Source organism: Streptomyces sp. NPDC056527, assembly GCF_042794475.1.
Classification (GTDB): domain Bacteria; phylum Actinomycetota; class Actinomycetes; order Streptomycetales; family Streptomycetaceae; genus Streptomyces.
The window spans coordinates 1-55,116 of the sequence record NZ_JBHTTQ010000039.1; the positions used below are offsets into that span (position 1 = coordinate 1).

At 72.7% G+C, this 55,116-nt stretch carries 52 protein-coding genes (1 of these 52 only partly in view); 25 read left to right on the forward strand and 27 right to left on the reverse strand.

The genetic code is table 11. The annotated features are described in order from the left end of the window. Positions 1–57: 57 nt before the first annotated feature. The 7 genes from ACFQ7Q_RS19805 to lgt all read left to right on the forward strand — a co-directional run bounded on the left by ACFQ7Q_RS19805 (position 58) and on the right by lgt (position 6,198). Positions 58–531, forward strand: coding sequence for a DUF2752 domain-containing protein (locus ACFQ7Q_RS19805; protein ID WP_383556733.1), 474 nt, complete (start codon positions 58–60; stop codon positions 529–531). Positions 532–673: 142 nt separating this feature from the next. Beyond that, positions 674–1,483 carry an indole-3-glycerol phosphate synthase TrpC gene (gene trpC, locus ACFQ7Q_RS19810; protein ID WP_383556735.1) on the forward strand — a complete coding sequence of 270 codons (810 nt, stop codon included), beginning with the start codon at positions 674–676 and terminating at the stop codon, positions 1,481–1,483. Positions 1,484–1,592: 109 nt separating this feature from the next. Further along, positions 1,593–1,793, forward strand: coding sequence for a tryptophan biosynthesis modulator TrpM (gene trpM, locus ACFQ7Q_RS19815; RefSeq protein WP_383556867.1), 201 nt, complete (start codon positions 1,593–1,595; stop codon positions 1,791–1,793). Between the two features lie 340 nt (positions 1,794–2,133). Then, the gene (gene trpB / locus ACFQ7Q_RS19820; RefSeq protein WP_383556738.1) at positions 2,134–3,429 is read left to right on the forward strand and encodes a tryptophan synthase subunit beta; all 1,296 of its coding nucleotides are present in this window, start codon (positions 2,134–2,136) and stop codon (positions 3,427–3,429) included. Beyond that, complete coding sequence (trpA, locus tag ACFQ7Q_RS19825) at positions 3,426–4,241, forward strand: tryptophan synthase subunit alpha (RefSeq protein WP_383556740.1); 816 nt, start codon at positions 3,426–3,428, stop codon at positions 4,239–4,241. Before trpB ends, trpA begins: the two co-directional genes overlap by 4 nt. Before the next feature lie 64 nt (positions 4,242–4,305). Further along, positions 4,306–5,124 carry a DsbA family protein gene (locus ACFQ7Q_RS19830; RefSeq protein ID WP_383556741.1) on the forward strand — a complete coding sequence of 273 codons (819 nt, stop codon included), beginning with the start codon at positions 4,306–4,308 and terminating at the stop codon, positions 5,122–5,124. A 96-nt stretch (positions 5,125–5,220) separates the two neighbouring features. After that, complete coding sequence (gene lgt / locus ACFQ7Q_RS19835; RefSeq protein WP_383556743.1) at positions 5,221–6,198, forward strand: prolipoprotein diacylglyceryl transferase; 978 nt, start codon at positions 5,221–5,223, stop codon at positions 6,196–6,198. Positions 6,199–6,239: 41 nt separating this feature from the next. Here the strand turns inward: lgt and ACFQ7Q_RS19840 are convergent, their stop codons facing one another. Genes ACFQ7Q_RS19840 through ACFQ7Q_RS19870 form a run of 7 tightly spaced genes read right to left on the reverse strand, consistent with a single transcriptional unit; the run spans position 6,240 to position 14,110 of the window. Further along, positions 6,240–7,034, reverse strand: coding sequence for an HpcH/HpaI aldolase/citrate lyase family protein (locus ACFQ7Q_RS19840; RefSeq protein WP_383556870.1), 795 nt, complete (start codon positions 7,032–7,034; stop codon positions 6,240–6,242). A 5-nt stretch (positions 7,035–7,039) separates the two neighbouring features. Continuing rightward, positions 7,040–8,242 carry a CaiB/BaiF CoA transferase family protein gene (locus ACFQ7Q_RS19845; protein ID WP_383556745.1) on the reverse strand — a complete coding sequence of 401 codons (1,203 nt, stop codon included), beginning with the start codon at positions 8,240–8,242 and terminating at the stop codon, positions 7,040–7,042. Continuing rightward, positions 8,239–9,159 carry a ribokinase gene (gene rbsK, locus ACFQ7Q_RS19850; RefSeq protein ID WP_383556748.1) on the reverse strand — a complete coding sequence of 307 codons (921 nt, stop codon included), beginning with the start codon at positions 9,157–9,159 and terminating at the stop codon, positions 8,239–8,241. The genes ACFQ7Q_RS19845 and rbsK overlap by 4 nt, the downstream gene beginning before the upstream one ends. Then, positions 9,156–10,532, reverse strand: coding sequence for an ADP-ribosylglycohydrolase family protein (locus ACFQ7Q_RS19855; protein WP_383556750.1), 1,377 nt, complete (start codon positions 10,530–10,532; stop codon positions 9,156–9,158). The genes rbsK and ACFQ7Q_RS19855 overlap by 4 nt, the downstream gene beginning before the upstream one ends. Continuing rightward, positions 10,529–11,680: an ADP-ribosylglycohydrolase family protein gene (locus tag ACFQ7Q_RS19860; RefSeq protein ID WP_383556753.1), complete on the reverse strand. Its 1,152-nt coding sequence runs from the start codon at positions 11,678–11,680 to the stop codon at positions 10,529–10,531. Before ACFQ7Q_RS19860 ends, ACFQ7Q_RS19855 begins: the two co-directional genes overlap by 4 nt. Continuing rightward, positions 11,661–13,103 (reverse strand): ADP-ribosylglycohydrolase family protein, encoded by a 1,443-nt coding sequence (locus ACFQ7Q_RS19865; protein WP_383556756.1) that lies wholly within the window; start codon positions 13,101–13,103, stop codon positions 11,661–11,663. The genes ACFQ7Q_RS19860 and ACFQ7Q_RS19865 overlap by 20 nt, the downstream gene beginning before the upstream one ends. Beyond that, a complete protein-coding gene (locus tag ACFQ7Q_RS19870) occupies positions 13,100–14,110 on the reverse strand; it encodes an ADP-ribosylglycohydrolase family protein (RefSeq protein ID WP_383556758.1) in 1,011 nt (336 codons plus the stop codon). The genes ACFQ7Q_RS19865 and ACFQ7Q_RS19870 overlap by 4 nt, the downstream gene beginning before the upstream one ends. A gap of 228 nt (positions 14,111–14,338) precedes the next feature. Between ACFQ7Q_RS19870 and ACFQ7Q_RS19875 the strand changes: the two genes are divergently transcribed. From ACFQ7Q_RS19875 to ACFQ7Q_RS19885, 3 genes are all read left to right on the forward strand, one after another. Continuing rightward, positions 14,339–15,067: a VIT1/CCC1 transporter family protein gene (locus ACFQ7Q_RS19875; RefSeq protein ID WP_383556761.1), complete on the forward strand. Its 729-nt coding sequence runs from the start codon at positions 14,339–14,341 to the stop codon at positions 15,065–15,067. A gap of 491 nt (positions 15,068–15,558) precedes the next feature. Continuing rightward, positions 15,559–20,118 carry a glutamate synthase large subunit gene (gene gltB / locus ACFQ7Q_RS19880; protein WP_383556764.1) on the forward strand — a complete coding sequence of 1,520 codons (4,560 nt, stop codon included), beginning with the start codon at positions 15,559–15,561 and terminating at the stop codon, positions 20,116–20,118. Next, positions 20,111–21,571: a glutamate synthase subunit beta gene (locus ACFQ7Q_RS19885; RefSeq protein WP_383556765.1), complete on the forward strand. Its 1,461-nt coding sequence runs from the start codon at positions 20,111–20,113 to the stop codon at positions 21,569–21,571. The genes gltB and ACFQ7Q_RS19885 overlap by 8 nt, the downstream gene beginning before the upstream one ends. Before the next feature lie 314 nt (positions 21,572–21,885). Here the strand turns inward: ACFQ7Q_RS19885 and ACFQ7Q_RS19890 are convergent, their stop codons facing one another. Genes ACFQ7Q_RS19890 through ACFQ7Q_RS19900 form a run of 3 tightly spaced genes read right to left on the reverse strand, consistent with a single transcriptional unit; the run spans position 21,886 to position 26,169 of the window. Beyond that, positions 21,886–22,662: a hypothetical protein gene (locus ACFQ7Q_RS19890; protein ID WP_383556768.1), complete on the reverse strand. Its 777-nt coding sequence runs from the start codon at positions 22,660–22,662 to the stop codon at positions 21,886–21,888. Then, on the reverse strand, positions 22,662–23,066 hold the full coding sequence (locus ACFQ7Q_RS19895; RefSeq protein ID WP_376441851.1) for a hypothetical protein: 405 nt from the start codon (positions 23,064–23,066) through the stop codon (positions 22,662–22,664). The genes ACFQ7Q_RS19890 and ACFQ7Q_RS19895 overlap by 1 nt, the downstream gene beginning before the upstream one ends. 34 nt (positions 23,067–23,100) lie before the next feature. After that, complete coding sequence (locus tag ACFQ7Q_RS19900) at positions 23,101–26,169, reverse strand: CHAT domain-containing protein (RefSeq protein ID WP_383556771.1); 3,069 nt, start codon at positions 26,167–26,169, stop codon at positions 23,101–23,103. 106 nt (positions 26,170–26,275) lie between these two features. Here ACFQ7Q_RS19900 and ACFQ7Q_RS19905 point away from each other — a divergent pair, with 106 nt between their 5' ends. The 3 genes from ACFQ7Q_RS19905 to ACFQ7Q_RS19915 are packed head-to-tail and all read left to right on the forward strand — an operon-like array spanning position 26,276 to position 27,985. Next, on the forward strand, positions 26,276–26,989 hold the full coding sequence (locus ACFQ7Q_RS19905) for a VWA domain-containing protein (protein ID WP_383556774.1): 714 nt from the start codon (positions 26,276–26,278) through the stop codon (positions 26,987–26,989). A gap of 52 nt (positions 26,990–27,041) precedes the next feature. Further along, the gene (locus ACFQ7Q_RS19910; RefSeq protein ID WP_383556777.1) at positions 27,042–27,428 is read left to right on the forward strand and encodes a VOC family protein; all 387 of its coding nucleotides are present in this window, start codon (positions 27,042–27,044) and stop codon (positions 27,426–27,428) included. A gap of 41 nt (positions 27,429–27,469) precedes the next feature. Then, positions 27,470–27,985 (forward strand): pyridoxamine 5'-phosphate oxidase family protein, encoded by a 516-nt coding sequence (locus ACFQ7Q_RS19915; protein ID WP_383556779.1) that lies wholly within the window; start codon positions 27,470–27,472, stop codon positions 27,983–27,985. Here ACFQ7Q_RS19915 and ACFQ7Q_RS19920 read toward each other — a convergent pair. Then, positions 27,980–29,005: an acyl-CoA dehydrogenase family protein gene (locus tag ACFQ7Q_RS19920; protein ID WP_383556781.1), complete on the reverse strand. Its 1,026-nt coding sequence runs from the start codon at positions 29,003–29,005 to the stop codon at positions 27,980–27,982. The two genes, ACFQ7Q_RS19915 and ACFQ7Q_RS19920, sit on opposite strands and share 6 nt — an antisense overlap. Beyond that, a complete protein-coding gene (locus tag ACFQ7Q_RS19925) occupies positions 29,005–30,180 on the reverse strand; it encodes an acyl-CoA dehydrogenase family protein (RefSeq protein WP_383556783.1) in 1,176 nt (391 codons plus the stop codon). The genes ACFQ7Q_RS19920 and ACFQ7Q_RS19925 overlap by 1 nt, the downstream gene beginning before the upstream one ends. A gap of 56 nt (positions 30,181–30,236) precedes the next feature. On the opposite strand from ACFQ7Q_RS19925, the gene ACFQ7Q_RS19930 reads away from it, so the two are divergent. From ACFQ7Q_RS19930 to ACFQ7Q_RS19955, 6 genes are all read left to right on the forward strand, one after another. Further along, on the forward strand, positions 30,237–31,373 hold the full coding sequence (locus ACFQ7Q_RS19930) for an acyl-CoA dehydrogenase family protein (RefSeq protein WP_383556786.1): 1,137 nt from the start codon (positions 30,237–30,239) through the stop codon (positions 31,371–31,373). Beyond that, complete coding sequence (locus tag ACFQ7Q_RS19935; protein WP_383556788.1) at positions 31,370–32,170, forward strand: SDR family oxidoreductase; 801 nt, start codon at positions 31,370–31,372, stop codon at positions 32,168–32,170. The genes ACFQ7Q_RS19930 and ACFQ7Q_RS19935 overlap by 4 nt, the downstream gene beginning before the upstream one ends. A 15-nt stretch (positions 32,171–32,185) precedes the next feature. After that, positions 32,186–32,806, forward strand: coding sequence for a TetR/AcrR family transcriptional regulator (locus ACFQ7Q_RS19940; protein ID WP_383556791.1), 621 nt, complete (start codon positions 32,186–32,188; stop codon positions 32,804–32,806). An 18-nt stretch (positions 32,807–32,824) separates the two neighbouring features. After that, a complete protein-coding gene (locus ACFQ7Q_RS19945; protein WP_383556794.1) occupies positions 32,825–33,982 on the forward strand; it encodes an acetyl-CoA C-acetyltransferase in 1,158 nt (385 codons plus the stop codon). A gap of 235 nt (positions 33,983–34,217) precedes the next feature. Continuing rightward, entirely contained in the window at positions 34,218–34,421 is a 204-nt protein-coding gene (locus ACFQ7Q_RS19950) for a cold-shock protein (RefSeq protein ID WP_005318814.1), read from the forward strand. A gap of 89 nt (positions 34,422–34,510) precedes the next feature. Further along, positions 34,511–36,169: a DEAD/DEAH box helicase gene (locus tag ACFQ7Q_RS19955; RefSeq protein WP_383556797.1), complete on the forward strand. Its 1,659-nt coding sequence runs from the start codon at positions 34,511–34,513 to the stop codon at positions 36,167–36,169. Here the strand turns inward: ACFQ7Q_RS19955 and ACFQ7Q_RS19960 are convergent. Genes ACFQ7Q_RS19960 through ACFQ7Q_RS19980 form a run of 5 tightly spaced genes read right to left on the reverse strand, consistent with a single transcriptional unit; the run spans position 36,166 to position 40,478 of the window. Next, positions 36,166–37,062 (reverse strand): tyrosine-protein phosphatase, encoded by an 897-nt coding sequence (locus tag ACFQ7Q_RS19960; protein ID WP_383556800.1) that lies wholly within the window; start codon positions 37,060–37,062, stop codon positions 36,166–36,168. The genes ACFQ7Q_RS19955 and ACFQ7Q_RS19960 overlap by 4 nt on opposite strands. Before the next feature lie 29 nt (positions 37,063–37,091). Beyond that, positions 37,092–38,141, reverse strand: a complete 1,050-nt coding sequence (locus tag ACFQ7Q_RS19965; RefSeq protein ID WP_383556803.1) for an NAD(P)H-dependent flavin oxidoreductase — start codon at positions 38,139–38,141, stop codon at positions 37,092–37,094. Next, entirely contained in the window at positions 38,141–38,878 is a 738-nt protein-coding gene (locus ACFQ7Q_RS19970; RefSeq protein ID WP_383556806.1) for a CoA-transferase subunit beta, read from the reverse strand. The genes ACFQ7Q_RS19965 and ACFQ7Q_RS19970 overlap by 1 nt, the downstream gene beginning before the upstream one ends. Continuing rightward, positions 38,875–39,720 (reverse strand): CoA transferase subunit A, encoded by an 846-nt coding sequence (locus ACFQ7Q_RS19975; protein WP_383556810.1) that lies wholly within the window; start codon positions 39,718–39,720, stop codon positions 38,875–38,877. Before ACFQ7Q_RS19975 ends, ACFQ7Q_RS19970 begins: the two co-directional genes overlap by 4 nt. Continuing rightward, positions 39,717–40,478, reverse strand: a complete 762-nt coding sequence (locus ACFQ7Q_RS19980) for an enoyl-CoA hydratase family protein (protein ID WP_383556812.1) — start codon at positions 40,476–40,478, stop codon at positions 39,717–39,719. The genes ACFQ7Q_RS19975 and ACFQ7Q_RS19980 overlap by 4 nt, the downstream gene beginning before the upstream one ends. Positions 40,479–40,546: 68 nt before the next feature. Here ACFQ7Q_RS19980 and ACFQ7Q_RS19985 point away from each other — a divergent pair, with 68 nt between their 5' ends. Continuing rightward, positions 40,547–41,311, forward strand: coding sequence for an SDR family oxidoreductase (locus ACFQ7Q_RS19985; RefSeq protein ID WP_383556815.1), 765 nt, complete (start codon positions 40,547–40,549; stop codon positions 41,309–41,311). Between the two features lies 1 nt (position 41,312). Further along, entirely contained in the window at positions 41,313–42,194 is an 882-nt protein-coding gene (locus ACFQ7Q_RS19990; RefSeq protein WP_383556817.1) for an SDR family oxidoreductase, read from the forward strand. Here the strand turns inward: ACFQ7Q_RS19990 and ACFQ7Q_RS19995 are convergent. Beyond that, positions 42,184–42,648 carry a MarR family winged helix-turn-helix transcriptional regulator gene (locus ACFQ7Q_RS19995; RefSeq protein WP_383556820.1) on the reverse strand — a complete coding sequence of 155 codons (465 nt, stop codon included), beginning with the start codon at positions 42,646–42,648 and terminating at the stop codon, positions 42,184–42,186. The genes ACFQ7Q_RS19990 and ACFQ7Q_RS19995 overlap by 11 nt on opposite strands. A gap of 117 nt (positions 42,649–42,765) precedes the next feature. On the opposite strand from ACFQ7Q_RS19995, the gene ACFQ7Q_RS20000 reads away from it, so the two are divergent. Further along, a complete protein-coding gene (locus ACFQ7Q_RS20000) occupies positions 42,766–44,160 on the forward strand; it encodes an MFS transporter (RefSeq protein ID WP_383556822.1) in 1,395 nt (464 codons plus the stop codon). Positions 44,161–44,235: 75 nt separating this feature from the next. Here the strand turns inward: ACFQ7Q_RS20000 and ACFQ7Q_RS20005 are convergent, their stop codons facing one another. Continuing rightward, a complete protein-coding gene (locus ACFQ7Q_RS20005; RefSeq protein WP_383556872.1) occupies positions 44,236–45,111 on the reverse strand; it encodes an EamA family transporter in 876 nt (291 codons plus the stop codon). A gap of 94 nt (positions 45,112–45,205) precedes the next feature. On the opposite strand from ACFQ7Q_RS20005, the gene ACFQ7Q_RS20010 reads away from it, so the two are divergent. From ACFQ7Q_RS20010 to ACFQ7Q_RS20020, 3 genes are all read left to right on the forward strand, one after another. Beyond that, positions 45,206–46,099, forward strand: coding sequence for a LysR family transcriptional regulator (locus ACFQ7Q_RS20010; protein ID WP_383556825.1), 894 nt, complete (start codon positions 45,206–45,208; stop codon positions 46,097–46,099). Positions 46,100–46,240: 141 nt separating this feature from the next. Further along, positions 46,241–47,332: a TauD/TfdA family dioxygenase gene (locus ACFQ7Q_RS20015; protein ID WP_383556827.1), complete on the forward strand. Its 1,092-nt coding sequence runs from the start codon at positions 46,241–46,243 to the stop codon at positions 47,330–47,332. Further along, positions 47,329–47,889 carry a phosphonate degradation HD-domain oxygenase gene (locus tag ACFQ7Q_RS20020; protein ID WP_383556830.1) on the forward strand — a complete coding sequence of 187 codons (561 nt, stop codon included), beginning with the start codon at positions 47,329–47,331 and terminating at the stop codon, positions 47,887–47,889. Before ACFQ7Q_RS20015 ends, ACFQ7Q_RS20020 begins: the two co-directional genes overlap by 4 nt. A gap of 19 nt (positions 47,890–47,908) precedes the next feature. Here the strand turns inward: ACFQ7Q_RS20020 and ACFQ7Q_RS20025 are convergent, their stop codons facing one another. The 8 genes from ACFQ7Q_RS20025 to ACFQ7Q_RS20060 form a co-directional block, all read right to left on the reverse strand. Then, on the reverse strand, positions 47,909–48,664 hold the full coding sequence (locus ACFQ7Q_RS20025; protein ID WP_383556832.1) for a GntR family transcriptional regulator: 756 nt from the start codon (positions 48,662–48,664) through the stop codon (positions 47,909–47,911). Positions 48,665–48,689: 25 nt separating this feature from the next. Beyond that, positions 48,690–49,343 (reverse strand): HAD family hydrolase, encoded by a 654-nt coding sequence (locus tag ACFQ7Q_RS20030; RefSeq protein ID WP_383556836.1) that lies wholly within the window; start codon positions 49,341–49,343, stop codon positions 48,690–48,692. After that, positions 49,340–50,407: an ABC transporter ATP-binding protein gene (locus ACFQ7Q_RS20035; protein ID WP_383556838.1), complete on the reverse strand. Its 1,068-nt coding sequence runs from the start codon at positions 50,405–50,407 to the stop codon at positions 49,340–49,342. The genes ACFQ7Q_RS20030 and ACFQ7Q_RS20035 overlap by 4 nt, the downstream gene beginning before the upstream one ends. Then, positions 50,404–51,237 (reverse strand): ABC transporter permease, encoded by an 834-nt coding sequence (locus ACFQ7Q_RS20040; protein WP_383556840.1) that lies wholly within the window; start codon positions 51,235–51,237, stop codon positions 50,404–50,406. The genes ACFQ7Q_RS20035 and ACFQ7Q_RS20040 overlap by 4 nt, the downstream gene beginning before the upstream one ends. Further along, complete coding sequence (locus ACFQ7Q_RS20045) at positions 51,225–52,112, reverse strand: ABC transporter permease (protein ID WP_383556875.1); 888 nt, start codon at positions 52,110–52,112, stop codon at positions 51,225–51,227. The genes ACFQ7Q_RS20040 and ACFQ7Q_RS20045 overlap by 13 nt, the downstream gene beginning before the upstream one ends. Positions 52,113–52,227: 115 nt before the next feature. Then, a complete protein-coding gene (locus tag ACFQ7Q_RS20050) occupies positions 52,228–53,379 on the reverse strand; it encodes an ABC transporter substrate-binding protein (protein WP_383556843.1) in 1,152 nt (383 codons plus the stop codon). Positions 53,380–53,551: 172 nt separating this feature from the next. Further along, on the reverse strand, positions 53,552–55,021 hold the full coding sequence (locus ACFQ7Q_RS20055) for an ankyrin repeat domain-containing protein (protein WP_383556846.1): 1,470 nt from the start codon (positions 55,019–55,021) through the stop codon (positions 53,552–53,554). A 40-nt stretch (positions 55,022–55,061) separates the two neighbouring features. Next, a protein-coding gene (locus ACFQ7Q_RS20060) for a hypothetical protein (RefSeq protein ID WP_383556849.1) crosses the window boundary here: on the reverse strand, positions 55,062–55,116 show its 3' end. Its footprint extends 821 nt past the window's final position; only the last 55 of its 876 coding nucleotides appear in the window; its start codon lies beyond the right edge, outside the window — the gene reads right to left on this strand; the stop codon is at positions 55,062–55,064.

A 55,116-nucleotide genomic window follows, 5' to 3' on the forward strand; every position in this document is an offset into this window, starting at 1 on the left:
GGCGTAGCACGGCGATGCCGTGCTGCGCCTTCACGCGTCAGGGGCGACAATCACCGCGTGCACCCGAAGCCGCCGCCCGGCGTCACCGAAGACCCCGCCGCCCCGCGCCCCGAGGCCACGGCCGCCCCGCCGCGGCCGCTCGCCCGGCGCCTCGTCGCGCCGCTCGGCACGCTCGTCGGGGTCGGAGCCGCGTTCGCCTACGTGGGGAGCGTCGACCCCAACGAGCCCGGGCACTATCCGGTCTGCCCGATGCTGCGCTTCACCGGGATCTACTGCCCCGGCTGCGGCGGGCTCCGCAGCGCCCACGCCTTCGTGCACGGCGAGCTCGGCGCCGCCCTCGGGGCCAACGCGCTCGCCGTCGTCGGCTACGGGATATTCGCCGTCGTCATGGTCCTCTGGCTGATTCGCGCCGTGCGCGGCGTACCCATGAGGCTCGCGATCGCCCCCGCCTGGTGGTGGGGGATCGGCGCCGTCCTCGCCCTCTTCACCCTGGTGCGGAACCTGCCGTTCGGCTCCGCGCTCGCCCCGTGACCGCTCCCGAGAAGTCCCAGCAGGTGGGACGCACGTCGGCCGGATGCGGATCCCGCGCCCTCCTGCGGATACCATCGACATGGCTGAACCTGGTTCATCCTCACAAACGTCACCATCACCGTCCCGGAAGGGGGCCTCTCGCGTGAGTGTGCTCGACGAGATCATCGAAGGCGTGCGCGCCGACCTCGCAGAGCGGCAGGCGCGGGTCTCCCTCGACGAGCTCAAGGAGCGCGCCGCCAAGGCGCCGCAGGCCAAGGACGGCGTCGCCGCACTGCGCGGCGAGGGCGTCACGGTGATCTGCGAGGTCAAGCGCTCCAGCCCGTCCAAGGGCGCACTCGCCGCCATCGCCGACCCGGCCGGCCTCGCCGCCGACTACGAAGCGGGCGGCGCCGCCGTCATCTCCGTGCTCACGGAGGAGCGCCGCTTCGGCGGCTCCCTCGCCGACCTGGAGGCCGTCCGGGCCCGGGTCGACATCCCCGTCCTCCGCAAGGACTTCATCGTCACGGCGTACCAGCTGTGGGAGGCGCGGGCCTACGGGGCCGACCTCGCGCTCCTGATCGTCGCGGCACTCGAGCAGGAGGCCCTGGTCTCCCTGATCGAGCGCGCCGAGTCCATCGGCCTCACGCCGCTGGTCGAGGTCCACGACGAGGACGAGGTCGAGCGCGCGGTCGACGCCGGCGCCCGGATCATCGGCGTCAACGCCCGGAACCTCAAGACCCTCAAGGTCGACCGCTCCACCTTCGAGCGCGTCGCCCCGGAGATCCCGGCCGGCATCGTCAAGGTCGCCGAGTCCGGTGTCCGCGGGCCGCACGACCTCATCGCGTACGCCAACGCCGGCGCCGACGCGGTTCTGGTCGGCGAGTCCCTCGTGACCGGCCGCGATCCGAAGGCCGCCGTCGCCGACCTCGTCGCCGCCGGCGCCCACCCCGCGCTCCGTCACGGCCGGAGCTGACCCCGCCGTGACTCCCCGCCGCGCCACGTCGACCGTCCCGGGCCATGCCGCCCGGGGCGCCGTCGGCGTGCCCGCGGTGACGGTCACCGACCCGGCCGCCGGACGCGCGATGCGCACCCGGCTCCGTACGGCCGCGGCTCCCGCGCACGCCCCCCTGGCCCGGGGCTGCCGCCCGCGCGGCTGCCGGGCGCCCGCCCGGCGCGTCCACGGCCGACGCGTGCGGTACGTGATCGGCAGCGAGCCCGGCCAGGTCAACGGCATGCGATGGCGCCGGCGCCCTGCGCGCACCTTCACGACGACCGCCGCCTGAAGGCCCCGGCCCCGTGTGGGCAATCGTCCCGCTGGGCTGGGGGCACCGCCCAGAGGCAGCTCTGGGGGAGGGTGGGCACACGGGACGGCGCCCTTACGGGCGCGTCCGCTCCCTGTGCCCGGCCACCGACGAGGGCACCGCGCCCGTGTGCACCGTACGCACCGGGAGCCTGGGCCCGGCAAGGGCACCGTCCGTTGTGCCCACCCGTTCCGCCCCGGCGGAACAGTTGCCCACAACGGAAGGGCCCGCGACGGCGTTGCCGTACGTGAGCGAGTCGCGCGCATACCGTGACCATCGTCAGCACGCAATCCGGGGCATCCGCCCCGCGAGGAGCAACCGCATGTCCAGCGAGTTCTTCATTCCGGACCCGGAGGGTCAGGTTCCCACCACCGAGGGCTACTTCGGCGCCTACGGCGGCAAGTTCATTCCCGAGGCCCTCGTCGCCGCCGTCGACGAGGTCGCGGTCGAGTACGACAAGGCCAAGACCGACCCCGAGTTCGCGCGCGAGCTCAACGACCTCATGGTCAACTACACCGGCCGCCCGAGCGCCCTCACCGAGGTCCCCCGGTTCGCCGAGCACGCCGGCGGCGCCCGCGTCTTCCTCAAGCGCGAGGACCTCAACCACACCGGCTCGCACAAGATCAACAACGTGCTGGGCCAGGCCCTGCTCACCAAGCGCATGGGCAAGACCCGGGTCATCGCCGAGACCGGCGCCGGTCAGCACGGTGTCGCCACCGCCACCGCCTGCGCCCTCTTCGGGCTCGAGTGCACCATCTACATGGGCGAGATCGACACTCAGCGCCAGGCGCTGAACGTCGCCCGGATGCGGATGCTCGGCGCCGAGGTGATCCCGGTGAAGTCCGGCAGCCGCACCCTCAAGGACGCCATCAACGAGGCGTTCCGCGACTGGGTCGCCAACGTCGACCGGACGCACTACCTCTTCGGGACCGTCGCCGGACCGCACCCGTTCCCCGCCATGGTCCGCGACTTCCACCGCGTCATCGGCGTCGAGGCCCGCCGCCAGATCCTGGAGCGCGCCGGCCGCCTCCCCGACGCGGCGATCGCCTGCGTCGGCGGCGGATCCAACGCCATCGGCCTCTTCCACGCCTTCCTCGCCGACACCGACGTCCGCCTCATCGGCTGCGAGCCGGCCGGGCACGGCGTCGAGACCGGAGAGCACGCGGCCACCCTCACCGCGGGCGAGCCCGGCATCCTGCACGGCTCGCGGTCGTACGTCCTCCAGGACGACGAGGGCCAGATCACCGAGCCGTACTCCATCTCGGCCGGCCTGGACTACCCGGGCATCGGCCCGGAGCACTCGTACCTCAAGGACAGCGGCCGGGGCGAGTACCGCGCCGTCACCGACGACGCGGCCATGCAGGCCCTGCGGCTGCTCTCCCGTACCGAGGGCATCATCCCGGCCATCGAGTCGGCGCACGCCCTCGCGGGCGCGCTGGAGGTCGGCAAGGAGCTGGGCCCCGAGGGCCTGCTCGTCGTCAACCTCTCCGGGCGCGGCGACAAGGACATGGACACGGCCGCCCGCTACTTCGGCCTGTACGACACCGACGCGGCCCCCGTCGAGGCCGACGCCGCCGCCGAGGACGGCGCGGGCGAGATCCGGAGGGACACCAAGTGAGCGGCAACATCCAGCTCCTCAGCGACACCCTGGCCAAGGCCAAGGCAGACAACCGCGCCGCTCTCATCGCCTACCTGCCGGCGGGCTTCCCGACCGTGGACGGCGGCATCGAGGCGATCAAGGCCGTCTTCGACGGCGGCGCCGACGTCGTCGAGGTCGGGCTCCCGCACAGCGACCCGGTCCTGGACGGCCCCGTCATCCAGACGGCCGACGACATCGCCCTGCGCGGCGGCGTCCGGATCGCCGACGTCATGCGCACGGTCCGCGAGGCCTTCGCCGCCACCGGGAAGCCGGTGCTGGTGATGACCTACTGGAACCCGATCGACCGCTACGGCGTCGAGCGGTTCACCGAGGAGCTGGCCGCGGCCGGCGGCGCGGGCTGCATCCTGCCCGACCTGCCGGTCCAGGAGTCCGCGGTCTGGCGCGAGCACGCCGAGAAGCACGGTCTCGCCACCGTCTTCGTCGTCGCGCCGAGCAGCAAGGACGAGCGGCTCGCCACCATCACGGCCGCCGGCTCCGGCTTCGTCTACGCCGCCTCGCTGATGGGCGTCACCGGCACCCGCGAGTCGGTCGGCGCCGAGGCCGCCGACCTCGTCCGCCGCACCCGCGCCACCTCCGAGCTGCCGGTCTGCGTCGGACTCGGCGTCTCCAACGCCGAGCAGGCCAAGGAGGTCGCGACCTTCGCCGACGGCGTCATCGTCGGCTCCGCGTTCGTCAAGCGGATGCTCGACGCCGACGACGAGGCCGCCGGACTCGCCGCCGTAAGGGAACTGGCGGGCGAACTCGCCGAGGGCGTGCGCCGCGTTTCGTAACCCGAATGGGTGGATCTGTGACCGGGGAGGCGCGTACGCGCCTCCCCGGTTCGTTGCTGAGGGCGTGAGCCAGAAGAACAGTGACGGAAAAGGGAGCGCGCGGGAGCGCCTCCAGCAGCAGCGCGAGCGAGAGAAGGCCCGTGAGAAGCAGCGGCGCGTCCTGATCGTGTCGGCCGCGGTCGTCGGCGTCCTCGGCCTGGCCGCGGTCGTCGGAGTGATCGCCGCCAACAGCGGGGACAAGGACAGCGGCTCGGACAAGGCGGGCCCGGTCGTCGCCCCGACCGGCGCGACCGATGGTGACAAGCCGGCCATCCCGACCGGGAAGGCGGACGCCCCGTCGACCCTGGCGATCTGGGAGGACTTCCGCTGCCCGGCCTGCGCGTCCTTCGAGAACGCCTTCCGGGACACCATCCACGAGCTCGAGGCCTCCGGCGCGCTCAAGACCGAGTACCACCTCGCCACCCTCATCGACGGGAACATGGGCGGCAGCGGCTCCCTCCGCGCGGCGAACGCCGCCGCGTGCGCCCAGGACGCGGGTAAGTTCACCGCGTACCACGACGTGCTGTACATCAACCAGCCGCAGGAGACCGACGACGCCTTCGGCGACAACGACAAGCTGATCGAACTCGCGGCCAAGGTGCCCGGGCTCGACACGCCGGCCTTCCGCAGCTGTGTCGAGGACGGCACGCACGACAGCTGGGTGGGGAAGTCGAACGACGCCTTCCGCAGCAGCGACTTCCGGGGCACGCCCTCCGTGCTGCTCAACGGAGAATCGATCTTCCCGGACAAGGGGGGCGAGCAGATCTCCCCGGACAACCTGAAGAAGTGGGTCGCCGAGGCCAACAAGGGCAAGACGCCCGGGGCGGCGTCGCCGACGAGCTGACGCCCTCCGGCGTCCCTCCTTCGGCGCCTAAGTTACGCAGACGTTGTCGGGTGGGCTGCCGCGCCACCCGCCCGGCAAGGTAGCGTCGGTTCTGCCATGGACCTTGCCTACATTCCCAGCCCGTCGACCGGAGTCCTGAACCTCGGACCGGTTCCGCTGCGCGGCTATGCCTTCTGCATCATCATCGGTGTCTTCGTCGCCGTCTGGTACGGCAACAAGCGCTGGATCGCCCGGGGCGGCAAAGCCGGCACCGTGGCCGACATCGCCGTCTGGGCGGTGCCCTTCGGTCTCGTCGGCGGCCGGCTCTACCACGTGATCACCGACTACCAGCTGTACTTCAGCGAGGGTGAGAACTGGGTCGACGCCTTCAAGATCTGGGAGGGCGGCCTCGGTATCTGGGGCGCCATCGCGCTCGGCGCGGTGGGCGCCTGGATCGGCTGCCGCCGGCGCGGCATCCCGCTGCCGGCGTACGCGGACGCCATCGCGCCCGGTATCGCCTTCGCCCAGGCCATCGGCCGCTGGGGCAACTGGTTCAACCAGGAGCTGTACGGCAAGCCGACCACCCTGCCGTGGGGTCTGGAGATCTCCGCCGGGGCGAACCGCGAGGAAGGGATCTACCACCCGACCTTCCTGTACGAGTCGCTGTGGTGCATCGGTGTCGCGCTCCTGGTCATCTGGGCCGACCGCCGCTTCAAGATGGGCCACGGACGCGCCTTCGCGCTCTACGTCGCCGCGTACTGCACGGGCCGGGCGTGGATCGAGTACATGCGGGTCGACGAGGCGCACCACGTGCTCGGCCTGCGGCTGAACGTGTGGACGGCGATCGTCGTCTTCGTCCTGGCCGTCGCCTACATCGTGATCTCGTCGCGGGTCCGCCCGGGACGGGAGGAGATCGTGGAGCCGGACCGGGACAAGCCCGCGGTCGGGAAGGGCGCGTCCGACGAGGACGCGACCGACGAGGACGGCGGGGCGGCGGAGGCCGACGCCTCCGCGGAGGAGCCCGAGGACGCGCCGGGGACCCTCGCCGAGGAGTCGAACGACGAGCGGGCCGGGAACGGCGCGGGCAAGAGCTGACCGACCCGCCGGCATCGCATCACAGGGGCCGCCCCTGGTGGTCAGGCCCGCGCCGCCAGGGTCAGGATGCGGCGGGCGCCCTCCACGACCGCGGCGTCGATGAAGCGCCCGTCCGGGAGGGCGAGTGCGCCCTCCGTCGTCTCCGCGGCCTTCACGACCTCCTCGGCCGCCGCGACCTCGTCGGGGTTCGGGAGATACGCCTGCTCGATGACCGGGAGCTGGCGCGGGTGGATCGCCGCCCGGCCCATGAAGCCCAGGGAACGGCCCCGCGCACAGCTCGCCGCCAGGCTGTCCAGATCGCGGATGTCGGGGTGGACCGACTGGGCCGGGGGCGGGAGGGCCGCCGCGCGGGCGGCGACCACGAGACGGCTGCGCGGCCAGTCCAGGCCGCATTCGTCCCGTACCCCCAGATCGGCGCGGAGGTCCGCCTCGCCGAGGGCGATGCCGCGGACGGCCGGATCGGCCGACGCGATGGCATAGGCGTGCTCCAGCGCCAGGGCGTTCTCCAGGAGCGGGAAGAGGGGGATGCCGGGCACCGCCCCGGCGATCCGGTGGATGTCAGTGGCGTGTGTCACCTTGGGAACACGGAAGCCGCTGAGCCCGGGGAGGGGCGCCAGAGGGGGGATGTCGTCGTGTGCGTGGATGCGGACATGGACCGGGACGGGATGCGGGTCCGTGAGGAGGTCGACGGTCGCGGCCAGGGCGTACGCCTTGCGCTCCGGCGCCACCGCGTCCTCCAGATCGACGATCACCACGTCAGCGCCCGAGACCAGCGCCTTCTGGACGACGGCGGGGCGGTCACCGGGGGCGTACAGCCAGGTGAGGGGGAAGGGCATTCCGCTCATACGGCACCTTCGCTGCGCAGGGCGCCGATCTCGGCCGGGGAGAGACCGAGCTCGGCGAGGACCTCGGCCGTGTCCGCGCCGTGCGGCCGGCCGGCCCAGCGGATCCCGCCCGGGGTCTCGGAGAGCCGGAAGAGGACGTTCTGCATACGGATCGGGCCCAGCTCGGGGTCCGGGACCTCGGTGACGGTGTCCAGGGCGCGGTACTGCGGATCGGCCATCACGTCCCGGATGTCGTAGACGGGCGCGATCGCCGCCTCCGCCTTCTCGAAGGCGGCCATGGCCTCGTCGCGGGTGTGGCGGGCGATCCAGGAGCCGACCGCCTCGTCGAGCACGTCCGCGTGGGCGGCGCGGCTCGCGCCATCGGCGAACCAGGGCTCGTCGATCAGCTCGGGGCGGCCGACGAGCCGCATCACGCGCTCGGCGATCGACTGGGCGGAGGTGGAGACGGCGACCCAGGAGTCGTCGGAGGTGCGGTACGTGTTGCGCGGGGCGTTGTTGCGGGAGCGGTTGCCGGTGCGGGGCTGGACGTAGCCGAGCTGGTCGTACCAGAGGGGGTGGGGTCCGATGACGGAGAGCATCGGTTCGATGATCGCCATGTCCACGACCTGGCCGCGGCCGGTCGTGGTCCTGGCGGTGAGCGCGGTCATCACCGCGTACGCCGTCGCCAGGGCGGCGATCGAGTCGGCCAGACCGAAGGGGGGAAGGGTGGGCGGGCCGTCCGGCTCGCCGGTGATCGAGGCGAAGCCGCTCATCGCCTCGGCCAGGGTGCCGAAGCCGGGACGGTGGGAGTACGGGCCGAACTGGCCGAAGCCGGTGACCCGGGCCAGGACCAACTCCGGGTTGACGGTGGACAGTTCCTCCCAGCCCAGACCCCAGCGTTCGAGGGTGCCGGGGCGGAAGTTCTCGACGATCACATCGGCGTCGGCGGCGAGCCTGAGGAGGGTGTCGCGGCCGCCGGGGGTGGACAGATCGAGGGTGATGGTCCGCTTGTTGCGGCCGAGGACCTTCCACCACAGACCGACGCCGCCCTTGGCCGGGCCGTGGCCACGGGAGGGGTCGGGCTTGCGGGGGTGCTCGATCTTGATGACGTCCGCGCCGAAGTCGCCGAGCATCATCGCCGCGAGAGGCCCGGCGAAGAGTGTGGCGAGATCGAGGACCCGCAGGCCCTGGAGAGGGGAGGGGGTGGCGGAGCGGGTCATACGGCGTCGACCTCCTGGCCGGTGAGGGAGCCGTGAGCCGCGTCGATCTCGGAGCGGTACGGCATCGAGGACGAGGCGCCTTCGCGCTGGACGGAGAGCGCGGCGGCGCTCGATGCCCAGGCCAGGGCCTCGCGCACCGCGCGGCCCTCGCCGAGGGCGACCGCGAGCGCGCCGACGAAGGTGTCCCCGGCGGCGGTCGTGTCCACGGCCCGGACACGGGGGGTGGGCACGGTGAAGGGCTCGCTGTCGCGGGCGGCGTGCAGGCTGCCGGCCGCGCCCAGGGTGATGACCACCTCGGGGACGAGGGTGAGCAGCGCGGCGGCTGCGGCATGCGGGTCCGCGATGCCGGTCAGGGCGGCGGCCTCGTGCTCGTTGGGGACCAACAGATCGGTGACGGCGAGGAGTTCGGGGGGCAGAGGCTGGGCGGGAGCGGGGGTGAGGACGGTACGGACGCCGAGCCGGCGGGCCGTGGCGGCGCCCTCCGTCACGACGGAGAGGGGGAGTTCGAGCTGGAGGAGCAGGGCGTCGGCGGTGGCGATCAGCGCCTCGTCGCCGTGGTCGAGGGAGGTGACGGTGCCGTTGGCGCCGGGGACGACGACGATCGCGTTGCCGCCCTCGTCGTCGACGACGATGTGCGCGGTGCCGGAGGGACCCTCGGCGGTGCGCAGCAGGTCGGTGTCGACCCCGGACCCCTCCAGCGCTGCCCGGAGCCGTCCACCGAAGTCGTCGGCGCCGACCGCGCCGATCATCGACACGTCGGCGCCGGCCCGGGCGGCGGCGACGGCCTGGTTGGCGCCCTTGCCGCCGGGGATCGTACGGAACTCCCGGCCGGTGACGGTCTCTCCGCGGGCGGGGGCCTTCGGGACGAAGGCGACGAGGTCCATGTTGGTGCTGCCGAGCACCACGATGCTGGTCATGGGCGTACTGCCTCCAGATACGTCAGTTCGGCCAGGGCGTCGAAGCCGATGCCGTCGAACGACGGGATCGAGGTCGAGAGCCGGTTCTTGAGGGGGGAGGTCCAGCGCTCGGGCAGCCGGTCGGGGTGGCCGGCGAGCAGACCGGCGACGGAACCGGCGGTGGCGCCGTTGGAGTCGGTGTCCCAGCCGCCGGAGACCGCCGCGCAGATGGAGCGCGTGAAGTCGCCGTCGGCGTGGGTGAGCGCGGCGGCGAGGACGGCGGCGTTGGGAACGGCATGGACCCAGTGATACCCGCCGAGGGTGGTGTGGAGTCGGTCCACCACGGCGTCGAAGTCATGGGTGTCGCGGGCTGATTCGATGCCGAGACGGACGGCGGCGGCGAGCCGGGACCGGGGCGGGACGAGGGACAGTCCGGCGGCGAGCGCCCGGTGGACGTCGGCGGTGCCGGTGGCGGCCGTGGCGATGGTCGCGGCGACGAACATCGCGCCGTAGATCCCGTTGGCGGTGTGGGTGAGCGCCGCGTCCCGGTACGCCTGCGCGGCGGCGCCTGCCGGGTCGCCGGGGTGGGTCCAGCCGTGCACGTCGGCCCGGATCTGGGCGCCGATCCACTCGCGGAAGGGGTTGCGGTGGAGGGCGGTCAGCGGGGGTTCGACGCCGTCGAGGAGGTTGCGGTAGGCGACGCGCTCGGCCGTGAAGGTGCGGCCTGCGGGGAGTTCGTCGAGCCAGAGACGGGCGACGTCGGCGGTGGTGAAGTCGCGGCCGTACCGCTGGAGGAGGAGCAGGTCGAGCAGGGGGTAGTTGAGGTCGTCGTCCTCGGGCATTCCGTCGATGTTCTCGGCGAGGGAGGTGGGAGCCGAGCGACGGTTCCAGGGGTGGGCGGCGAGGAGGTCGCGGGGGACGCCGACTTCGGTGAACCAGGTGGTGAGGGGCCAGTTGCCGGCGGCGCGGGCGAGTGCGCGGATGGCCTGGAGGGGGAGCTTCTCGACGGGCTTGCCGAGCAGGCACCCGGCGGCCCGGCCGAGCCAGGAGGCGTGGAGCCGGTCGCGCAGGGGGTGGTTCTCCGCCCGGGGCGGCGGCCCTTCGTAGGCGGGGGGGCTGTGGGGGGTCAGTGTCCGGATGTCGGCCAGGGCGGTGGGTTCCGTGGCGGAGAGCGGGCTCGGGAGCGTGGACAGCTCGTCCAGGAGGTGTTCCGCCAGTGGGCGCAGGTCCGGGCGCGGGGTGCGGGAGGCGCCCGCCGCCGAGGGGGCGGGCCGACCGCCGGCGGCGTGCCAGCGGGAGGCGATCGCCGAGGCGTCCCGGCCGTCCTCCGCGGCCTGGCGGAGTTCGTGGCCGACGAGGTCCTCCGGCTGGACCCAGGTGACGCGCAGGTTCATCGGGCCGTGCTCGTCAGCGCCGCGTACGCCGACTCGTGCGCCCGGCGGCGGGCCGCGTCGCGGGCGTAGACCTCGCGTGCGACCACCGTCAGCGCCTGTGCCGGGGCGTGCAGATCCAGTCGGCTCGCCTCCGCCACCTGCTTCGACCAGTCGGACGGGACGGCCGACTCTCCTCGCAGCGCACCGACGATCGCCCCGGCCATCGTCGCGATCGAGTCGCAGTCGCGGCCGTAGTTGACCGAGCCCAGGACCGTGCGCCGGTAGTCGCCCTCCCCGACCAGCAGCATCCCCAGCGCGATCGGGAGCTCCTCGATCGCATGGAGACGTGAGGGGCGGCGGGCGCCCAGCGACGGTGCGCGGTACTCCGGCCCGACCGTGTCGAACGGCGCCACCGCCTTGCGGAGCGGGACGAGGGCGGTCTCGAAGTCGGTGTGCCGGGAGGCGACTTCGCACACCGCCTCGATCGCCGTCCGGGTGCCGTCCTTCGCCAGGGAGAGCGCGGCGCGCACGACCGACTCCGGGGTCGCGCCCGGCAGGCATGCCGCCGCCACGGCCGCCGCGAAGACTCCGGCCGCCTCCCGTCCGTAGGACGACTGGTGCGGCGCGGAGACGTCGAGCGCCTCCGCGTACGCGTCCGCAGGGTTCGCCGCGTTGACCAGGCCGACCGGCGCCATGTACATCGCCGCCCCGCAGTTGACGATGTTTCCGCTGCCCGCCTCGCGCGGGTCGACATGTCCGTAGTGGAGACGCGCCACGAGCCATTTCTCGGCGAGGAAGATCCGCTGGAGCGGGAGGGCTTCGGCCTCCAGCTCCGGGATCCAGCGCGGGGTGGTGAGCAGATCGGGGACCAGGTGCTCGGCCACGGCGTACGCGTCGAGGTGGTCGCGGACCTTCTCGTACACCCTGATCAGGGCATGGGTCATCAAGGTGTCGTCGGTGACGTGTCCGTCGCCCTTGTGGTACGGCGCGATGGGGCGGGCCGTGCGCCAGGCGTCGCCGTTCCACGGGCCGACGATGCCGGTGACCCGGCCGCCGTGGCGCTCCAGGATCTGTTCGGGGGTGTAGCCCTCGACGGGGCCGCCGAGGGCGTCGCCGACGGCGGCTCCGAGGAGGCTGCCGGTGATCCGGTCATCCAGTGTGGGTGTCATGTCGGAATTGTCCACCCGGGGTGGCCAGTTCCGTGTCTCCCAGCAGCCCGGCGAGTTCGACGAGATCCGTGCCGGCGAGGCGGGGGAGCGCGCAGCCGGCGAGCGTGCGGCAGGCGTCGCGCCAGGTGGCGGGGAGGGAGTCGGCGCCGCCGAGCGCGCCGGTGAGCGCGCCCACGAGAGCAGGGGCGGAGTCCGCGACACGCGAGAGGCAGGCGGCGGCCGGGATCGCCGCGGACGCCTCGCCGCGCGCGGCCGTGGTGAGGGCGAGGGCGACCGGGACGGTCTCGGCGGCCGCGATGCCGTAGCTGTAGACGTGATCGACGATCTGGTGCTCCAGGAGGGGGACGAGTTCGAAGGCGCTCGTCGCGTCCTGTGCCATCTTGACGGCCTGCTGGGCGTTGCGGCCGATCTCGGTGCCGGTCGGGAGTTGGGCGAGTGCCGCCTCCACGGCCTCGTCGACGGCCGCCCCGCCGAGTGTCGCGGCGATGGCCGCGGCCATCGCGCGGGCGCCGTGGACCCCGTCGCCGTCCTGGGTGTACCGGGCGTCGAACTCGGCGAGTTCGGCGGCGGCGGCCGGATCTCCGGGGTGGACGAGGGCGAGCACGGCGGCGCGGACGCAGGCGGCGTCGTCGAAGTAGTGCGGGTTGTCGTGGCCGGTGGCGGGCGGGCGCAGTCCGGTGGCGAGATTGCCGAGGCCGGCGCGGACGGAGATCCGGGCGCGGAGGGGGAGTACGGCGGACTCGACCTCGGGGGCTCGGTCGGCGGCGGCGGCGACCTGGCTCGCGAGGGAGTTCCAGGCGAGGTCGACGGCGGCGCGGAGGCGGCGCTCCGGGGGGAGGGTGGTGAAGAGGGGGCCGGTGGCGGCGAGGACCGCCTCGGCGGTGAAGACCGCCCACTCGGCGTCGTCGGAGGGGCCGAGGCGGAGGGGCTCGGGAGGCTGGTTGAGGGCGATGGGGACGGGGAGGGTGGTGGTGGCGTTCTGTTCGGCGAAGGTGTCGAGTTCGCGGGTGAGCCGTCGGGTCCATTCGGGCATGCGGGCGGCGCGGTGTCTGGCGGCCGGCCAGCCCGCGGCGTCGCCCGCGGCGAGGCCGAGGAGGAGACCCTCGATCCTGGCGCGGACTGGGGCGGCGACCCCGTGGGCCGACCGGGCCCCATGGGCGCCGTCGTCCGGGGCGCCCGGCCTCGTGGGCTGCGCCCACCCTCCCCCGGAGCCGTCTCCGGGAGGTACCCCCAGCCCGGCGGGACGATGGCCGACAGCGGTGCTGACGACCGCGCTCACGGCGGAGGAGGCGGGGCGATCGCCCACGGCGGCGATGCCCACGGCCGTGGTGCCGGCCGCGCTCGCCGCGGCGCTCGCGGCGGGGCTGGCGGGGGCCGCGGGTGCGGCGGCGCCCGAGCCGTACGCGTGGTGGGTCTCCGTCATGCCGCTTCCTCCTCGTCCGCTGTCAGGAGGTCCGCGATGTCCAGGACGTGGTAGCCGCGCATCGAGGGGAGGCAGCTGCCCGTCACCGGTGCGATCGCCGTCGCCCATTCCTCCGGGATCGCCGACACGCCCGAGGCCGCGCCCGCCAGCGCGCCCGCGACCGCCGCCGTGGTGTCGGCGTCGCGGCCCATGTTGACCGCGGTCAGGACCGCCGTACGGAAGTCGCCGCGGGCCGCAGCGAAGGCGCCGAAGGCCAGCCCGACCGCCTCCGGGGCCAGGTCCGTCCACGGGTAGCCGCCGATGACGACGGCCGAGCGGACCGTCCTTTCGCGTGCCAGCGGATCCGGTTCGAGACGCTGGGCGGCCACCACCGCGCGGCGCATGGAACGGGCCGTCCAGGAGTCCATCGGGACGACCGAGAGCGCCGCCGCGATGACCGAGGTCACCGACGCGCCGGTCATCGCCGCAGCGACGCCCGCCGCGACGGCCTGGCCGCCGTAGATGCCTTCGCCGTCATGGCTGACCGTGCCGTCGATGGCGACCAGCCGGGCCGCCTCCGCCGGGCGGCCGGCCGCGAAGACGCCGAACGGTGCGGCCCGCATGGCCAGTCCGTCCGACCAGGCGTGGCGGTGCTGGGCGGAGATCGGGGCCGCCAGGCCGCGGCGGAGGTTCTCCAGCGTGCCCCGCTCGCTGAACCCCGCGCCCCGGAAGGGGCCTTCGTCGAGGTCGGCGATCCAGTGGTGCCACGCCCGTTCCACATGCTGGACGGTCAGCGCCGAGCCGTGCCGGGCGAGCAGCAGACCCGAGAAGATCGCGTACTCCGTGTCGTCCGTGCCGGCCGGACTGTCCGTCACGAAGCCCTCGATCCGGCCCCAGCGGCGGCGGATCTCCGAGGGGCGCAGGTTCTCGGCGGGTGCGCCGAGCGCGTCTCCGACCGCGAGGCCGAGCAGCGCACCTCTCGCGCGCTCGCGCGTATCGCATCCCGTCGTTCTTGTCCGGCTCACCATCTCGCTCCCCTTTCACGGTTCCTGAATCTGTGCCACGTGGGGAGGCGATGACGTCGCAGAAACGTCTCTGTCACCCGGCTGACACCACGGAAGCGTGCAGCCGAAACGGTGAGGTGGGCCTTACTAAGTACGGCCTGCCTTGCTGGCGGGCCCCTTACATCGCGCGTATTTTCGAGGTGTTGGGGGCGGCGGGTGCGACCCGGCCCGCCGGAGAACAAGGGGAGAAGCATGTCCATCATCGAAGTCCACGCGCCACTGCACGAGGCCCACCGCGACAACCACACCCACCGCGATGTCAACGGCGGCTGGTTGCGCCCGGCGGTCTTCGGCGCGATGGACGGACTGGTCTCCAACCTCGCCCTGATGACCGGTGTCGCGGGCGGCGCGGTCTCGCAGCAGACCATCGTCATCACCGGCCTCGCCGGACTCGCGGCGGGCGCCTTCTCCATGGCGGCCGGCGAGTACACCTCCGTCGCCTCGCAGCGCGAGCTCGTCCAGGCGGAACTGGACGTCGAGCGGCGTCAGTTGCGCAAGCACCCCATCGACGAGATGGAGGAGCTCGCCGCGCTGTACGTCTCCCGCGGCGTCGAGCCCGCGCTCGCCCGCGAGGTCGCCATGCAGCTCTCCCGCGACCCCGAGCAGGCGCTGGAGATCCACGCCCGCGAGGAGCTGGGCATCGACCCCGACGACCTGCCGTCGCCGACGATCGCCGCGGTCTCCTCGTTCGCGTCGTTCGCGCTCGGTGCGCTGCTCCCCGTGCTGCCGTATCTGCTCGGTGCGACCGCGCTGTGGCCGGCCGTGCTGCTCGCGCTCGTCGGGCTCTTCGCCTGCGGCGCGCTGGTGGCCCGGGTGACGGCCCGCAGCTGGTGGTTCAGCGGGCTGCGTCAGCTCGTCCTCGGCGGCGCGGCCGCCGCGGTCACGTACGGACTCGGCATGGCCTTCGGAGCGGCGCTCTGACCTCCTGACCGCACCCGCGGGCCCGTCGGCGTCGACGGCTCCGCGCCCCGACCTCGTGGTCGTCCCTGGGGAAGGCCCTCGTCCTGCGGCGAGAGCCTTCTCCGTGCATGCTGGCTGTGACGTATATCCCCTGGGCGGATCCACCGCTCCGGTGAGACACTATGCACAGCGCGACATACCTAGCCGTTACCCGGCGGTTTCGAATCCATGACCACCGGGCATGAGGCGTAAGCGCCGCGGGCAATGAGGCCCGCTCTGCGACGGGTCGCCGGAGACCCCCCGGAAGATCGATCCGTCCCCTTGGGGCACCCGTTGTCCCCATGCCTCACAGGTGAACCAACACCACCGCTCCGTGTCAGCGGTGTCCGCATGTTGGAATGAGCTATCCACTTTTCGAGAAGCCAGCCATCATGTAACCTGCACGAAATTTCGCGGAGGGCCAACGTCGTCCCTCGGCTGCTGCATATGCCACGACGACGACGGGAGAGCCGATGCGTTCCGACGCCTGGTCGCCCATGGACGGTCGCCCCGCTCCGCAGGGGATGTACGACCCCCGTAACGAACACGACGCCTGTGGTGTCGGGTTCGTGGCCACCCTCACCGGTGTAGCCAGCCACGCGCTGGTCGAGCAGGCGCTGACCGTACTGCGCAATCTCGAGCACCGAGGCGCCACCGGCTCCGAGCCCGACTCCGGAGACGGCGCCGGCATCCTGTTCCAGGTCCCGGACGCCTTCCTGCGCGAGGTCACCGACTTCGCCCTCCCCACCGCCGGCTCCTACGCCGTCGGTATCGCCTTCCTCCCTGCCGACGGCTCCGCACAGGCCGTCTCGCAGATCGAGACGATCGCGTCCGAGGAGGGGCTGAACGTCCTCGGCTGGCGCGAGGTCCCCGTCGCTCCCGAGCTGCTCGGCGCCTCCGCCCGCGCCACCATGCCGGTCTTCCGCCAGCTGTTCGTCGCCGACGGCAGCAGCGAGGGCATCGCGCTGGACCGCAAGGCGTTCGTGCTGCGCAAGCGCGCCGAGCGCGAGGCCGGGACGTACTTCCCGTCGCTCTCCGCCCGCACCATCGTCTACAAGGGCATGCTGACCACCGGCCAGCTCGAGCCCTTCTTCCCGGACCTGTCGGACCGCCGCTGCGCCACCGCCGTGGCCCTGGTCCACTCCCGGTTCTCCACCAACACCTTCCCGAGCTGGCCGCTGGCCCACCCGTACCGCTTCGTCGCGCACAACGGCGAGATCAACACGGTCAAGGGCAACCGCAACTGGATGGTGGCCCGCGAGTCCCAGCTCGCCTCCGACCTCTTCGGCGAGGGCAAGCTCGACCGCATCTTCCCGGTCTGCACCCCGGACGCCTCCGACTCGGCCTCCTTCGACGAGGTCCTGGAGCTGCTCCACCTCGGTGGCCGTTCGCTGCCGCACTCGGTCCTGATGATGGTCCCCGAGGCGTGGGAGAACCACGACTCCATGGACCCGGCCCGGCGCGCCTTCTACCAGTACCACTCCACGATGATGGAGCCCTGGGACGGCCCGGCCTGTGTCACCTTCACCGACGGCGTCCAGGTCGGCGCGGTCCTCGACCGCAACGGTCTGCGCCCCGGCCGCTACTGGGTCACCGACGAGGGCCTCGTCGTCCTCTCCTCCGAGGTCGGCGTCCTCGACATCGACCCCGCCAAGGTCGTCCGCAAGGGCCGCCTCCAGCCCGGCAAGATGTTCCTCGTCGACACCGCCGAGCACCGCATCATCGAGGACGACGAGATCAAGGCCGGCCTCGCCGCCGAGAAGCCGTACGCCGAGTGGCTCGAGACCGGCGAGATCACGCTCGAGGACCTCCCCGAGCGCGAGCACATCGTCCACACCCACGCCTCGGTCACCCGCCGCCAGCAGACCTTCGGCTACACCGAGGAAGAGCTCCGCGTCATCCTCGCCCCGATGGCCCGCACCGGTGGCGAGCCGCTCGGCTCCATGGGCACGGACTCGCCGATCGCGGCCCTGTCCGAGCGCCCCCGGCTGCTCTTCGACTACTTCACCCAGCTCTTCGCGCAGGTCACCAACCCGCCGCTGGACGCCATCCGCGAGGAGCTCGTCACCTCGCTGTACTCCTCGCTGGGCCCGCAGGGCAACCTCCTGGAGCCGACCGCGGCCTCCTGTCGCAGCGTCACCCTGCCCTTCCCGGTGATCGACAACGACGAGCTGGCCAAGCTCATCCACATCAACGCCGACGGCGACATGCCCGGCATGAAGGCCGCGACCCTGTCCGGCCTGTACCGGGTCTCCGGCGGTGGCGACACGCTCGCCGCCCGCATCGAGGAGATCTGCGCCGAGGCCGACGCGGCGATCGAGGGCGGCGCCCACCTGCTCGTCCTCTCCGACCGGCACTCCGACGCCGAGCACGCGCCGATCCCGTCGCTGCTGCTCACCGCGGCCGTCCACCACCACCTCATCCGTACCAAGCAGCGCACCCAGGTGGGTCTGCTGGTCGAGGCCGGCGACGTCCGCGAGGTCCACCACGTGGCCCTCCTCATCGGCTACGGCGCCGCCGCCGTCAACCCGTACCTGGCGATGGAGTCGGTCGAGGACCTGCTCCGCGCCGGCACCTTCATCGAGGGCCTGGAGCCCGAGCAGGCCATCCGGAACCTGATCTACGCCCTCGGCAAGGGCGTCCTCAAGGTCATGTCCAAGATGGGCATCTCGACCGTCGCCTCCTACCGCGGCGCCCAGGTCTTCGAGGCCGTCGGCCTCGACACCGCCTTCGTCCGGAAGTACTTCAACGGCACGGCCACCAAGATCGGCGGCGCCGGTCTCGACGTCGTCGCCAAGGAGGTCGCCGCCCGCCACGCCAAGGCGTACCCCGCCTCCGGCGTCCCCTCCGCGCACCGCGCGCTGGAGATCGGCGGCGAGTACCAGTGGCGCCGCGAGGGCGAGCCGCACCTGTTCGACCCGGAGACCGTCTTCCGTCTCCAGCACGCCACGCGCAACAAGCGGTACGACATCTTCAAGAAGTACACGGACCGGGTGAACGAGCAGTCCGAGCGCCTGATGACGCTCCGCGGCCTGTTCGGCTTCACCTCGGGCCGCGAGGCCATCTCGATCGACGAGGTCGAGCCGGTCGCCGAGATCGTCAAGCGGTTCTCGACCGGCGCCATGTCGTACGGCTCCATCTCCCGCGAGGCGCACGAGACCCTCGCCATCGCCATGAACCAGCTGGGCGGCAAGTCCAACACCGGTGAGGGCGGCGAGGACCCGGAGCGCCTGTACGACCCGGCGCGTCGTTCGTCGATCAAGCAGGTCGCCTCCGGCCGCTTCGGCGTCACCTCCGAGTACCTGGTCAACGCGGACGACATCCAGATCAAGATGGCGCAGGGCGCCAAGCCCGGCGAGGGCGGCCAGCTGCCCGGCCACAAGGTCTACCCGTGGGTCGCCAAGACGCGTCACTCCACCCCGGGCGTCGGCCTGATCTCCCCGCCGCCGCACCACGACATCTACTCCATCGAGGACCTGGCTCAGCTGATCCACGACCTCAAGAACGCCAACCCGGCCGCGCGTATCCACGTGAAGCTGGTGTCGGAGGTCGGTGTCGGCACCGTCGCCGCGGGTGTCTCCAAGGCGCACGCGGACGTCGTCCTCATCTCCGGCCACGACGGCGGTACGGGCGCCTCCCCGCTCACCTCGCTGAAGCACGCGGGCGGCCCCTGGGAGCTCGGCCTCGCCGAGACCCAGCAGACGCTGCTGCTCAACGGCCTGCGCGACCGGATCGTCGTCCAGACCGACGGCCAGCTCAAGACCGGCCGTGACGTCGTCATCGCCGCGCTGCTCGGCGCCGAGGAGTTCGGTTTCGCGACCGCGCCGCTCGTCGTCTCCGGCTGCGTCATGATGCGCGTCTGCCACCTGGACACCTGCCCGGTCGGCATCGCCACGCAGAACCCGGTCCTGCGCGACCGCTTCTCCGGCAAGGCCGAGTTCGTCGTCAACTTCTTCGAGTTCATCGCCGAGGAGGTCCGCGAGATCCTCGCCGAGCTGGGCTTCCGCACGCTCGAGGAGGCCGTCGGCCACGCCGAGCTGCTCGACACCAGCCGTGCCGTGACGCACTGGAAGGCGCAGGGCCTGGACCTGGCCCCGCTCTTCCACGTGCCCGAGCTGCCCGAGGGCGCGGTCCGCCACGCCCTGATCGAGCAGGACCACGGTCTGGAGAAGGCCCTCGACAACGAGCTGATCGAGCTCGCCGCCGAGGCGCTGGGCGCCGCGAGCGCCGAGGAGGCGCAGCCGGTCCGCGCCCAGGTCGCGATCCGCAACATCAACCGGACGGTCGGCACCATGCTCGGCCACGAGGTGACGAAGAGGTTCGGCGGCGCGGGACTGCCCGCCGACACCATCGACATCACCTTCACCGGCTCCGCCGGCCAGTCGTTCGGCGCCTTCCTGCCGGCCGGTGTCACGCTCCGCCTGGAGGGCGACGCCAACGACTACGTCGGCAAGGGCCTCTCCGGCGGCCGTGTCGTCGTCCGCCCGGACCGTGGCGCCGACCACCTGGCCGAGTACTCGACCATCGCGGGCAACACCATCGCGTACGGTGCGACCGGCGGCGAGCTGTTCCTGCGGGGCCGCACCGGCGAGCGCTTCTGCGTCCGCAACTCCGGCGCGCTGGTCGTCTCGGAGGGCGTGGGCGACCACGGCTGCGAGTACATGACCGGTGGTTCGGCCGTCGTCCTCGGCGAGACGGGCCGCAACTTCGCGGCCGGTATGTCGGGCGGCATCGCGTACGTCGTCGACCTCGACCGGGACAACGTCAACTCCGGCAACCTGTCCGCCGTCGAGGCGCTTGACGACTCCGACAAGCAGTGGCTGCACGACGTCGTGCGCCGCCACCACGAGGAGACCGGCTCGACGGTCGCGGAGAAGCTCCTTGCCGACTGGCCCGCGAACGCGGACCGCTTCAGCAAGATCATCCCGTCCACGTACAAGGCAGTGCTCGCCGCCAAGGACGCCGCTGAGCTCGCCGGTCTCTCCGAGGCCGAGACCACCGAGAAGATGATGGAGGCGGCGACCAATGGCTGACCCCAAGGGCTTCCTGACCACCGGGCGCGAAGTCGCCAAGACCCGTCCGGTGGGCGAGCGCGTCAAGGACTTCAACGAGGTCTATGTTCCCGGCTCCCTGCTGCCGATCATCAGCAAGCAGGCTGGCCGCTGCATGGACTGCGGCATCCCGTTCTGCCACAACGGCTGCCCGCTCGGGAACCTGATCCCCGAGTGGAACGACTACGCCTACCGCGAGGACTGGGCGCAGGCGTCCGAGCGGCTGCACGCGACCAACAACTTCCCGGAGTTCACCGGCCGTCTGTGCCCGGCTCCGTGCGAGGCCGCGTGTGTGCTCGGCATCAACCAGCCGGCCGTCACCATCAAGAACGTCGAAGTCTCCATCATCGACAAGGCGTGGGACAGCAACGACGTCAAGCCGCAGGCGCCCGAGCGCCTCTCCGGCAAGACCGTCGCCGTCATCGGCTCGGGCCCGGCGGGTCTCGCCGCCGCCCAGCAGCTGACGCGGGCCGGCCACACGGTCGCCGTCTTCGAGCGCGCCGACCGGATCGGCGGACTGCTGCGGTACGGCATCCCCGAGTTCAAGATGGAGAAGCGGCACATCAACCGCCGCATCGAGCAGATGCGCGCGGAGGGCACCAAGTTCCGCACGGGCGTCGAGATCGGCCGCGACATCACGGCGACGGACCTGCGCAAGCGGTACGACGCCGTCGTCATCGCCGCCGGTGCGACGACCGCCCGTGACCTGCCCGTCCCGGGCCGGGAGCTGTCCGGCATCCACCAGGCAATGGAGTACCTGCCGCTCGCGAACAAGGTCGTCGAGGGCGACTTCGTGGCCCCGCCGATCACGGCCGAGGGCAAGCACGTGGTCGTCATCGGTGGCGGCGACACCGGCGCGGACTGCGTGGGCACCGCCCACCGCCAGGGCGCGGCCTCGGTCACGCAGCTGGAGATCATGCCGCGTCCGGGCGAGGAGCGGGTGGCCGGCCAGCCGTGGCCGACCTTCCCGATGCTGTACAAGGTCACCTCGGCGCACGAGGAGGGCGGCGAGCGGGTCTACTCCGTCTCCACCACCCACTTCGAGGGCGACGAGGACGGCAACGTCCAGTTCCTCCACCTGGTCGAGGTCGAGTTCGTCGAGGGCAAGCTGACGCAGAAGCCCGGCACGGAGCGGAAGATCCCGGCGCAGCTGGTCACGCTCGCGATGGGCTTCACGGGTACCGACGTGGAGAACGGCCTGGTCGGGCAGTTTGGTCTAGACCTCGATGAGCGGGGTAACATCGCCCGTGACGCGGACTTCGCCACCAACGTCGGTGGTGTGTTCGTGGCCGGTGACGCCGGCCGCGGCCAGTCGCTGATCGTCTGGGCGATCGCCGAGGGCCGCTCGGCCGCCCGCGGAGTCGACCGCTTCCTGACGGGTGCGAGCGACCTCCCGGCCCCGATCCGCCCGACGGACCGAGCCCTTACGGTCTGACCGTCCGTCCCCGAAGACGTCCCGTACAACGACGTACGGAACTGAGCGCGGCGCCCCCCGAATGTCCCCGACCGGACGACTGGGAGGGCGCCGCGGCGCGTCCGGCCGGGGGCGCCGGGAAGCGGCGCCGGTGGTCGGGTCGGCGGAGGGCCGGCAGCGGCAGCGGGGACCCGTCGTGCCGGTCCGGCTGGTAGCCCGGGGCCGGCATCGTCGCGGTCAGTTCGGGGAACGGGATCGTGATGTCCAGAGGGCGGTACGGCGTGGTCGGTCTCACGCCGCACAGGCCAGCGAGCCCCACGTGCGACGGCCTGGTCTCAACGCCCCTTGTTGATCAGCTCGTTGATCAGCGTCCCGTCCGCCGGAAGCACCCGCCCGTGTCGCAGCGGCACCCCGAGCGCCTCGGCCAGACCCCGCAGGCCCGTGTCCACCGCCGACTCGACCGCCTCGACAAGGCCCACCACGGCCGACCGCCCTTCGCGCCATCCCGTGACGGCGAGCCCCGCCGCGATCACCGCGGCAGGCCACCAGCCCGCAGTCGCCGCGAGCACGGCGTACGGAACCGTCCACGCGGTCCGGAGCGTGGCAGCCGCGTAGCGGTCCCAGGCGGCGTTCACCTCCTGCCGGCTGCCCTCCGGCGCCAGTTGCCACAGGCGTGGCCACACCAGGGACATGTGGACGCCGTGCTGGACCCGTATCCGCTCCTCGGCCGCCCCGAGACGGCCCCCGATCCAGGTCGCCCGCGCCGGGACGGCCGTGCCGCCGCGCAGCCGTCGCGCCGCCCGGCGCATCCAGCGGTCACGCCCCGCCCACAGCCGGGCGACAACCGACGCCAGCCACTCCGCGCACAGCGCCGGGCCCGCGACAGCGAGGAGCAGGATCACCAGCGCCGCCGCCGTCCCGGACGGTGACGCGTACCGTCCGGTGCGCAAGCGTTCCAGCCACTCGATCGTCGCCGTCACGTCGACCGGCCCCGAGCGGCCGGGCGCCAGGGCCACGGCACCGGCCACCACGAACAGCAGGCCGGGCAGGACGACCCGGGTCAGCCAGCGTTCGGTGATCTTCTTGCCGACCTCCGAGAGGAACCCGTCCATCAGCCCGGGTTCCCTTCCACGGGCAGCGCCGCCGGCTTCAGCGGCACGCCGTACGGATCGTCCGGATCCAGATAGCACATCGGCCAGCCGCCCTCCGCGTCCCGCGATCGGCGGGCCGTGCAGCGGCCGACGGCACGCGGACACCGGAACGCACTGCTCACCTCGGTCTCCTCGCTCCACAGCCCGGCCGACCCCACGCCGTCCTTGCGCCGCTCGCCCAGCACCAGCGTCGGGTCGTGGCCGAGACGCCGCAGCGCCTCCAGCGCGCTGCCGCCCTCCCGTACCTCGTCGAAGACGTCCTCGAACTCGTCGAGGGTGCCGTCCTCCTCGAAGTCCGCACGGACCGCTGGGTAGTTGTCGCACAACCAGGTGCGGGCGCGTTTCTCCAGGGCGCGGTCTGTCATCTTCTCCTCTTCGGTTTCGGGGTGCACCGAGGCCTCAGGCCCCTATGTGGATGTACGGCATCCAGATCTTCGGCTGGTACGGGTGCTCCGCCCGGAGCTCCGCCAGCGTGGCGTGCAGCGCCCGCGGCGCCCGGTCGGCCTCCAGCACCCCGTCCCGTACGAGACGCCCGTACACGGCGTCGGTCACCGCCGGAGCGCTCGCGTCCTGTACGGGATACAGGCTGGCCAGCACGTGTCGGAAGCCCCCGAAGTGCAGCACCGCGGCCGGATGGGTCGCCTCGTCGGGCACCTCCGGGTCCGGTACGGCGGTGTCGCACGCCGACAGGAACGCGAACTCCGCGTCCATGGCCGGGATCCGGGCGAGCTGCAGCGGGGTGAGGATCTCGCCGCCACCGACTCGCAGACCCTCGCGGGCGATGCCGTGGCAGACGGCGTGGAGGCGGGTGTGGTCCGGTAGGAGGCGGGCGACGGCGTCGACCGTGGCGTCGTCGTCCCGCAGCCGGACGGACTCGGGCACATGGTGGGCGACGACCGCGGCCTCGGCGCCGACCTCCGGCAGATCCGGCTCGTCCACGGTGAGCAGGAGCAAGGACTCCGTGGGAGGCGCCTGCCGTGGCCGACGGGCGTGCAGCAGGGAGGTGAGCGTCGGCGCGTACGAGGGGACGACCCGGCCGGGCACCGACTCCCGTACACCACCGCGCCGGGACCCGGCCGCGTGCAGCGGAAGGTACGTGGCCATCCCGGTCGGGCACCACCAGAGCCGACGCAACGTGCCGTCGTCCGATCCGAGTTCGGGAAGCGCCTCGAACACCGGTCGAGCGACCGTCTCCCACAGCCAGTCGAGCGTCCGCGCACTCGCCTGCTCCCGACGCATCTCGGCCCGGATGACGAGCGCCTCGGCGGCGGCAATGCCGTCGGTGGCGGAGATGGATGTCGTCGGCGTGCCAGGATCCGCCGACGCGTTCCGGTGCGCCTCCCGTAGCGCCGCGTGTGCCTGGACGAGGCGCTCGTCGGCCTTCGCCGTACGGTCGAGGGCCTCGCCCGTCGCCTCGTGCGTGAGGGTGTCGAGCGGCACGACGGTCACCGGGCCCACATGGCGCACGACCAGGGCGTGGCAGCCGAAGACGGTGATGTTCACGATCACTACCGGGCCCTCGGCGGCGGCCGCCCGCAGGGCGGCGTAGTCAGGGCTGCGCAGCAGGCCCGCCTCGCGGGTCCGGGTCTCCCATTCGCGGGCCAGGGCGGTACGGCGCTCGGACCGTGCCGGGTCCTCCGCCCCGCCCTCCGGGAGGGGCGTGTCCAGCTCTTCCCGTATCGCGTCGAGGCGTGCGAAGAGCTCCGGGTCGTCCGTCCGCAGCCGGGTCAGCTCCGTCGTCCGCAGGTCGAGCAGCTGCGACCACATCACGGTACGACCCCGCTCGAGGATCTCCACCGCCCGCTCGGGCCGCCCCGCGCACACGGCGACGGCCGCCGCGTCGACCGCGAGCTCGTACAGATCGGCGAGCAGGGTCCGCTGGTCGCCGGGGTCGACACCGCGCCACACGACCAGCGGCAGCAGCTCCACGGCCAGCGCGAGACCGTCGGCTCCGGAGGTCCACAGCTGTTCCGCGGTCGCGCCCACCCGCTCCCGGGCCACCCCGCCCGCGGCGAGCTCCATGGCGGTACCGGCGGCGAACATGCCCCACATCCGGGCCGCGTGCAGTCGCGTCTCGGCGGGCACGGCAAGGTTCTCCGCCGCCGCCCTGAAGGCCTCCGTGGTCTCCACCCACAGCGCGGGGACCGGATCCGGGTCCTCCTCGACCAGTTCCAGGAGCACGATGCCCAGGAGGTAGCGGTACGAGCCCTCCTCTCCCGTCCCCGGCTCGGCCTCGTCGGCCAACTCCTCCGCCAGGCCACGCGCCTCGGCCAGCGTCGCGGCCCGCGGCCCCTCCCGGGGCGCCTCGATCAAGGCGCCGATCAGCTGGAAGAGGCACCCGTCCTCGTCGGACCCCGCTTCGAGGGCGACGCCCGCACGCAGGGCCGCCACGGCCGCCTCCCATGCCGCGATGCCGCCCTTCCCCTCCCGGACACCGCGGATGTGCTGCCGGCCCAGATTGCGCAGAGCGGTCACGCTCGGGCCTCTGCCCAACGGGCGTGAACGCACGGCCTGTTCGGCGACCTCCACGGCTTCCCGGAGGTCGCCCTCGTCGCCGCTCAGATCGAACCGGGCGCCGAGGGCCTCACTGAGCTGGATGAGATACGGGCGCTGGTCGAGCCCCTTCCTCCAGCGGGGTGCGGCCAGCACCTCGCGGCGGATCAGAATCACCTCGTCGAGCGCCGCCGAGCTGTGCGTGTCCTGGTAGCGCTCCCACAGCGCGTCGCCGAGGTTGTCCCGCAGCGACCAGACGAACCTCTTGGAACCCCAGCCCGGCAGGGCACGGAGTCCGCCCAGTCCGCGCCGGGCCGCAGCGATGCCCGCGTCCAGCGACCCCATCTCCTGGGTCCGGTCGAGGTGGTTGATCAGGGCCCAGCTGTCGAGGGCCGCCATCATCCCCTCGTCGAGCGCGTTCGCGCTCGGCAGCCGTCGGGGCCTCCGCAGCGGTGCGGTGACGGCGCGGAGAGCCTCCACGTCACCCGTCCGCATCGGTCTGGTCGTCGCCTGCATCAGAAGGACCCGGTGCACCATGTGGGCGCCCTCGTAGCGCGCCACCGGAGCCCACACCAGCAGGGGGACGCACAGTGCGAGCGCCAGCAGCGTCAGCTCGCGGAACTCGACGGGGGTGGCCGCCCACACCGCCCGCGGGCCGTCGACGAGATCGAAGCCCATCCCCAGGGCGACTCCGCGCACCGCCATCGCCACGACGGCGAAGCACCCGAACACAAGGACGCAGCCGAGGGGGAGCAGCGCACGAAGCAACGGCGGTGTGTACCGCCAGCTCTCCGGGACCAGGGGCTCGTACCCCGCCCGTACGAGCATGGCACCCGCCACCGGGCCGAGGAGTGCGAGCGCGATCACCTGCACCATCGTCATCCCCGGCGGTGGGCCGTCCAGATACACGAACAGGCCGCACACGCCGGGCAGTACGGCGTAGACCGCCCCCAGGATCCATAAGCCGACACGCATGGGGGACAGTCTTCCAGGCCGCCTCCAGCGGGTGATCACGTACTCTCGGCAGCAGTCGTACGGGAGGGGTCCGTACGGAATCGGGGAGGGGGAGCCGTCCGTGGCCATGAGTCTGCGTAAGGTCGAGGAGACCGCGCCCGCGTTGGTGAGTCTCTACAAGTCGGCAGGGGTCTCCCTCCAGAAGCACGGGATGAGCGGGCAGCGCGTCGCCGTCTATCTGGTGGTCGACTACTCGGGCTCGATGAAGCCGTATTACCAGGACGGCAGCGTGCAGGCCCTGGCCGACCGGGTGTTGGGGCTCTCCGCCAACCTGGACGACGACGGGCGGGTGCCGGTGGTCTTCTTCTCCACCGACATCGACGCCGAGACCGACATCGCGCTCGCCGACCACCAGGGGCGGATCGACCGGATAGTCGCCGGGCTCGGCCACATGGGCAAGACCAGCTACCACCTGGCGATGGACGCGGTCATCGACCATTACCTCGACAGCGGGGCCACGGCCCCCGCGCTCGTCGTCTTCCAGACCGACGGCGGGCCGATCAACAAGCTCGCCGCGGAACGGTACTTGTGCAAGGCGGCGAAGCTGCCGATCTTCTGGCAGTTCATCGGCTTCGGCGACCCGGGCAGCCGGCAGTTCGAATTCCTGCGGAAGCTGGACGAGTTGGCCGTGCCGGCCAAGCGACCGGTGGACAACGCCGGGTTCTTCCACGCGGGGAAGGACCCGCGCAGGGTCCCGGACGCGGAGCTGTACGACCGCATCGTCGCCGAGTTCCCCAACTGGCTCGCCGCGGCAAGGGCGCAGGCGATCGTCCGGTCGTGACGGGGCGGAAAGGCGCTGGCGGGCGGGGTGTTGATCGGGCGATAGTGATGCCATGGCATCTCTTGTGCGACATGTGACGATCGACTGCGCCGACGCGTACGCCCTGGCTACCTTCTGGGTCGACGTCGTGGACGGGAAGCTCGGGGAGGGTGACGTTCCGGGCGACTCGGAGGTGTTGGTCCTCACCGAGGGGGCGAGCCTGCTCTTCATCCAGGTGCCGGAGAAGAAGTCGGTCAAGAACCGGGTCCACCTCGACATCCAGCCCCAGGACTGCACGCGCGACGAGGAGGTCGAGCGGCTGATCGCGCTCGGCGCGACGCTGGTCGGCGACCACCGGAACGCGGACGGGACCGGCTGGGCGACCCTGGCCGACCCGGAGGGCAACGAGTTCTGCGTGGAGCGCTCCGTCGCCGAGCGAACCGTCGCGCCCGCGGAGTAATCCAGACAGAGGATGTCGGGTATCCGGTGTTCCCTGGAGCCATGGGACACACCGGAACCGTCACCTGGGCCGCCTTCGAGGCAGCCCAGCCCGAGCTCGCCGCGACCGTGCGGGAACGCTTCGGGAAGTACACGCACCACGCCCTCGCCACCCTGCGGCGGGACGGCTCGCCCCGGCTCAGCGGAATCGAGGCGGACTTCCGCTTCGGCGAGCTGTGGCTCGGCATGATGCCGCGCTCCCGCAAGGCGCTGGACCTGCGGCGCGACCCGCGCTTCTCGCTGCTCGCCAACCCGGGCGCGGGGACGGACATGGGCGGGGGAGACGTACGGATCTCGGGGCGGGCGGTGGAGATCACGGACACCGAGACGGTCGACCGGTACGCGGAGGCTGCCGGTGCGCCGCTGCCGTTCCACCTCTTCCGGGTGGAGCCGACGGAGGTGGTGCGCACCTCCGTCGAAGGCGAGGACATGGTCATCCGCACCTGGGCGGCCGGGCGGCCGGTGGTGCGGACGATCCGGCGCGGCACGGACGACGCGCCGCCGCGCGAGGAGTCATGAACGGTCGTACGCCTCGATGACACGGGCCCGGCACCAGGACGGGGTGCCCCAGGCGTCCCGGAGGGGACGGGCCTTGCGCAGCCAGAGCGAGAGGTCGAGCTCCTCGGTGTAGCCGATGGCGCCGTGGATCTGCAGGGCGGTACGGGCGGCGGCGTAGGCGGCCTCGCCGGCCGTGACCTTGGCGGCGGCGAGATCGGCGCTTCCGAAGGTGAGTGCCGCTCCGAAGAGGAGGGGTCGGGCGAACTCCAGGGCGAGCAGGGTGTCGGCCAGGCGGTGCTTGACCGCCTGGAACGAGCCGATCGAGGTCCCGAACTGGGTGCGCTGCTTCGCGTACGCCACGGTCCGGTCGAGGAGCGTGAGCCCGACGCCGAGCGCCTGTGCGGCGGTCGCGAGCACGGCCCAGTCGTGGGCATGCGCGGCGGCCGCGGTCACGGCGGGTCCGGCGGCCAGCAGCTCCCCGCCGGGGGCGGGCCTCGCGAGGTGGCGGGCGGGGTCCTGGGAGACATGGACGTCCAGGTGGCCGGGGGCGAGGAGCAGGTCCTCGCCGCGGACGACGAGGAGGAGGTCGGCACGGTCGGCGTCGACCGCGGACGCGTCGGCACGGGCCCCGGCCCCACGCTCCCGCTCCGCGGGGCGGTGCAGGGAAAGGCTCGCGATCGTCCCGCCCGTGGCCAGGGCCGGCAGCAGGCGTTTCGCCGGGCCCTCCTCGCCCCGCCGCGCCAGCTCCGACAGCAGCGCCGAGACGGCCACCGTCTCCACCACGGGACCCGGTACCCCGTGCCGGCCCAGTTCCACGAACGCCGTCGCCAGTTCGACCGGGAGCGGGCCCACGCCCTCGTAGCGGTCCGGGATCGCCAGGGCGAAGACGCCGGCCTCCGCCAGGCGGGACCACAGGGCCCGGCCGGGGCCGGAGTCACCCGACGCCCATGCCCGTATCGCCGCGGGCGTCCCCGCCGCCGTCAGCATCGCGTCCAGCGAGCGCGCGAAGTCGCGCTGCTCCTCCGTCGGCAGGAATCGCATCAGCGCCGCCCCTTCGGCAGGCCGAGCAGCCGCTCGGCGATGATGTCGCGCTGGATCTCGTTGGTGCCCGCGTAGATCGGTCCCGCGAGGGAGAAGACGTATCCCTCGCCCCAGTCGCCGTCCACCGCCTCCCCGCCCAGCACATCGAGCGCCGTCTCGTGCAGCGCGATGTCGTACTCGGACCAGAAGACCTTGTTCAGGCTCGACTCCGCCCCGCTCTCCCCCGCTCTCGGTTCGGCGCGAGCGGGGGTGCCCCCGGCCCCCGCTGCGAAGCGCGACGCGCCGCCCGCCGTGAAGAGCTGGTACGCCCGCGCCCCGATCACCGCGTCCGCGACCCGGTCCCGGAGCCCCCGGTCCTCGCCGGTCTCGCGCCACAGCCGTACGAGACGATCCGCGGCGGCCAGGAAGCGCCCGGGGGAGCGGAGCATGAGCCCGCGCTCGTTGCCCGTCGTGGACATCGCGATCCGCCACCCCTGGCCCGGCTCGCCGATCACGTCCTCGTCGGGCACGAACACCTCGTCGAGGAAGAGCTCGGCGAAGGCCGGCTTCCCGTCGAGCCGTCCGATCGGCCTGACGGTCACTCCCGGCGCCCGCAGGTCGAACATCAGATACGTCAGCCCCCGGTGCGGCCTGGCGGGGTCGGTCTCGGGGTCGGTGCGGAAGATGCCGAAGGCGCGGTCCGCGAAGGCCGCCCGCGAGGACCAGGTCTTCTGTCCGGACAGCAGCCAGCCGCCCTCGGTCCGTACCGCCCGCGAGGTCAGCGAGGCGAGGTCGGAGCCGGATCCGGGCTCGGACCAGGCCTGTGCCCAGACGACCTCGCCGGTCGCCATCGACGGCAGCACCCGGGCCCGCTGCTCCTGCGTCGCGTGGTCGAAGAGGGTGGGCGCGAGGAGGTTGATGCCGTTCTGGGAGACCCGGCCGGGCGCCCCCGCCGCGTAGTACTCCTCCTCGAAGACCAGCCACCGGAAGATGTCGGCGTCCCGGCCCCCGTACCGCTCCGGCCAGGACACGACCGACCAGCGGTCGGCGGCCAGCTCCGCCTCCCAGAGGCGATGCGCGGCGAAGCCCTCCGCGGTCTCCAGGGACGGCAGCGGCTCCTTTGGCACATGGGCGCGCAGCCACTCCCGGGCCTCCGCCCGGAAGGCGTCCTCCTCGGCGCCGTACGACAGGTCCATGGGAGCCCCTTCCGCCAAGCTTCCCTAACAAGTGTTTGGTAGGTTAACGTACGGCCATGAGCAGCGTCGAGGAGTTCCGAGCGGAGATCCGGGACTGGCTGGAGGCCCACCTCGGTGGCGAGTTCGCCCGGCTGAGGGGCCGCGGCGGACCGGGCCGGGAGCACGAGGCGTTCGCCGAACGCCTGCTCTGGGAGCGGCACTTGGCGGCGCACGGCTGGACCTGCGTCGGCTGGCCGAAGGAGTACGGCGGCCGCGGCGCGAGCATCGAGGAGCAGATCGCCTTCCACGAGGAGTACGCCCTCGCCGACGCCCCCGCCCGCGTCAACCACATCGGCGAACAGCTCCTCGGCCCCACCCTCATCGCCCACGGCACCGAGGAGCAGAAGGCCCGCTTCCTGCCCCCGATCCGCGCCGTCGAGGAGCTCTGGTGCCAGGGCTACAGCGAACCCGGCGCCGGCTCCGACCTCGCCGCCGTCCGCACCCGAGCCACCCGCGACGGGGACGCCTGGGTCGTCGACGGGCAGAAGATCTGGACCTCGCTCGCCCACGAGTCCCAGTGGTGCTTCGTCGTCGCCCGGACCGAACCGGGATCGAAGCGCCACGCCGGACTCTCGTACCTCCTCGTCCCCATGGACCAGCCCGGCGTCGAGGTCCGGCCGATCGTCCAGCTCACCGGCACCAGCGAGTTCAACGAGGTCTTCTTCGACGGAGCCCGCACCGACACCGCGAACGTCGTCGGCGAGCCCGGCGACGGCTGGCGGATCGCCATGGCCACCCTCGGCTTCGAACGGGGTGTCTCCACCCTCGGCCAACAGGTGGGATTCCGGCGCGAGCTGGAAGGTCTCATCGACCTCGCGCGGCGCAACGGAGCCCTCGCCGACCCGCTCGTCCGTGACCGGCTCGTCCTGGCCTGGACAGGGCTCCAGGCCATGCGGGCGAACGCCCTGCGCGGCACGGAACCCTCGATGGCCAAGCTGTACTGGTCCCACTGGCACCGCGACCTCGGCGAACTCGCCATGGACATCTGCGGCGCCGCGTCCACGGTCCTCGCCGCGCAGCCGTACGAACTCGACGAGTGGCAGCGGCTGTTCCTCTTCTCCCGCGCCGACACCATCTACGCCGGATCCAGCGAGATCCAGCGCAACATCATCGCCGAGCGGGTGCTCGGCCTCCCGAAGGAGCCGCGCCCATGACCCCGCCCGTGCCCGCCACCCCGCCCGCGTACGTCCCCGGCCACGGCCTGCTCGCCGGCCGTACCGCCGTCATCACCGCCACCGCCGGAGCCGGCATAGGCGGCGCCACCGCCCGCCGCTTCCTGGAGGAGGGCGCCAGGATCCTGATCAGCGACGCCCACGCCCGCCGGCTCAAGGAGACCGAGGCCGCGCTCGCCGCCGAGTTCGGCGCGGACCGGATCGACTCCCTGCCCTGCGACGTCACCGACGAGACCCAGGTCCAGCAGCTCTTCGACACGGCCGTACGTCTCCACGGCGGCCTGGACGCCGTCGTCAACAACGCCGGCCTCGGCGGCACGGCCGAGCTCGTCGACATGACCGACGAGCAGTGGACCCGGGTCCTCGACGTCACCCTGAACGGCACCTTCCGCTGCACCCGCGCCGCCCTGCGCCACTACCGGGACACCGACGGCGGCGGGGTGATCGTCAACAACGCCTCCGTCGTCGGCTGGCGGGCCCAGGCGGGCCAGGCCCACTACGCCGCGGCCAAGGCGGGCGTCATGGCACTCACCCGCTGCGCCGCCGTCGAGGCGGCCGCTTACGGGGTCCGCGTCAACGCCGTCTCCCCGTCCCTGGCCATGCACCCGCACCTGGTCAAGGTCACCTCGGCCGAGCTGCTCGCCGAACTCACCGAACGCGAGGCCTTCGGGCGGTACGCCGAACCCTGGGAGATCGCCAACGTCATCGTCTTCCTCGCCAGCGGCTACTCCTCCTACATGACCGGCGAGACCGTCTCCGTCAGCAGCCAGCACGCGTAGGACCAGAATGGACGTGTGCCGAACACTGCCAGCAAGAAGAAGACCCCGGTGAGCGCCTCGCCCGAGCGGCGCCGAGAACTCCTGGACACCGCCGCCGAGGTGTTCGCCGCCCAGGGGTACAACGCCACGACCGTACGCAAGATCGCCGACGCCGCCGGAATGCTCGCCGGCAGCCTCTACTACCACTTCGATTCCAAGGAATCGATGCTCGACGAGATCCTCTCCACCTTCCTGACCGAGCTGTGGGAGGGCTACGACGCCGTCCTCGCCGCCGACCTCGGGCCCAGGGAGACCATCGAGGCCCTCGTCACCGAGTCCTTCCGGGAGATCGACCGGCACCGCGCCGCCGTCGCGATCTACCAGAAGGAGTCCCGGCACCTCAGCTCCCAGCCCCGCTTCCACTACCTCTCGGACTCGCAGGTGAAGTTCGAGAAGGCGTGGCTCGGCACGCTGGAGCGCGGGGTCGAGGACCGGGTCTTCCGCGCCGACCTCGACATCCGTCTCACCTACCGCTTCGTGCGCGACACCGTCTGGGTCGCCGCGTCCTGGTACCGCCCGGGCGGCCAGCACAGCCCGGAGGAGATCGCCCGCCAGTACCTGTCGATGGTCCTGGACGGTATCGCCGTACGCACATAGACGTCTGGAGGAGTTGTCATGGCCGAGGCCTACATCGTCGAAGCGGTCCGCACCCCGGTGGGCCGCCGCAAGGGAGGTCTGGCCTCCGTCCACCCGGCGGACCTCGGCGCCCATGTCCTCAAGGCCCTCGTCACCCGCTCCGGCGTCGACCCGGCCGCCGTCGAGGACGTGGTCTTCGGCTGCCTCGACACCGTGGGCCCGCAGGCCGGCGACATCGCCCGTACGGCCTGGCTGGCGGCCGGCCTCCCCGAGGAGGTCCCCGGCGTCACGATCGACCGCCAGTGCGGCTCCTCCCAGCAGGCCGTGCACTTCGCCGCGCAGGGCGTCCTCTCCGGCACCCAGGACCTCGTCGTCGCGGGCGGCACGCAGAACATGTCCATGATCCCCATCGCCTTCGCCTCCCGGCAGGCCGCCGAGCCGCTCGGCCTGACCGAGGGCCCCTACGCCGGCTCCCGGGGCTGGCGGGCCCGGTACGCGGACGCGCCCGTCAACCAGTTCCACGGCGCCGAGCTGATCGCGAAGAAGTGGGGGATCACCCGCCGTGACCAGGAGGAATTCGCCCTCCGCTCGCACGAGCGCGCACTGCGGGCGATCGACGAGGGCCGCTTCGAGCGGGAGACCGTGGCCTACGGGGACGTGACCGTCGACGAGGGTCCGCGCCGGGACACCACCCTGGAGAAGATGGCCGGCCTGAAGCCGGTCGTCGAGGGCGGCACCATCACCGCCGCCTGCTCCTCCCAGGTCTCCGACGGCGCCGCGGCGATGCTCCTGGCGAGCGAGCGGGCCGTACGGGAACATGGCCTCACCCCGCGCGCCCGCATCCACCACCTCTCCGTCCGCGGCGAGGACCCGATCCGGATGCTCTCCGCGCCCATACCGGCGACCGCGTACGCGCTGAAGAAGGCCGGCATGACCATCGAGGACATGGACCTCGTCGAGATCAACGAGGCGTTCGCCCCCGTGGTCCTGGCCTGGCTGAAGGAGACCGGCGCGGACCCCGCCCGGGTGAACGTCAACGGCGGCGCGATCGCCCTCGGCCACCCGCTGGGCGCGACCGGAGTGAAGCTGATGACCACCCTCCTCCACGAACTGGAGCGCACCGGCGGCCGCTTCGGCCTCCAGACGATGTGCGAGGGCGGTGGTCAGGCGAACGTGACGATCATCGAGCGGCTCTGAGAGTCGGCACGCGCCGTCCGGCCGGAGGCCGGCGCAGGCGCCCGACCTTCGTGTCGTCCCCGATGTGATGCTCGTCGCCGCCCCGCCCGTTCGGGTGGGGCGGCGTGCTAAGGTTCCTGAGTTGCTAGTTTTGGTACCCATGAACTTTATGTGCGCCTGACGGGAATGTTCCTTCAGGCGCGATTTTGTTTTCCGGACTCTCCGGGTGGGACCCTTACCTATTCAGGAGAAAATTATGGCCACCGGAACCGTGAAGTGGTTCAACTCGGAAAAGGGCTTCGGCTTCATCGAGCAGGACGGCGGCGGCGCCGACGTCTTCGCCCACTACTCCAACATCGCGACCTCCGGCTTCCGTGAGCTGCAGGAAGGCCAGAAGGTCACCTTCGACGTCACGCAGGGCCAGAAGGGCCCGCAGGCGGAGAACATCCTCCCGGCCTAATTGCCGGACGCGTTTCTCGCAGCCGGGGCCCGCACCGCGCAGGTGCGGGTCCCGGCTCGTGCTGTGCTCAGGCCAGGAAGGCTTTTCCCATGACCCGCTCCGAAAGGCGGCCCCGTCGGGCCGCGGAATCCAGTTCCGGAACCCCGTCCGGAAACACCCGCCGCGGCTCCGCCGCCCCCAGGGGCAAGGCCAAGGGAGCCGGCCGCCGCGGACCGGCCACGCCTCCGCCGCCGCGTGAGTTCACCCTGCCCGAGACGCTGACGCCCGCGCTCCCGTCCGTCGAGTCCTTCGACGCCCTCGACATGCCGGCGGCCCTGGTCAAGACGCTCAACGCGCAGGGCGTGACCGAGCCGTTCCCGATCCAGGGCGCCACCCTGCCGAACTCGCTGGCCGGCCGGGACATCCTCGGCCGTGGCCGCACCGGCTCCGGCAAGACCCTCGCCTTCGGCCTCGCCCTGCTCGCCCGCACCGCGGGCCGCCGCGCCGAGCCCAAGGCCCCGCTCGCCCTGGTCCTCGTGCCCACCCGTGAGCTCGCCCAGCAGGTGACCGACGCCCTCGCGCCGTACGCCACCTCGGTGCAGCTGCGGCTCGCCACCGTCGTCGGCGGCCTGTCGATCACCAAGCAGGCGAACTCGCTGCGCCGCGGCGCCGAGGTGCTCGTGGCGACGCCCGGACGCCTCAAGGACCTCATCGAGCGCGGCGACTGCCGGCTCGACCAGGTCGCGATCACGGTCCTGGACGAGGCCGACCAGATGGCCGACATGGGCTTCATGCCCCAGGTCACGGCGCTGCTCAAGCAGGTCGAGCCGGAGGGGCAGCGGATGCTGTTCTCGGCGACCCTCGACCAGAACATCGACCGCCTGGTGAAGATGTTCCTCACCGACCCGGTCGTGCACTCCGTCGACCCCTCGGCCGGCGCGGTCACGACGATGGAGCACCACCTGCTCTACATCGCCGACGAGACCGACAAGAAGGCCGTCACGATGAAGATCGCGGCCCGCGACGGTCGCACGATCCTCTTCCTGGACACCAAGCGGTCCGTGGACCGGCTGGTCAAGCGGCTCCTCGCCAACGGCGTACGGGCCTCCGGGCTGCACGGCGGCCGCTCGCAGCCGCAGCGCAACCGCACCCTGGACCAGTTCAAGAACGGCCAGGTCACCGCGCTCGTGGCGACCAACGTGGCGGCGCGCGGCATCCACGTCGACGACCTCGACCTCGTCGTGAACGTCGACCCGCCGATCGACCACAAGGACTATCTGCACCGCGGCGGCCGCACGGCGCGCGCCGGCGAGTCCGGCAGTGTCGTCACGCTCGTGCTGCCCGAGGAGAAGCGGGACATGAGCCGGCTGATGTCGAACGCCGGCATCAGCCCCCGCACGGCACAGATCAAGTCCAGCGACGAGGAGCTGACGCGGCTCACCGGTGCCCGGGAGCCCTCCGGCATACCGATCGTCATCGAGGTCCCGCAGCCGACCCAGCCCGCGTCCGCCCGCAACGGCGGTCAGCGTCCGCGCCGCGGTGGCGGCGGCCGCACCCGCTCCCAGGCCAACGGCCGTACGGGTACGGCTGGTTCGACCTCCCGCACCGGCACCGGCGGCTCGGCCTCCCGTACGGGCACGGGCGGTTCGACCTCCCGCACCGGCACGGGCGGGTCCGCCCCCCGTACAGGCGCGGGCGGCTCGGCCACCCGTACCCGCAGCGGTGGCGGTGCCGGCGGCAGGGGCCGCCGGGGCGGCGGCGCCGCCTAGTCGACGAGCCGGTCCTGGAGCCGCGACAGCGTGCGCAGCTCCAGGCCCAGGCCGTCGGTGAGATACCGGAAGGGACTGCCGTACGCGGTCCTCACCTCGTCCAGCGCGGTGTTCAGATACGCGGTACGCACCTCCTGGAGGGGGATGATCAGGTCCGGGTTCTGCATCAGCCCGCCCTGCTTCAGTCCCTCCCGCACCTTCGCGTCGTACGCGGCTCGGAAGGTGTTGGAGGCCAGGTAGTCGCCGACGGCCGTCGCCTCCGGCACGCCCAGGGCCGTCAGCAGGAGATAGCTCGTCCAGCCCGTACGGTCCTTGCCCGAGGTGCAGTGGTACAGCGAGGGTGTCGAGCCGAGGCCGGCCAGCTCGCGGAGCGTAAGGCCGAACTGGGCGCGGTTCGCCGCGCTGGTGACGAACGAGCGGTACACCTCGTTCATGAACGCGGCCGCCCTCCCGCCGCCGAGCATCTGCTCCTGGCGCACCGGATCGCGGGAGCCGATCGCCGCGAGCAGCTGGCCGAACAGACCGTTGTCCGTGATCGGCCGTGACACCGGGACGACCCCGGCCGGGAGCCGGTCGGCGCCGTCGTACTGGACCTCCAGCGGGATCCGGAAGTCGACGGCCCGCCCCAGGCGCAGCCCGGCGAGGGTCGTCACATCGGAGTCGGTGAGCTTGCCCAGGGCATCGGCCCGGTACACCAGGCCGTGCCGCACCCGGCCGCCGGTGTAGGTGACGTAGCCGCCCAGATCGCGGACGTTGACCGCGCCCTGGAGCGGGATGTGGCGAACGGCCGTGGCGCGGAGGCGGCTTCCGGTCGCCGCGACGGCCGGGGCGGTGGCCGCCGCGAACACCGCGGCGGTGGCGGTGCTCAGCAGTGCGCGTCTCGACAGAGGCATGACTGAACTCCCGTGAGGGGATGAGGGTTTCACCCTGGTGTTGGCAGGGTGCGGAGCACGTGCTCGGCCTCGGACATGACCCGCAGGACGAGTTCCTCGCAGCTCGGGAGGTCCTCGATCAGCCCCGCGACCTGTCCGGACGCCATGACACCGAGGTCGGTGCGGCCCTCGACCATGGACGCTTTGAGGAGCATGGGGGTGTTCGCGGCGAGCAGGACCTGGCTCCACGACAGGTCCTTGCCGTGTTTCATCGCGAGACCGTCGCGGATCATCCGCGACCACGAAAGCCCCGAGATCCGGCGGAAGCCGGCCGCGCGGCGGACGGCCTGCGCCAACGCCCTCACCCGGCCCGCCCGTTCGAGGGCGGCGACCATCTCGGTACGGAGCATCCGGTGCGGGAGTCCGTCGACGGCGGTCGTCACCGTCACGTCCTTGACCGTCGCGGCGAGGTATCGCTCCTTGACGGTGTCGGGGACGGTCGAGTCGGAGGTGAGCAGGAAGCGGGTGCCCATCGCGATGCCCGCGGCGCCGTAGGAGAGCGCGGCCACCAGGCCCCGGCCGTCGTGGAAGCCGCCGGCCGCGATCACGGGGATGTCGACGGCGTCGACGACCTGCGGCAGCAGGACGGTGGTGGCCACCTCGCCGGTGTGCCCGCCGCCCTCCCCGCCCTGCACGATCACCGCGTCCGCGCCCCAGGCCGCGACCTTCTCGGCATGCCGCCGGGCCCCGATGGACGGGACCACGACCACGCCCGCGTCCTTCAGCTCGGCGATCAGCTCCCGGGAGGGGGCGAGGGCGAAGGAGGCGACCCGTACGCCCTCGTCGACGATGATCCGGACCCGCTCGCGGGCGTCGCCCGCGTCCGCGCGGAGATTGACCCCGAACGGCCGGTCCGTACGCGACTTCACCTCACGGACCGCCGCACGCAGCTCCTCGACGGTCATCGTCGCCGAGGCGAGGATGCCGAGGGCGCCGGCGTTCGCGGAGGCCGAGACCAGCCGCGGCCCGGCCACCCAGCCCATGCCGGTCTGCACGATGGGGTACCGGACGCCGGTCAGCTTGGTGAGCGCCGTCTCCATCAGACCCGGACCTCCCGGTCCCGCAGCCCCTTCGGGTCGATCACCTCGCGGATCAGCCGCAGCTCCTCGGCGGTCGGCTCGCGGGTGTACGGCACCTCGTCCCCGATCACCAGGTCGAAGCCGGTGGCCTGCCGGACCTGGTCCACGGTGACGCCGGGGTGGACCGAGGCGAGCCGCATCGAGCGGTCGGGCGTCTCGAAGTCGAAGACGCCGAGGTCGGAGACGACCCGCGGGATCCGGTGGAAACGGTCGGCCCCGGCGGCCGCCGCGCGGTCGTAGCCGACGCCGCTGACCATGTCCACACGCGTCACGAAGACCCGGGGCGAGTGCTTCGGGATCCAGTAGCTCACCGGATTGTTCAGGGTGTTGACCGGAGCGCCCCGGACGCCGAGGAGCTGGCGGGCGGGCCGGGACCAGTCGCCGATGCAGGAGATGTTCTGGTTGCCGTGCCGGTCGATCTGGCTCGCGCCCATCATGACGTGCCGCTTGCCGCCGGTGACCATCGTGAGATGGCGGCGGTACGGCAGCCAGCCCTCGACCTGCCCGTCGAGACCGACGAGCATCGCCTCGCCGTCGGTCAGGAGCAGGTCGGGGGAGAAGGAGCGTTTGGCGAGCCGGGCGCCGAAGGAGGAGACCGGGGCCATGGCGGCGGCGAGGATCTCACCGTTGTCGCGCCAGGCCTCGGCGCAGGCGACGACGCAGTACTCGGCGCGGGTGACGGTCGTGGTCGCGGTCACTGCTGCTCCTCGTGCCAGGCGCGTACGGCCTGCTGGTAGTCGTCCTCGCTCTTCCCGGAGAGGAACCGTTCGGCGAACTCCGGCCAGGGGGTGGTGGCGTACAGCTTCTGGAAGGCTTCGTCGCGGGCGTAGTCGGGGGCGCAGGAGGTGAAGTGGGCGCCGTTCGGTGCCTCGACCACGCCGGTGACGCTGTGCCTGCCGACCAGCAGGGACTGCGGGGCGGTGTCGACGTCGAACCGTTCGACGATCCGTTCGCAGGAGATGTACGCGGTGTCGGCGGCCTCGCAGAAGAGGTCGTCGAAGTACGGGTCGGGGCCCAGGTACCGGCCGTTGCCGAGCCGGTCGGCGCGGTTGAGATGGACGAAGGCGGCGTCCATGCGCAGGGCCGGCACGGCGACGAAGGTCTCCCCGTCCTCGTACGGCGAGGTGACCGTCCGCAGCTCGGGGTTGACCCTCATCACGTCCGAACCGAGCCCGGCCCGCACGGGCAGGAAGGGCAGCCGGTTGGCGGCGGCGTGCAGACCCCACATGAACATCGCCTCGTCGAGCTCCGTCAGCTCGAAGGCGCCGCGCTCGCGGGCGGCGCGGAAGTTCGGTTCGAGGGGGATGGAGTCCAGGGTGGTGAAGGCGGCGACGAGCTTGCGGATCCGGCCGGCGGCGGCCAGCAGGCCGACGTCGGGGCCGCCGTAGGAGACCACGGTGAGATCGGTGATCTCGGACCGGAGCAGCGCTCTGACCAGGGCCATCGGTTTGCGGCGCGAGCCCCAGCCGCCGATGCCGAGGGTCATGCCGCTGCGCAGGCGTCCCACCACCTCGTCGGCGGTCATCGTCTTGTCGGTCACGAGCCGGCCTCCTTGGCCTCGTCCTTGCCGAAGGTGTCGCGGACGCGGTCGGCGACCCCGCTGAGGTTGGCCTCGAAGGTGAAGCCCTGCTCGAAGCGGTAGCTGCGGCGCACGTCCACGGGGTCGATCCCGTTGATCGCCGCCTTGGCGAGCCGGATCAGGTACCCGTCCTTCCGGGCGATCTCGGCCGCCAACTCCACCGTGGCGTCCAGGAGTTCCTCACGCGGTACGACCTTCCAGACCGAGCCGTGCGCATGCAGCTCGGCGGCGGTGGCGGTGCGGGAGGTGTAGTACAGCGCGCGCATCAGATGCTGCGGCACGAGCCGGGCGAGATGGGTGGCGGCGCCGAGTGCGCCCCGGTCCAGCTCGGGCAGCCCGAAGGTGGCGTCCTCGGAGGCGACGATCGCGTCCGCGTTGCCGACGAGCCCGATCCCGCCGCCCAGGCAGAAGCCGCCGACGGCCGCGACGACCGGCACCTCGCACTCGTAGACCGCCGCGAACGCCTCCGCGCAGCCGCGGTTGGCGCCGATGAGGCTGCCGTGCCCCGTGTCCCGCTGCATCTCCTTGATGTCCACGCCCGCATTGAAGCCCCGGCCGGCGGCGGCCAGCACCACGCAGCGGACCTCGGGGTCCCGGCCCGCCGCGCGGACCGCGTCGGCGAGGTCGTACCAGCCCTGCACGGGAAGGGCGTTGACGGGTGGGAAGTCGACGGTGACGAGTGCGATGCCCTTGCCCGGGCTTGAGGTGAAGACACCCATGAGCGGATCAGCTACCTTTCCACCAAACATTTGTTAGGTGACTGCTTGGTGAGGAAAGGTAGCAGCCGATGGAGCTGGACGGGAGGGTCGCCGTCGTCACCGGCGGCACGCGCGGGGTCGGCGCGGGCATCGCCCGGGCGTTCCTCAGGGCGGGTGCGCGGGTGATCGTCTGCGCGCGCAGACCACCGGACGAGCCCGTGTCGGACGGGGGCCGCGAAGCCGCCTTCGTCCCCCTCGACCTGCGGGAACCCGCGAAGGTCGTCGCCTTCTTCGCGGACGTCGGTGAGCGGTACGGGCGGCTGGACGTCCTGGTCAACAACGCCGGCGGAACGCCGTACCGGCTCCTCGGCGAGGGGGACACCGAACGGCACGCGCGGGTCGTGGAGTTGAACCTCATCGCCCCGCTGACCGTCTCCCTCGCCGCGTACGAACTGCTGCGGGCCTCCCGGGGCGCGATCGTCATGATCGGCAGCGTCAGCGGGACCCGGCCCTCGCCCGGCACGGCCGCGTACGGCGCCGCCAAGGCGGGCCTGGAGAACCTGGCCCGATCGATGGCCGTGGAATGGGCCCCCGAGGTGCGGGTGAACTCCCTCGTCCTCGGCATGGTCCGCACCGAGCTGTCCCACCTCCACTACGGCGACGAGGAGGGTGTCGCGGCGGTCGGGGCGACCGTGCCGCTCGGCCGGCTCGCCGAGCCCGCGGACGTGGGGGAGGCGGCCGTCTTCCTGGCCTCCGACCGGGCCGCGTACGTCTCGGGGGCCTCGCTCCTGGTGCACGGGGGCGGCGAGCGCCCCGCCTTTCTGGATGCCGCAACTGTCAACAAGGAGAGCTGAGATGGGAATCTGCGACGGCCGGGTCGTGATCGTGACGGGCGGCGGAAGGGGGCTGGGGCGCGCCCATGCCCTGACCTTCGCGGCGGAAGGGGCGAAGGTCGTCGTCAACGACCTGGGCGTCGGGCTCGACGGCTCGGCCGGGACGGATTCGCCCGCCGGGCAGGTGGTGGAGGAGATCCGCGCGGCGGGCGGCGAGGCCGTCGCGCACGGCGGCGACATCGCCACGGAGGAGGGGGCCGCCTCGCTGGTCGCCGCGGCCCTGGACTCCTTCGGACGGCTCGACACCCTGGTCAACAACGCGGGGTTCCTGCGCGACCGGATGCTCGTCAACCTCGGCGAGGACGACTGGGACGCGGTCATGCGCGTCCATGTGAAGGGCCACTTCCTGCCGCTGCGGCACGCGGCCGCGCACTGGCGGGCGGAGGCCAAGGCGGGGCGCGAGCCGGCGGCCCGGGTCGTCAACACCACCTCGGGCGCCGGACTGCTGGGCAGCGTCGGGCAGGGCAACTACGCGGCCGCCAAGGCCGGCATCGTCGGCCTCACCCTGGTCGCGGCGGCGGAGATGGGCCGCTACGGGGTCCAGGTCAACGCGATCGCCCCGGCGGCCAGGACGCGGATGACGGAACAGGCGTTCGCGGGCCTGGAGGGCGTACCGGAGGACGTGTCGCCGCTGGTGGTCTGGCTGGGCTCGGCGGCCTCGGCGGGTGTGACCGGCCGGGTCTTCGAGGCCGAGGGCGGCCGGATCACCGTCATGGAGGGATGGCGGCCCGGCCCGACGGCCGACAAGGGGGCGCGCTGGAGCCCGGCGGAGGCGGGGGAGGCGGCGCTGAAGCTCCTGGCGGGGGCGGAGGTGCCGCGGCCGGTGTACGGCTCTAGTCGGTGAGGCGCTTCGTCGCGGCGCGCTGGCGGTCCGTTGCGCCGGTCAGGAAGCGGGTGACGGTGAGCAGCTCCTCGGTGGTGAACTCCTCGTAGAGTTCGTGCACTTCGCGCGCCCAGTCCTCGAAGAGCGGGGCGAGCTCGGCCAGCTTCTCGGGCCGCGGCTCGATCAGCACCCGGCGCTTGTCCGTCGGGTGCTTCACCCGGCGCACGAAGCCCTTGCGCTCCAGTCGGTCGACGAGCCCCGTCACCGAGGCGGGCGCGAGGCCGGAGTGCTCGGCCAGCTCCTTCGCGGTGAGCGCGCCGTTGCGCTGGAGGAGGTCCAGGGTCTTGGTCTCGGTGGGGCCGAGGTCCTGCTTGGCCGCGACCGCCGTGTGGAAGGCGACGGACGCGGCGCTGGAGTCGCGTCCGGCGACGGTGAGGGCGGCGATGACCTCGGCGCGCCGGCTCTGCTCGCTCATGGCCTCATCCTAACAAGTCTTTCGTTCGCTCGAACGAAAGACTTGCGATCACGGGCGGGCGTGTGCCAGATTTTATTTCGTTAGGTCGAACGAAATAAATTTCGGAAGGGGCGCGCGATGTCCGCGACCACCGTCTCCACCACGACCAGCGGTGACTCCGTCGCCGTCCACCCGCGCCGCTGGGCCGCCGCCGTCGTCATGATGGTCGCCGCCCTGATGGACCTGATCGACGTCACCATCGTCAATGTCGCCCTGCCGTCCATCGGGCACGGGCTCGGCGCCTCCGAGAGCGCGCTGCAGTGGACCGTCTCCGCCTACCTGCTGGGTTTCGCGGCCACCCTGATCGTCGCCGGGCGGCTCGGCGACCGCTACGGACGCAAGGCGCTCTTCCTCGCCGGCACCGCCGGCTTCGGGCTCGCGAGCCTCGCCTGCGGAATCGCCCAGACGCCGGGCCAGTTGATCGCCGCGCGGGCCGTGCAGGGCGTGACGGCGGCCATCCTGATGCCGCAGGTCCTCGGCTCCTTCCACGCCCTGTTCCAGGGCAAGGAGCGAGGCAAGGTCTTCGGGATGTACGGGGCGGTGGCCGGCTTCGCCTCCGCCGTCGGGCTGCTCCTGGGCGGGGTGCTGACGGACGCCGACCTCTTCGGGCTCGGCTGGCGGAGCATCTTCCTCGTGAACGTGCCGGTCGCCGTCGCGACCCTGGTCGCGGCCGTCGTCCTCGTGCCGTCCACCCGGGAGCGCTCCGCCGCCCGCCCGCCGCTGCTCGGCAGCCTCGTGCTCGCGGCCGGCCTCGTCGCGATCGTGCTTCCGCTGGTCCAGGGCCGTGAACACGGCTGGCCCCTGTGGGGCTGGCTGCTCCTCGGCGGTGGCGTCCTCGCGGTGACGGGGCTCGCGGCGCGGGGGTCCGTGCTGCCGGGGCGGACCTTCCGGGTGCCGGCGTTCTCGTACGGGCTCGCGGTCCAACTGCTCTTCGCCCTCGGCATGCAGGGCTTCTTCCTGGTCTTCGCGATCTGGCTGCAGGGCCGGCAGGGGTACGCGCCGCTGGAGGCCGGCCTGTTGATGGTGGCCTTCTCGGCCGGCGGCTTCCTCACCGCCCCGGCGGCGGACCCGCTGGCGGCCCGGTTCGGCCGGTACGTGCCGGTGGCGGGCGCGGTCCTGATGGCCGGCGGCTACGCCTGGGTCTGGTACGCGATGAGTGCGGCGGCCCCCGTCCACACCGGCGCCTGGCCGCTGGTCCCGGGCCTCGTCGTCGCCGGCGCGGGTCTCGGCTTCCTGGTCGTACCGCTGGTCACCATCGTCCTGGCGTCGGTGCCGGGGGAGATGGCGGGCGGTGCGTCGGGCGTCTTCTCGACGGCGCAGCAGTTCGGCGGGGCGCTGGGAGCGGCGGCCATCGGTACCGCGTACTTCGCGGACCTCTCGGTGGGGGCGGCCATGCCGTGGGTCGTCGCGACCTACGCGGCGGCGGCCCTGCTGAGCCTGCGCCTCCCGCGAGGAGGAGCGGCGGCCTCCTGACGTCGGCCGGCCGTCCGCGCCGGGGAGCGGCGGCCTTCCGAAGCGGGCGCCCCCGATGCCCTCGGTCTCCTCACCTCAGGAGACCGAGGGCTTCGGGGCGATCTGGCCCGCGGCGATCGCGGCGAGGGCGAGGGCGAAACCGACCAGCTGGACCGGGCCGAGTGACTGCCCGAGCAGCAGCGCGCCCAGCAGGGCGGCCACGATCGGCGACAGCAGGACGAGGACGGCGACGGACGTGACCGGCAGGGTGGTCACGCCACGGACCCACAGGACGTACGAGAGCAGTCCGCCGACGAGGCCGAGCCACAGATAGCCGAGCACGGCACTCGCGTCGACGGCGGGCGGCGCACCCTCGAACAGGAACGTCACCGGCACCAGGAACAGGCCGCCCGCGGCGAGTTGCCATCCCGCGAACGCCGTCGGGCCGACGCCGTCCGGCCGTCCCCAGCGCTTGGTGAGCGTCACCCCGAGCGCCATCGAACCGGCTCCGCCGAGACCCGCCAGGACGCCGACCGTGTCGAATCCCGCGTCAGGGCCGATCACCACCAGACCGACGCCCACGATGCCGGCGATCCCCCAGACGAAACTCCGGGCCGACGGTGGCTGACGCAGCACCGCCACGGCCAGGACCGCGACGATCAGAGGCTGCGCGGCACTCAGAGGGGCGGCCACACCGCCGGGCAGCCGTTCGGCGGCGACGAACAACAGCGGGAAGAGCGCACCGATGTTGAGTACGCCCAGCGCGACTGCCCTCGGCCACCACGCCCCGCGCGGCAGCGTGCGGGTGATCGCCAGCGCGATGAGGCCCGCGGGCAGGGCGCGGAGGAGCCCCGCGAACAACGGGTGCCCCGGGGGCAGGAGTTCGGTGGTGACCACGAACGTGGTCCCCCAGACCATGGGCGCGGACGCGGTCAGCGCAGTGTCGGCAAGACCGGTCGGGCTCGATGACATCACCAGGTTCTTCACGCGATCCAGCTTCGGCGCCGGTGATCAATGAGTCCAATGCATGTTTGTCACCGGATCCATCGTGATCCACGATGGATCCATGGAGCTTCAGCAGATGCGGTACGTCATCGCCGTCGCGGAGACGAGCAGCTTCACCCGCGCCGCCGAGCGGTGCCTCGTGGTCCAGTCCGCCCTCAGCCATCAGATCGCCCGCCTGGAGCGGGAACTCGGCGCCCGGCTCTTCGACCGCACCAGCCGCCGCGTGCGGTTGACGCCGGCCGGTGAGGCGTTCCTGCCGGCGGCCCGGCAGGCCGTCGACGCCGCCGAGCGCGCCGCCGCCGAGGTCGCCGCGGCCGTCGGCGAGATCCGCGGGCGGCTCGCCATCGGCGTGATCCCCACCGTCGCGGCCTTCGACATCCCGGCCGCGCTGCATGCGTTTCGCCGGCGCTATCCCCAGGTCCGTATCGGCCTGCACGTCGGCGCCAGCGAACTCCTCGTCGAGCGGGTCAAGGAGGGCGTGCTCGAGATCGCCTTTCTCGGCCTGCCCCCGACGGCCCGGCCCGAAGGGGTCGGCTCCAGGCTGCTGGCCCACGACCGGCTGGTCGCCGTGGTCGCCCCCGGCCATCCGCTCGCGGAGGAGACCGAGGTCGACCTCGCCCGGCTCTCCTCCGAGGTGTTCGTGGACAAGCCGACGGGAACGGCCGGACGCCTCCAGTCCGACCAGGCGTTCGCCGCGGCCGGTGTCCACCGCGAGGTCGCCTTCGAAGTGACCGACGCCGGGTTCACGACGCGGCTCATCCACCAGAACCTCGGCATCACCCTCCTCCCCTCGGCCTACACCTCGCACCTCACGGGCGTGGTCACGGTCCCGGTCCGCGACGCGCCGGCCCGGAACGAGCACCTCGTCTGGAGCCGCTCCACCCTCACCCCCGCGGCGACGGCCTTCCTCGCGGAGCTGGACATCGTGATCGACCAGGAGGCGGAGGGTTCCTGACGGGGCTTTCGGCGGCTCGCCGACGCGTGGCGGATCCGGAGGACGCGGCGGCGCCGTCCACCCTGCCGTAACCCCGTGGCCACTCCCGACTGCGAGGCTCGCGTCCGAACGGAAGTTGTCTGTACAACTTGGAGACCCTCGATGGAGTCACTCACCTCCGCACCGCCGTTCTGGCTGCGCGACAACTGCCCCTGCACGGACTGCCGCGACCCACGCAACGGCCAGAAGCTCTTCCAGATCACCGAACTGCCCGCCGCGCTCGCCGTCGACGCCGTCCACGCCATCCGCACCCCCGACGGCGCCCCCGCGCACGAGGTGGTCTGGGCCCCCGACGGGCACCGGTCCGTCTACCCCGAGACCTGGCTGGCCGCCCACCTCCCGGGCACCCCCGCTCCACCCGGTGACGGCCGGACCGAGGACGACAAGGAACCGTGGGCCGCGAGCCGCTTCGACGGCGGGCTCCCCGAGGCCGACTGGGACGCGTACACCGCCGACCCGGCCGTCCGGGCCGCCGCCCTCGACTCGGTCCTGCGCCTCGGCTTCGTGCTGCTGCGCCGAGTCCCCGTCCGCGACCGCCAGGTCCTCGACGTGGCCCGTACCTTCGGCTTCGTACGGAAGACGAACTACGGCGAGCTCTTCGAGGTACGGGTCGAGGCCGACCCCAACAACCTCGCCTTCACCGGCGCCCGCATCACCCCGCACACCGACAACCCGTACCGCGACCCCGTCCCCACCCTCCAGCTGCTGCACTGCCTCACCAACGCGGCCCAGGGCGGCGACTCCGGTCTCGTCGACGGCTTCCACGCGGCGGCGCTGCTGCGCGCCGAGGCCCCGGAGGCGTACGAGATCCTCACCCGCGTCCCTGTGCCCTTCGCCTTCGCCGACGAGCGCACCGAACTCCGCGCCCACCGGCCGCTGATCGGAGTCGACCCGGCCGGCCGGATCCGCGAGATCCGCTTCAACAACCGGTCCATCGGCACCCTGCGGCTGCCCGACGACGTCCTCGAAGCCTTCTACGCCGCCTACCGGCGCTTCGGCGACCTGCTGCTCCGAACGGAGCTCCAGCTGGACTTCCGGCTCGCCCCCGGCGACTGCCTGATCTTCGACAACACCCGGCTGCTGCACGCCCGGACGGCCTTCGCGGAGTCCGGCGACCGCCACCTCCAGGGTGCCTACGCCGACATCGACGGTCTCGCCTCCACCCTCGCCGTACTGCGCCGGGAGGCCGGGTGACCACCGTGAACCCGCTCGACACGATCGCCGCCCTCTTCGAGGGCGAAGGCAGCGCCGAGTATCTCGGCGAGGCCGTCACCCAGGCCGAGCACATGCTCCAGGCCGGCGCGCTCGCCGAGGCGGCCGGTGCCCCGCCGCACCTGATCGCCGCCGCGCTCCTGCACGACGTCGGCCACTTCCGGGGCGCGGTCACCGGCCGTGACCTGATGGAGCACGGCACCGACAACCGGCACAGTCACACCGGCGCCGACTGGCTCGACCAGTGGTTCGGCCCCGAGGTCACCGAGCCCGTACGGCTGCACGTCGCCGCCAAGCGCTACCTCTGCGCCGTCGAGCCGGGCTACTTCGCGCTGCTCTCCGAGGCGTCCGTGCACACCCTCGCCGTCCAGGGCGGCCCGATGACCGAGGCGCAGGTGCGCGCCTTCGAGGCGCACCCGGGGGCGGCCGACGCCGTCGCCGTACGGCGCTGGGACGAACAGGCGAAGGACCCCGAGCTGCCCACCCCCGGCTTCGCCCACTTCAGGCCCCTGCTGGCCGGACTGCTCCTCACGAGCTGAACGCTCACGAGCCGAGCGCTCACGAACCGAGCCGACGCCCCAGCGCGCTCGTCCCCGTCGAACTCTGCATCGTGAACGCCACCGTCCCCGGCAGATAGCGGTCCTGCGACCACTCCACCGGCGCGCCCGTCGGGTCGGTGGAGTGGCGTCGCTCCCGCAGCAGCGACTCCCCGACCCGGCAGCCGAGCAGCTCCGCGTCGTCGGCGTCGGCCCGCACCAGGTCGATGGTGTGCCGGGCGTCGGCGAACAGCACGCCGTGCGACGCCAGTTGCTCGGAGTGCGAGACCGTGTCCAGCGGCATCCGGGCCACCAGCTCCCCGATCCGCTCCGGATACGTCGTACGCTCCACCATCACCGGCGTGCCCGCGAGCGTCCGCAGCCGCCGCACCCGGTAGACCGGCGCACCCTCCTCGACGCGCAGCTTCTCGGCCTCCTCCGCGTCCGCCGGGACCCGGTCGACGGCCACGATCCGGCCCCCGGGCTCCTCCCCGAGCGAGCGTGCCCAGCGCGTGAACGAGCGCAGCTCGCCGAAGCTGTGCAGTCGGGGCCCGCCGAGGACCACCCGGCGCGAACCGCGGCGCGAGGTGATCAGCCCGTCGGTCCGCAGCGCGGCGAGCGCCTGGCGGACCGTGCCCCTGGACACGCCGTAACGCCGGGCCAGTTCGTCCTCGGCGGGCAGCTTCGCCCCCGAGCCGTACTCGCCCGCCGTGATGGCGGTCCGCAGATCGGCGGCGACCTTCAGATAAAGCGGTGTCCTGCCCCGTGCCTCACTCACAGGCTCAGCCTGTCATGCCCCGTGCTCACCGGACCAGGGAGATCAACAGCTCGGGATCCACCTCGGTCAACGAGCCTGCCAGCGTGACGCCTTCGGTTCCGGCGAAACCCTCCAGCGGCTCCGTCGACGGCACGGCGAGCACCCGGCAGCCCGCGGCGACCGCCGAGGCGACCCCCGTCGGGCTGTCCTCGACGGCCACGCACCGCGCCGGTTCGGCGCCGAGCGCCACCGCCGCCGCCAGATAGGGATCGGGCTCCGGCTTCGTCCGCGCGGTGTCCTCGGCGCCGAACAGCGCGTCGAAGCGGTGCCCGTCCAAGGTGGAGGCGACCTGGGCGACGACCGCCCGCGGAGATGCCGACACCAGCGCCGTCGGCACCCGGCGCGCGCGCAGCGCGGCCAGCAGCCGCAGCGCGCCCGGCCGGGGCGCGGCGGCGACGGCGAGCCGCGCGGCGAAGTCCGCGCCCAACTCGGCCGCGAGCTCGGCCGCCGGCGCGTCCAGGTGCTCCCGGAGCATGGCAGCCGCGTCCTCCACCGAGCGCCCCGTCACCGCCGTACGGTGTTCGGCGTCGAGGACGCGGCCCCGGCGCACGGCCGCGGCCTCCACCACGTCCAGCCAGACGCCCTCGGTGTCGACGAGCGTCCCGTCCATGTCGAAGAGGACCGCCTGCAGCCCGGTCATGCCGCGCCGCCCCAGGAGGCGAGGAGTACGGGCCGCTGCCGTGGAGTCACGGTGACGGGCGCGCCCGGGGTCAACTCGGCCGCCGCATGCGTGGCGACGTCCGCCTTGACGTCCGTACCGTCGGGCAGGGTGATCCGCAGCCGGGTCGTCGGGCCGTGGAACGCGGAGCCGGTGACATGGGCGGATCCGCCCGCCGTCACCTCCAGCGCCTCAGGCCGCAGCAGCACCCGTACGTCCCCCGTACCGCCCGGCCCCTCGACCGGCAGCCGCGCGCCGAGCACCTCCACCACGTCGTCGCCGACGATCCGGCCGGGGACCCGGTTCATGGTGCCGACGAACTCGGCGACGAAGCCCGTCGCCGGACGCTCGTACAGCTCCGTCGGGGAGGCGCACTGCTCCAGCCTGCCGCCGTTCATCACCGCGACCCGGTCGGCCATCGACAGCGCCTCCTCCTGGTCGTGGGTGACGAACACGGTGGTGATGCCCAACTCCAGCTGGAGCCGGCGGATCTCCTCCCGCAGCGTCAGCCGGACCCGCGCGTCGAGCGCGGACAGCGGCTCGTCGAGCAGCAGCAGCCGGGGCCGGAGCGCGAGCGCGCGGGCCAGCGCGACCCGCTGCTGCTGACCGCCGGAGAGCTGGTGCGGGAAGCGGTCGCCGTGGCCGGCCAGACCGACGAGTTCGAGCAGCTCGGCCGCGCGTGCCCGGCGCTCGGCCGTCCGCACCTTGCGCATCCGCAGCCCGAAGGCCACGTTGTCGGCGGCCGTGAGATGCGGGAAGAGGCTGTACGACTGGAAGACCATCGCCGTGTCACGGCGGTCGGCGGACACCGGCACGATGTCCTCGCCGTCGAGCAGCACCCGACCCTCGTCGGGCCGCTCGAAGCCGGCCAGCACGCGCAGCGCGGTCGTCTTGCCGCAGCCGGACGGGCCGAGCAGTGCGAGGAGTTCGCCGGGGGCGACATCGAGATCGAGGCCGTCGAGCGCGACGGCGGAGCCGAAGGACCGGCGCAGGCCACGGATCTCGAGAGCGGCGCCGGTGCGTACCGGCTGGTCGAGCACGGTCATCGGGAGGTCTTTCCTTCGGAGGTACGGGAAGGGCGCGGTGTGCGGCGGCGGTTGCCCACGGTCGTCAGGGCCAGCAGCAGCACCCAGGTCAGCAGCAGGCTCAGCAGCGACACGGCCACGGAGAGCCGGGCGTCCGAGCCGGACGCCTGCACGATCCACACCGCGAAGGGCTGGAAACCGAGCAGCGAGGCGACCGTGAACTCGCCGAGGACCAGCGCCAGCGTCAGGAACGAGGCGTTCAGCAGGGCGCCCCGCAGATTGGGCAGCACGGCCGAGACGAGCGCCCGCGGCCAGGAGGCCCCGCAGTCCCGCGCGGCCTCCACCAGGGTGCGGACGTCCACGGAGCGCAGGCCCGCGTCGAGTGCCCGGTAGACGAAGGGCAACGCCATCACGGCGTACGCGAGGACGAGGACGACGGGGAAGTCCGGGTTCTGCACGGCCACGAAGGTCTGGTAGAGCGGAGTCGTGGACAGCTTCTCCGGGCCCCAGCGCAGTACGGTCCCGAGCCCGGCGGTCAGCGCCACCGGCGGTACGACCAGCGGCAGCGTGCACACGACCTCCAGGACCGGCCGCAGCCCGGGCGCCGAGAGCCGCGCCGCGACCGCGGCGGGGACGGTGACGAGCAGCACGAGGGCGACGGTCGCCGCCGCCAGCCCGAGCGACAGCAGCAGACTGCCCCCGAAACCGGGTGCCGTGAAGATCCGGGTGTACGAGGAGAGGGTGAGCCCCTGCCCGGGGATGTCCAGGGTGAACACGGCGGAGGCGAGCAGCGGGACGAGGAAGTAGACCCCGGCGAGCAGCAGCACCAGGGGGCGTCCTAGGCGAGCCATCGGGTGCTCCTTCGCTGGAGGGGGAGGTGGACGGCCATCACGAGGGCCGCGACCACGACCATGTCGAGGCTGAGCGCCAGGGCGACGTTCTCCTGGCCGACCAGGACGTTGCCGGAGAGCGCGTCCGCGATCTGCAGCGTCACCAGCGGCACGGAGCTGCCGACCATCGCCGCGGCCGTCGCGTACGCGGCGAACGCGCTGCCGAAGAGCAGCACGAACCCGCCGAGGAGGGACGGCAGCAGCACCGGAAGGCCGACATGGTGCCAGTACTGCCACGCCGAGGCGCCGCAGTCACGGGCCGCCTCCCGCCACTGGACGCGCAGTCCGTCGAGCGCGGGCGCCACGGTCAGCACCATCAGCGGGATCAGGAAGTAGAGATAGGTCAGGGCGAGGCCCCAGAAGCCGTACAGCGACCAGCCGTGCTCGCCGAGGTCCAGGCGCGTGGTGAGCACGCCGGCGTTGCCGAGGGTGGCGACGAACGCGAAGGCGAGCGGCACGCCGCCGAAGTTGGCGAGCACCCCGGACGCGGTGAGCACGGCCTCACGCAGGGCCCGGCCCCGGGAGGAGACCACGGCCTGGGCGAGGAGCAGTCCGAAGAGAGTGCCGCCGGCCGCGGTGAGCGCGGACAGCTCGATGCTGCCGAGCAGGGCGGTGCGGTACGCGCCGTCGACCGACCGGGTCATGTTGTCGAGGCCGTACCCGCCGCCGGCGACGGTGAAGGCGCCGTCGGCCATGGCGAGCGCCGGCAGCCCGAAGGCGACGCCGACGAGGAGGAAGAGCGGCAGGGCGGCGAGCCGGCCGCCGGGGCGCGGCCGGCGCCGGGCCCGACGCGCGGGGTCGGTGGCGGCAGGGGCCGCGGGGGAGCCGCCGGTCATGGGGGAACCGGCGGCCCCGGTCGTCCCGGGACCGGCGCCCGCCGGGGCCACCCGCGCGTCCTGCGCGCGGGCGGCCCCGGACGGGGCGGTGGAGGAGTGCGAGGTCATCGACGGGTCACCCGGAGACGGCCGCGGCCCAGCCCTGCGACAGGGTCTCCTTGGCCTTGGACGTCTGCTGCTCGGTGGGGAACTTCGGGGTGCCGGCGACCTTCGGCAGCGCCGCGGCGGCGGCACTGTCGATCGTGCCGTCGGCCTCCATGGCCGGCATCAGCACGGGCCGGGCGTAGCCCTTCAGCCAGAGGTTCTGGCCCTCGGCGCTGTAGAGGTACTCCTGCCACAGCCGGGCGGCCGCCGGGTGCGGGGCGTCCTTGTTGATCGCCTGCGAGTAGAACTGGGCGTAGACGCCGTCGGTGGGGACGGCGACCTTCCAGTCGATGTCCTTGGAGGCGAACTGCTCGGCGTAACCGGCGTTCAGGTAGTCCCAGTCGATGGAGATGGGCGTCTCGCCCTTCTCGACCGTGGCCGGGGTCGACTCGACCGGGTTGTAGTTGCCGTTCTTCTTCAGCTTGCCGAAGAAGTCGATGCCCGGCTGGATGTCGTCGAAAGAACCGCCGTTGGCCAGCGCCGCCGCGTACACGCCGCCGAAGGCCGAGCCCGACTTGGTCGGGTTGCCGTTGAGGGCGACCTGACCCTTGTACTCGGGCTTGAGCAGATCGGCGAAGGTCTGCGGGCAGACCTCGACCCGCTTGGCGTCGCAGCCGATGGAGACGTAGCCGCCGTAGTCGTTGAACCAGCGGCCCTGCGCGTCGCGCTGCGTCTGGGGGATCCTGTCGAAGGCGGCGACCTTGTACGGCGCGGTCAGCCCCTGCTCGCCGGCCGCCTGGGCGAAGGAGGCGCCGAGGTCGAGCACGTCGGGCGCGCGGTCCTGGCCCTTGCGGGACTTGACCGCGTTGATCTCGTCCTGGCTGGAGCCGTCGGGGTTCTCGACGTTCACCTTGATGCCGTACTTCGCGGTGAAGCCGTCGATGATCGCGCCGTAGTTGGCCCAGTCGCGGGGGATGGCGATGGCGTTGAGCGTGCCCTCCTTCTTCGCGGCGGCGACCAGGGCGTCCATGCCACCGGCGTCGCTGGCGGAGGTCGCGGTGGAGAGGCTCTTCCCGTCGGCGCCCGCGGCGCCCTTCGTCGGGGCGGCACCGCAGGCGGTGAGGGTCAGGGCGGTCAGGCCGAGGGCGCCGACGAGGGCGGCGGCGCGGGCAGCGGAGGTCACGCGTACTCCATGGGGGAAGGGGAGCGAGGCCAAGATGTATGAACAACTGTTGTCCATACAACTCCTGCATTACGGGGGGCCGCGGTGTCCCGTCGGTGAACGCGAGGAGAAGCCCGCCCTGCCATTCCCCGGCGGATCGGGGTGTTCGGCCCGCCCGTCCCCGCTGTCGTGATCAGCGGCAGCGTGGGCTCGTCCACTCCAGGCGGGTCCTGACCCGGGGGTCCTCGATGTACTCGACCGCGGCGAGGGCGGTGTCGCGGGCGGTCCCCTCCGGACTCCCTTCCGCCAGGATCCGGACCAACGCCTCCACGGCGCGCGGATCCTGTCGGATCGCCAGCCCGCGCGCCGCCTCCGCCACCACGTCCGGATCGTCGTCCTCCAGCCGGGCCGCGAGCGCCTCCCGCAGTACGGGCGTGTCCTCGGGCACCTCCGCGAGCGCGAGGGTCGCCCAGTCCCGCACCCCGTGGTCGTGATCGCGGCTCAGGGCGACCAGTCGCGCCACCGCGACCGCGTCCCCGGCGGGTACGGGCCCGGTGAGCGCGCACCCGAGGGCCCGCCGCACCTCGATCTCGGGGTGCGAGGCGAACGCCGTCAACTCGCGCACCGCCACCGGTTCCCCGTACTGCCCGAGCGCGACGACCACGGAGAGCGCGGGCTCCCTTGCGGCATCCCTCGCCGTCTGTGCCGCCAGGTGACGCAGCACCGGCACGGCCCGCGCCGTGAAGCCGTCGAGACCGCCCAGGACGCGCGCGCCCAGGGCCCGCCGCAGGGGCTCCTCGCTCGCGCACCAGGCGACGGCCGCCGCGAAGGTGTCCTCGTCGCCGCGGTCGGCCAGGGCGCGGACCGTCTCGGTCCAGTCGTCGAGGTCGGGGTCCCCGCACCGCAGCGCACGCCCGGCGAGCTCCTCGTACGGCGCGCGGATCCCCAGCGCGCGCTCCAGGAGAGTGGCGATCGCCGCGTGGCCGGTCTGCTGCTCGTTGCCGCTGCCCGGGGCGCCGTTCGCACGGAGCAGGTCGACGACGACGGTCACCCCGCCGTCCTCGCGCACGTGGCGCACCACGGTCTCGCCGGATCCGTCGCCCCCGCTCGTTTCGAGCAGTCCGCGCCGCAACTCCTCCGCGACGTCGACACCGATCCAGCGCCGCGCCTCCCGCAAGGCGTCCTCGACCGGCCCGGCGCCGTGTTCCAGCAGGGCCCGTACGCTCCCGGTCGAACCGCGCCGCGCCGCCGCGACCAGCGGCGGAAGCGCGTCGGGGCCCGGCCGGCCGGGGTCGGCGCCGTGCTCCAGGAGGATCCGCGCGGTCTCCACGTGCCCGAGCCGCACGGCCCAGTCCAGGGCGGTGAACCCGAACGCCTCCGCCTGGTCAGCCCGGGCCCCGCCGGCCAGCAGGGCCCGCACCACCTCGGCGTGTCCGCCGCAGGCCGCCCCGCACAGCGGCAGGTCCCCCGCCTCCTCGCCGCTGCCCCTCGCGGGATCGGCGCCCGCCGCCAGCAGAAGCCGTACGATCCCGGGCTCGTTCGCCACGGCCGCCCGGTAGAGCGGGGTCTCGCCCGCCGCGTCGGCCTCGGGGGACGTTCCGGCCCGGAGGGCGCGCACGACGGCGTCGTCCCCCTCGTGAATCGCGTCGAACAGCGTGCTCATCCTTCGACCTTCACCCGCCGGACACGGACGGCGCAAACGATTAGGTCGCGCACTCCAGGACCGAACCGCACACCCCGCACCTCGCCTTGACCGTG

Coding starts and splice junctions, on each gene's coding strand:
- trpM (WP_383556867.1), top strand. CDS start 1,593: ATGCGCACCCGGCTCCGTACGGCCGCGGCTCCCGCGCACGCCCCCCTG.
- ACFQ7Q_RS19900 (WP_383556771.1), bottom strand. CDS start 26,169: ATGCGTGTCGGCTTATGGATCCTGGGGGCGGTCTACGCCGTACTGCCC.
- ACFQ7Q_RS20005 (WP_383556872.1), bottom strand. CDS start 45,111: ATGTCATCGAGCCCGACCGGTCTTGCCGACACTGCGCTGACCGCGTCC.
- ACFQ7Q_RS19875 (WP_383556761.1), top strand. CDS start 14,339: ATGTCCATCATCGAAGTCCACGCGCCACTGCACGAGGCCCACCGCGAC.
- ACFQ7Q_RS19920 (WP_383556781.1), bottom strand. CDS start 29,005: ATGCGATTCCTGCCGACGGAGGAGCAGCGCGACTTCGCGCGCTCGCTG.
- ACFQ7Q_RS20045 (WP_383556875.1), bottom strand. CDS start 52,112: ATGACCGGCGGCTCCCCCGCGGCCCCTGCCGCCACCGACCCCGCGCGT.
- ACFQ7Q_RS19925 (WP_383556783.1), bottom strand. CDS start 30,180: ATGGACCTGTCGTACGGCGCCGAGGAGGACGCCTTCCGGGCGGAGGCC.
- ACFQ7Q_RS20040 (WP_383556840.1), bottom strand. CDS start 51,237: ATGGCTCGCCTAGGACGCCCCCTGGTGCTGCTGCTCGCCGGGGTCTAC.
- ACFQ7Q_RS19905 (WP_383556774.1), top strand. CDS start 26,276: ATGAGTCTGCGTAAGGTCGAGGAGACCGCGCCCGCGTTGGTGAGTCTC.
- trpB (WP_383556738.1), top strand. CDS start 2,134: ATGTCCAGCGAGTTCTTCATTCCGGACCCGGAGGGTCAGGTTCCCACC.
- ACFQ7Q_RS19840 (WP_383556870.1), bottom strand. CDS start 7,034: ATGCCCTTCCCCCTCACCTGGCTGTACGCCCCCGGTGACCGCCCCGCC.
- ACFQ7Q_RS19870 (WP_383556758.1), bottom strand. CDS start 14,110: ATGGTGAGCCGGACAAGAACGACGGGATGCGATACGCGCGAGCGCGCG.
- ACFQ7Q_RS19930 (WP_383556786.1), top strand. CDS start 30,237: ATGAGCAGCGTCGAGGAGTTCCGAGCGGAGATCCGGGACTGGCTGGAG.
- ACFQ7Q_RS20055 (WP_383556846.1), bottom strand. CDS start 55,021: ATGAGCACGCTGTTCGACGCGATTCACGAGGGGGACGACGCCGTCGTG.
- ACFQ7Q_RS19960 (WP_383556800.1), bottom strand. CDS start 37,062: ATGCCTCTGTCGAGACGCGCACTGCTGAGCACCGCCACCGCCGCGGTG.
- ACFQ7Q_RS19965 (WP_383556803.1), bottom strand. CDS start 38,141: ATGGAGACGGCGCTCACCAAGCTGACCGGCGTCCGGTACCCCATCGTG.
- ACFQ7Q_RS19985 (WP_383556815.1), top strand. CDS start 40,547: ATGGAGCTGGACGGGAGGGTCGCCGTCGTCACCGGCGGCACGCGCGGG.
- ACFQ7Q_RS19895 (WP_376441851.1), bottom strand. CDS start 23,066: ATGACAGACCGCGCCCTGGAGAAACGCGCCCGCACCTGGTTGTGCGAC.
- ACFQ7Q_RS19915 (WP_383556779.1), top strand. CDS start 27,470: ATGGGACACACCGGAACCGTCACCTGGGCCGCCTTCGAGGCAGCCCAG.
- gltB (WP_383556764.1), top strand. CDS start 15,559: ATGCGTTCCGACGCCTGGTCGCCCATGGACGGTCGCCCCGCTCCGCAG.
- ACFQ7Q_RS19845 (WP_383556745.1), bottom strand. CDS start 8,242: ATGACCCGCTCCGCCACCCCCTCCCCTCTCCAGGGCCTGCGGGTCCTC.
- ACFQ7Q_RS20035 (WP_383556838.1), bottom strand. CDS start 50,407: ATGACCGTGCTCGACCAGCCGGTACGCACCGGCGCCGCTCTCGAGATC.
- ACFQ7Q_RS20030 (WP_383556836.1), bottom strand. CDS start 49,343: ATGACCGGGCTGCAGGCGGTCCTCTTCGACATGGACGGGACGCTCGTC.
- ACFQ7Q_RS19855 (WP_383556750.1), bottom strand. CDS start 10,532: ATGAACCTGCGCGTCACCTGGGTCCAGCCGGAGGACCTCGTCGGCCAC.
- ACFQ7Q_RS19990 (WP_383556817.1), top strand. CDS start 41,313: ATGGGAATCTGCGACGGCCGGGTCGTGATCGTGACGGGCGGCGGAAGG.
- ACFQ7Q_RS19980 (WP_383556812.1), bottom strand. CDS start 40,478: ATGGGTGTCTTCACCTCAAGCCCGGGCAAGGGCATCGCACTCGTCACC.
- ACFQ7Q_RS19885 (WP_383556765.1), top strand. CDS start 20,111: ATGGCTGACCCCAAGGGCTTCCTGACCACCGGGCGCGAAGTCGCCAAG.
- ACFQ7Q_RS19935 (WP_383556788.1), top strand. CDS start 31,370: ATGACCCCGCCCGTGCCCGCCACCCCGCCCGCGTACGTCCCCGGCCAC.
- ACFQ7Q_RS19995 (WP_383556820.1), bottom strand. CDS start 42,648: ATGAGCGAGCAGAGCCGGCGCGCCGAGGTCATCGCCGCCCTCACCGTC.
- ACFQ7Q_RS20015 (WP_383556827.1), top strand. CDS start 46,241: ATGGAGTCACTCACCTCCGCACCGCCGTTCTGGCTGCGCGACAACTGC.
- ACFQ7Q_RS19860 (WP_383556753.1), bottom strand. CDS start 11,680: ATGACACCCACACTGGATGACCGGATCACCGGCAGCCTCCTCGGAGCC.
- ACFQ7Q_RS19890 (WP_383556768.1), bottom strand. CDS start 22,662: ATGGACGGGTTCCTCTCGGAGGTCGGCAAGAAGATCACCGAACGCTGG.
- ACFQ7Q_RS19955 (WP_383556797.1), top strand. CDS start 34,511: ATGACCCGCTCCGAAAGGCGGCCCCGTCGGGCCGCGGAATCCAGTTCC.
- ACFQ7Q_RS20000 (WP_383556822.1), top strand. CDS start 42,766: ATGTCCGCGACCACCGTCTCCACCACGACCAGCGGTGACTCCGTCGCC.
- ACFQ7Q_RS20010 (WP_383556825.1), top strand. CDS start 45,206: ATGGAGCTTCAGCAGATGCGGTACGTCATCGCCGTCGCGGAGACGAGC.
- ACFQ7Q_RS19945 (WP_383556794.1), top strand. CDS start 32,825: ATGGCCGAGGCCTACATCGTCGAAGCGGTCCGCACCCCGGTGGGCCGC.
- ACFQ7Q_RS19950 (WP_005318814.1), top strand. CDS start 34,218: ATGGCCACCGGAACCGTGAAGTGGTTCAACTCGGAAAAGGGCTTCGGC.
- rbsK (WP_383556748.1), bottom strand. CDS start 9,159: ATGACCAGCATCGTGGTGCTCGGCAGCACCAACATGGACCTCGTCGCC.
- ACFQ7Q_RS19910 (WP_383556777.1), top strand. CDS start 27,042: ATGGCATCTCTTGTGCGACATGTGACGATCGACTGCGCCGACGCGTAC.
- ACFQ7Q_RS19865 (WP_383556756.1), bottom strand. CDS start 13,103: ATGACGGAGACCCACCACGCGTACGGCTCGGGCGCCGCCGCACCCGCG.
- lgt (WP_383556743.1), top strand. CDS start 5,221: ATGGACCTTGCCTACATTCCCAGCCCGTCGACCGGAGTCCTGAACCTC.